Raw genomic sequence first — 57671 nt, forward strand, 5'->3', positions numbered from 1 at the left:
GTGGCCGCGACCACGGCGCGCGGGGTCGACCGCCATCTGGTTGAGCCACGCCCGACCGGGCGCCGCGGCCTCGGGCGTCAGGCCCTGGAGGTACGTGGCCGGCGGCACCGAGAGCGTCAGCGTCGCGACGGGCGTCGCGTCCTCGACGAGCACGAACGTCGGTCCGGCCGCCGCGCGCCACCGCGTCAGCTCGACGTCCTGCGTGGCCGCCGTGAAGTTGAGGCCCCGCTCGGCGAGGCCGGCGTACGACCGGTGCAGCAGGTCGGTGAGCGCGGGGGCGTCGGACGGGTCGTAGAGACGCAGGTCGAGGGGCACGTCCGCCACGCTAGCGGCGTCGCGACGTCGCCCCGGCACCTACGGGCGCGGGTCGACGCGCCGCCACGGCTTCTCGTCGCGCCGCTGCCCCGTGCCGGCGGCGCACCGCGGGCACACGCGGCCGACCGCGTCGGCGTGCCGCCCGGTCGCGGGCTGCACGTCGGCCCAGCGCACGTGCGGGAACCGTTCCAGCGCGGACCGGTGGAGCGACAGCCCGCACACCGTCTCGTTGCGGCCGGGCTCCCAGGCGTGCACCTCCCCGGCGGGGGCGCGGACCCCGTCGGGGTCGGTCCACCGGCTCGTCGCGGCGACGGCCGCGGACCTGGGGCGAGGCACGCGCCCGACGCTAGCCGCCGGGCCGTGCCCCGGCACCCGGGCCGACCGGCGCCGGCCGTCAGACCCCCTGGGCCGCCCCGTCGAGCACGAACCGCACGGTGCGCTCCGGGACCGACACCGCGTCCAGCCGCACGCGCACGTCGGTGCCCAGCGGGAGCGCCGCGCCGGCGACCCGGCCCCGGACGGCCGGGTCGCGGAGCTGCACGACCCCGCTCTCCCCGCCGTCCCGGACGTCCACCACCACGCCGTCGAACTCGTCGCCGACCCGGGCCGAGAGCAGGGCGGCCTCGACCAGGTCCACGCAGCCGCGCTCGTAGGCGGACGCCCGCCGGTCCCCCGCGGCCATCAGGCCGGGCAGGTCCGGCAGCGCGTCGCGGGCCCAGGCCGGCACCTCCACGCCCGCGGACACGGCCAGGCACACCTCGCCGACGAACCGGTCGACCAGCCGGCGCAGCGGCGCCGTGGTGTGCGCGTAGGGCGCCGCGATCGCGGCGTGCAGCGGCTGCTCGGGAGCCGCGCCGTCGAACGCGACGTACGCGGCCCCGCGCAGCAGCGTCGTGGCCTCGGTGAGCAGGGCCGCGTGCGCGGGCACCCCGGCGTCCAGCCCTCGCACCACGGTCGCGGCGTCGGCACCGTCCGGCCACGGCACGCCGAGCGCCCGCGCCGAGGACCGCAGCCGCTCGACGTCGCGCGGGTCCGCGGGCGGCAGGGTGCGCAGGACCCCCACGCCGGCGTCGAGCATCATCGTGGCCGCACACATCCCGGTGAGCAGCGACACCTGGGCGTTCCACTCCTCGACGGGCAGGGTCGCCCGGCTGGTGAGGGCCCACCGGCCCCGGGCGTCGACCTCGACCACCTGCTCAGGCGTCGGGAGGGTCAGCCCTCCCCGCGCGACCTCGGCGGCCTGCCGCAGCCGGCCGACCGCGCGGAGCAGGACCAGGGTCTCGTCCGCGGTGCCGTCGTCCAGCGCGCGCTGCGCCCCCTCGTAGGTGAGCTGGGCCCGGCTGCGGACGCTCGCGCGGCGGACGTGGACCGCGGTCGGCGCGCCGTCCGCGTCCAGGTCGATCTCCCACAGCAGGGCGGGTGCGTCCTGGCCCGGCAGCAGGCTCGCGGCGCCCTCGGACAGCTCCGGCGGGTGCAGCGGCGTGCGGCCGTCCGGGGCGTAGAGCGTGACGACGCGGCGGCGCGCCTCGGCGTCGACGGCGCCGCCCGGGCGGACCCACGCGGCCACGTCGGCGATGGCGTACCGCACCCGGTAGCCCGCCCCGCGGCGCTCGAGGTGCACGGCCTGGTCCAGGTCCCGGGAGCCCTCGGGGTCGACGGTGACGAAGGGGACGTCGGTCGCGTCGACGCGCTCCGGCGCGCCGGCGGGTACCGGGGCGGGGCCGCTCGCGCGGACGGACCCGACCTCGGCAAGCACGTCGTCCGGGAACACGGCGGGGACGTCGAGCTCCGCGCGCAGGGCGTCGAGGCCGGCGCGGACGTCCGCGTCCACCCGGCGGGCGTCGTCGGCGGCGGTGGGCGCGGGGCGGAGGCGGACGTGGCGTCGGGGCACGCGGCGAGCCTAGGGCGGGCGGCGGGCCGGTGCCCGGTGGTCGCGCGGTGCCGGAGGGGCGCCGCCGCACCCGCCCGCGCACGCGCCCGCTGCGCCGGCGCCCTTCCCTCCCGGTCGTCGCGCCGCCACCCGATCGATCGGGTGGCGGCGCGACGAGCGGGTGGAGGTCAGACCGCCGCGACCGCCCCGAGGCCCTGCAGCTCGAGGACCGCCGACCGGATCGCGGCGGCGGGCACCGCGTCGCCCGCCGCCAGGGCCGCCGCGACGGAGGGCGGGACGTCCGGGTCGGAGCACAGCACCACGGGCGCGTCGGCCACGGACGTCGGGAGCCGGCCGTGGCTGCCCGCGACGCGCGCCGGGTCGAGCGGCGTGGTGGACATGGCGTACCGGAGCCCGAGCTTCTTCTTCACCAAGTTCAGCCCCGCTCGGGCCTTCGCGGCGCCGGAGGCGAAGAACAGCTCGGCGGGGTCGTAGCCCGGCTTGCGGTGGATGTCCACGCCGCGCGCGTAGTCGGGCGCCCGGTCGTCGTCGAGCCAGAAGGAGTACGTGAACCAGGCGCCCGGCTCGGCGACGACGACGAGCTCGCCGGACCGCTCGTGGTCCAGGCCGTACCGGGCCTGTGCCGCGCGGTCGAGCACCTCGTCGACCCCCGGGACGCCGCGGAGCAGCGCCGCGACGCGCGGGACGTCGGCGTGGTCCGCGACGTAGACGTGCGCGACCTGGTGGTCGGCGACGGCGAACGCCCGTGACGTCCACGGGTCGAGCTGCTCGCCGTTGGCCTGGGTGTAGACGTGCAGCAGGCCCTCCTCGCGGAGCAGCCGGTTGACGTGCACCGGGCGGGACGCCGGCTCGATCCCGTACTCCGACACCGCGAGCACGGTCGCGCCGCGGGCCTCGGCTTCGTCGAGCAGCGGGGCGAGGGCGCGGTCCAGGTCGGCCGCGGCGGCGTCGGCGCGCGGGTCGAGCGGCCCGAACCGCTGCAGGTCGTAGTCGAGGTGCGGGACGTACGCCATGGTCAGGTCGGCGGGCCGGGTGGCCATGAGGTGCCGGGTCGCGGCGACGATCCACTCGGTCGACCCGATCGACGCGGTCGGGCCCCAGTACTGGAACAGCGGGAAGGCGCCGAGCCGGTCCACGAGCTCGTCGTGCAGCGCGGGCGGACGCACGTAGGCGTCCGGGGACTTCCGGCCGTCGGCGTGGTAGACCGGCCGGGGCGTCACGGTGACGTCGGTGGACATGCCCATCGCGTACCACCAGCACACGTTGGCGGCGGTGTACCCGGGCTCCGCCCGGCGGGCCGTCTCCCAGACCTTCTCCCCCGCGACCAGCCGGTTGTGCTGCCGCCAGAGGTGCACCTCGCCGAGGTCGCGGAAGTACCAGCCGTTACCGACGATCCCGTGCCCCGAGGGCGCGAGGCCGGTGAGCATCGTCGACTGCACGGAGCAGGTGACGGCGGGCAGCACGGTGCGCAGGCCCGCGCGCCAGCCGCCGTCCGCGAGCCGGGACAGCCGCGGCATGTGCGCGAGGGCGCGCGGGGTGAGCCCGACGACGTCGAGCAGGAGCAGGGGCCTCATGCGGTCCTCCGGGTGGTGAGGTCGACGCCGTCCGGGGCTGCGCTCGCGTCCGCGTCCCACCACGACCCGAGGTCCAGGTGGTCGACGGCCCAGCGCAGCTCGGCGGCGATGCCTGCGACGAGGTCGTCGCCGGCGCGGGCCGCGAGCTCGTCGGGCAGGACGGCCCAGGTGTAGGTCTCGACGTCCAGGTGGGCGGCGTCGCCGTGCGGGCCGCGCAGGACGGCGGTGACGGCGTCGCGCAGGAGGTCGGTGGTGGCCTGGAGGGGCGCCGCCGGCCGGGCGTGCAGCGGGACGTGCACGTGCACCCGCCACGGCCCGTCGCCGGGCAGGCCGCCGGCGAGGGCGTCCGGCAGGTCGTCGGCGGGATGAACGGCTCCCCCGCTGCGCTCGCGCACCTGGTGCAGGTATCGCGGCTCGGCGAACCGGGCCACGGCGGCGCGGGAGGCCGGGTCGGCGGGGTCCTCGACGTGCAGGGCGGCGGAGGCCTGCACCTTGACCACCCGGAGCCCGGCCTGCCGGATGCGCCGGACGGCGGCGACGGGGTCGGCGAAGGACACGGCCAGGTGGCAGGTGTCGAGGCAGACCCCGACGTGCTCCGGGTCGATCTGCCCGGGACCGGTGCCGAGCCGGGGCTCGAGCCAGCCCACGACGTCGGCGACGGTGTCGAGGACGCACCCCGGCTCGGGCTCGACGGCGAGCCGCACGGTGCGGCCGGTGCGGGCGGCGAGGTCCCGCAGGCCCGCGGACACCGCGGCGAGGGCGGCGGTGGCCGCGGCGTCGTCGTCCGCGGACCACGGCTCGCGCCAGGCGAGCGGGAGCGTGGAGATCGAGCCGTCGACGCCGTCGGGCAGCAGGTCGGCCAGCACCTCGGCGCACGCGAGGGTGTACGCGGCCCGGGCGGGCTCCGCCCAGGTCGGCGAGTACACGGCGTGCTTGACGACCTCGGCGTGGAAGCCGCCGTACGGGAAGGCGTTCAGGGTGTGCACGGTCAGCCGGTGGGCGGCGAGCGCGCCCCGGAGGCGGTCGCGGTCGTCGGGGCTCGCGGCCAGCCGGTGCGCCAGGTCGGCGGGCAGCCACAGGCCGACGCCGAGCGTGCCGAGCCCCGCCGCCTCGCGGACCGGCCCGGCGTACCGGTCGAGCTGGGCGAGGACGCCGTCCAGGTCCTCGGCGGGGTGGACGTTGGTGCAGTACGACAGCGGCATCGTCACGCGCGCACCCCCCGCAGCACGGAGGAGCCCTCGAAGGTCGCCGGTGCCGGGACCTCCCCCGCGACGAACCCGGGGACCGGGTCGAGCACGAGGTTGCCGGACTGCCCGTAGAACTCGACCGGGTTGCGCCACAGCACGCGGTCGACGTCGTCCTCCGTGAAGCCCTGCTCGAGCATCGTCATGCCGGTGCGCCAGGTCTTGAGCGGGTCGGACCGGCCCCAGTCGGCCGCGGAGTTCACGATCATCCGCTCGGTGCCGTACTCCCGCAGGATCGCGACCATCCGGGTCTCGTCCATCTTGGTGTCGGGGTAGATCGAGAACCCGGCCCAGGCGCCCGCGTCGCGCACGGCGGCGACGGTCGTCTCGTTGAGGTGGTCGACGAGGACGCGCTCTGCGGGCAGCCCCGACTCGCGGACGACGTCGAGGGTGCGCCGGGTGCCGGCCTGCTTGTCCCGGTGCGGGGTGTGCACGAGCACGGGCAGGTCGGCGTCGCGCGCGAGGGCGAGCTGGCGGGTGAACGCCTCGTCCTCCGCGCGGGTCATGGCGTCGTAGCCGACCTCGCCGACCGCGACGACGCCGTCCTTCGCCAGGTACCGCGGGATGAGGTCGAGGACCTCGGTGCACCGCGGGTCGTTCGCCTCCTTCGGGTTGAGCGCGATGGTCGCGTGGTGCCGGATGCCGAACTGCGCGGCCCGGAACCGCTCCCAGCCGAGGAGCGCGTCGAAGTAGTCGACGAACGAGCCCACGCTGGTGCGCGGCTGGCCGAGCCAGAAGGCGGGCTCGACGAGCGCGCGGACGCCGGCGGCGTACATGGCCTCGTAGTCGTCGGTGGTGCGGCTGGTCATGTGGACGTGCGGGTCGAAGATGCGCATCACGGCTCCAGGGTCTCGGTGGTGCGGTGGGGGGCGGGGGCGCGTCCGCCCGGTTCGGGGGCTCCGGTCCGGCCCGAGCCGTCCCGCTCCCCCGGCCGCGTCAGACGGGCCAGGTCCTCGGGCACGGCGCGCCCCGCGGCCCGGCGCTCGGCGGCGAGGTCGCGGGCCATGCGGGCGAGCTCGGCGTCGGCGCGGTCGTCCAGCGCGGCGACCGCGTCGAGGCTGGTGCCCTGGAACACGAGCTTGACCACGGCGTGCCGCCACGTGTGCTGGTCGAGGTGGGCCGCGGCGAACGGGCCGACGGCCGCGGCCACGAGCGAGGTCTCGTTGGCCCGCAGCGCGTCCGCGGCCAGGTCGCGGCCGAGGGCGACGACGGGTCCCGGCAGGGTGGCCGGCGTCGAGACCTCCAGGGCGTCCAAGCCGCGCAGGACGCCGCGCCGCTCGGCGGTGTCGCCCTCGCGGTACAGGTCGGCGAGGTGCGCGGCCAGCCGCTCGGCGTCGCCGCGGTGCGCGTCGGCGAGGGCCAGGACGACGGCGGCGCGGGCGGCGTCGTCGACGGTCCCGTGCACGACGCCGGCCGGGTCGGTCGCGGGACGCAGCGGGGTCCGGCCGACGCGGCGGCCGGCGAGCGGGAACGCCCGGTCGGCGGTCCGGGGGTCGCGGCGCACCTCGGCGAGGGCGTCGGCGAGCCAGCCGGCGTGCGGGGCCCGGGCCGCGGCGACGACCGCGGTGACCGGGGGCGGCGCGGCCGAGGGGCCGTGCGCGGGCGGACCGGCGGACCCGGGCGAGGCGGCGCGGGCGGACCCGGGCGAGGTGGTGCCGGCGGACCCGGGCGAGGTGGTGCCGGCGGACCCCGAGGCAGGCGGGCTCTCGGTGCGCGGGGCGGAGCCCGCCGGCCGCGCGGTGGCGGCGGTCGGTGCGGCGGGGTCGGACGACGTCGTCGGCGTCACGGTGACACTCCCTCTCAGCGAGCGGGTCGGGGCAGGGGTGCAGGGTCGGGTGGGGGGACGCGGGCGGCGAGGTGCGTCCACGCGCGCCGGATCGCGGCGGCCGCGCCGGCGACCTGCCGCGGCGCGTCCCAGGAGTGCCGGGGCAGCTCGACGGCGACCACCCCGGCGTACCCGGCCGGACCCGCGGCGGCCTCGGCGAGCGCCGCCAGCGCGGCGGGAAGGTCGAGGTCGCCCTCGCCGAACGGCCGGTGGTCGTGGTGGGTGCGCGGCATGTCGTCGATCTGCACGTGCGCCAGGGCCGGGCCCGCGGCGGCGAGGGCCCCGGTCACGCCGCCCGGCTCGACGACGAGGCAGTGCCCGACGTCGACCGTCAGGCCCAGCGCGGCCGGGTCCCCGAGGTCGGCGCGCAGCCGCAGGGCGTCGGCGACGGTCTCGACGTGCATGCCGGGCTCGGGCTCGAGGGCCAGTCGGACGCCGTGCTCCGCGGCGTGCCGCACGAGGCCGGGCAGGCGGTCGCGCAGCCGGTCGTCCGCCGCGGCGGAGGTCGATCCGGCCGAGCGGACGCCCGAGAACAGCTGGACGGCGGGCGCACCGAGCGCGGCGGCGACCTCGACCGCCCGGCGCAGGTAGGCGAGCCGCGGCGCCGCGTCGGCGTCGACGAGGGCGGGCGCGTGCTTCCGGCGCGGGTCGAGCAGGTACCGGGTGCCGGTCTCGACGACGACCCGCATCCCCCGGCCGTCGTGCGCGCGGGCGAGCCGGTCCCGGAGCGCGGCGAGGTCGGCGGCGGGCGCCCACGGGTCCAGGTGCGGGAAGCCGAGGGTGAGCGCGACGGCGTCGTACCCGCGCTCCTCCAGCAGGTCGAGCGCCGCGGGCAGCGGGTGGTCGCCGAGGCCGTTGGTGCCGTAGCCGAGCGCGAACGGCAGGGGCGCGACGTCCGCGGAGCCCGCACCGGGGCGGCGAGGCGCGGCCGCGAGGGCTCCGGGGTGCGAGGCCGCCGTCCCCGGTCCGGGGCCGCGCGGCACGGCTGCCGGGGCGGGCCGGGTGGTCACGTCTCGCTCACCGCCCGCGGGCCGGTGACCCGGCGGAGCAGCGCGCCCGCCGCGGCGACGACGCCGAGCGCGAGGGCGGCGTCCGGGCGTCCGGCGCGGGCGGCCCACGCGGCCTGCAGCGGGACCATCGCGCGGATGCCCGCGCCGGTGGCCGCGCGGGCGGCGGACGCGGTCGGGGTCCGAGCGGCCCCGACCTGCGCGGGGAGGCCCTGCGCGAGGTAGGCGGCGACCGCCAGCCCCGTGGCGTACCCCGCACAGCGCCCGGTCGGTCGCCGGGCGGTTCGAGTGGACGGTCCGGCCGGACTCGCCGTCGGCGTGTCGGGCCAGACCGTCCACCCGGGCGGGCCGGACACGCCCGCGAGGGCCGCCGCCGCCACCCCGAGCGAGCCCGCGGCCACCACGCCCGCCACCGCGCGCGTCGTGCCGTGCACCTCGCCGCGGGACAGCACGGTGACCCCCGCGGTGTGCGCGGCCAGCGCGGCCGCGGCGGGAGCGGCGGCGCGCAGGTGCCCCACCCCCGCGCCGAGCAGCACGTCGAGCCCCCGGCAGGCGGCCATCGCGGCCGGGCCGGCGGCGGTGTCCTTGAGCCGGGCGTCGTAGAGCCACACCGCCGCGGCGAGCGGCCCGGCGACGGCCAGCGCGCGCCGACCGCCGCCCCCGACGGCGAGCGCGAGGCCCGCCGCCGCGAGGCCGCCTGCGACCCCCAGGGCGTGGCGCGGGCTCACCCGGCCGGACGGCATCGGGCGCTCGGGGCGCTCGACGGCGTCGACCTCCCGGTCGGCCCAGTCGTTGAGCGCCATGCCCCCCGCGTACAGGCACGCCGACGCCACCGGCAGCAGCACCCGCCGCCCGCCCAGCGGGAGCCCTGCCGCCGACGCGCCGGCCACGGTGTCGCCGAGCACGGTCAGCACGGCGGGCGCGCGCACGAGCTCGAGGTGGTCCCGGAGGCCGGGGCGGCGCCGGCCCGGGACCGGAGGCACAGCCGCGGGGCCCCCGGCTGCCGGACCCCGGGGAGCCCGCTCGTCGCCCGCGCCCTCGCCGGCCGCCGGCTCCCTCCCGGCCGCAGGTGCCGCGTCCGTGCGCCCGTCGAGACCGCGCACCACGGGCACGGGCGGACCCTGCACGGGCGGACCCTGCGCGTCCGTCCCCGGCGGGGCCGCCGACGGCACGACCGTCCCCGGCGCCGCCGTCACGCCACCAGCCCCTGGGCCCAGCGCACGAGGTCGTCCGCCTGGTCCGCCGCCGCGTGCCGGTCGGAGCCCCACGGGTCCTTGAAGAAGAACCCGAGCTCCGGCACCACCCCGGCGGCCCCGCCGGCGTGCGCCAGCGCGAGCAGGCGGGCGAGGTCCAGCACCATCGGGGCGGCGAGCATGGAGTCGTACGCGGACCACGTGGTCTGCAGGGTGATCCGCGAGCCGAGGAACCCCTCCGCGTGCACGTGGTCCCAGGCGACCTTGACGTCCCCGAGGTCGGGGACGTGGTCGATGTGCAGGGGCGTCACGTCGGAGCCGGTGAGATCACGCAGCCCGCGGGTCTTGGAGGCGAGCTTGGACCGCACGGCCTCGGGGTCGGCGAGGGTGGCGCCGTCGCCGCCGCCGAGCAGGTTGGTCCCGGCCCAGGACAGCACCCGCAGCCCCCGGTCGGCGAACGCCGGCGCGAGCACCGTGCGCAGCCAGGTCTGCCCGGTCTTGCCGTCCTGCCCCGCGACGGGCACGCCCGCCTCGGCGGCGAGGGCCTGCAGGGCGCGCAGCCCCATCCCGGCGGACGGCGTGAACCCGGCGTAGGACGCGCCCGCGAGCACGGCGGCGTAGGCCGCGACCGACGACGGCGGCAGCACCACCCGCCCCGGCTCCTGCACCGCCGCGACCAGGGCGGCCGGGTCGTCGTGGGCGGCGCTCGGGTGCGCGGGCGGCTCGGTGGAGGACACGTCGACGACCACGACCCGCGCCAGGTCGTGCCGCGCGGCGAACCCGGTGATGTCCGCCGCGAGCCGTTCGGCGACCTGCTGCTGCGAACCCCCGGGGACGAGCGGACCGCGGTGGCCCGGCCGCACCTCGGCGTCGGCGGCGTCCAGGGCGTGCGCCGTGGCGGCGAGCAGGGGTGCCGGGATCATCCCGGCGTCGACGAGCGCCTCGGCGCGCTTGGCCAGCGACACGTCGCTGACGTCGTGCCCGCCGACGACGAGGTCGCCCCAGGCGGGCAGCGGCAGGCCCGCGAAGGCCGGTGCGGCCGTGACGCAGCCCGCGGCCCCGGCGTGCCCGGCGGCCAGCGCCGCGAGGCCGAGCGCGGCGGTCGTGCCGACCGACCCGCGCGCGCCGACGAGCCACAGCCCGGTGCGCGCGCGGGCGTCGGCGGTCACGCGTCCCCCTTCGTCGAGAACGCGGCGTCGAACGCCGCGTCGGGCGCGTCGAACGCCAGCCGCTTGACGAAGGCGAGGGCCTCCGGCGCGCCCAGCAGCCGGTCCATGCCCGCGTCCTCCCACTCGACGGAGATCGGGCCGGTGTAGCCGATCGTGTTGAGCACCCGGAACGCGTCCTCCCACGGCACGTCGCCGTGGCCGGTGGAGATGAAGTCCCAGCCGCGCCGCGGGTCGGCCCACGGCAGGTGCGAGCCGAGCCGGCCGTTGCGGCCGTTGCCCATCCGCTTCTTCGTGTCCTTGCAGTCGACGTGGTAGATCCGGTCCCGGAAGTCCCAGAGGAACGCCACCGGGTCCAGGTCCTGCCAGACCATGTGGCTCGGGTCCCAGTTCAGGCCGAACGCCTCCCGGTGCCCGATCGCCTCCAGGGTGCGGACCGTCGTCCAGTAGTCGTAGGCGATCTCGCTGGGGTGCACCTCGTGCGCGAACCGCACCCCGACCTCGTCGAACACGTCGAGGATCGGGTTCCACCGGTCCGCGAAGTCCTGGTAGCCCGCCTCGATCACCGCGGCCGGCACGGGCGGGAACATCGCCACGTACTTCCAGATCGACGACCCGGTGAACCCGACGACGGTGTCGACGCCGAGCTTCGCCGCGATCCGGGCCGTGTGCTTGAGCTCCTCGGCGGCGCGCTGCCGGACGCCCTCGGGGTCGCCGTCGCCCCACACCCGCGCGGACAGCATGTCCTCGTGCCGCAGGTCGATGGGGTCGTCGCAGACGGCCTGGCCCTTGAGGTGGTTGGAGATGGCCCAGACCTTCAGGCCGTACCGGTCCAGGATCTCGAGCCGGGAGGCGACGTACGCGTCGTCGTCCCAGCGCCAGGGGTCGAGGTGGTCGCCCCAGCAGGCGATCTCGAGGCCGTCGTAGCCCCACTCGGACGCGAGCCGGGCCACCTCCTCGAACGGCAGGTCGGCCCACTGGCCGGTGAACAGGGTGATCGGGCGGGTCATGTCGGTCTCCTCGTCGAGAGCGGAACACAGATGCTGCGGGGCGCCGGCGCGCGGCGTCCAGGGGTGCGGGCTCCTCAGGTCATGTCGCGGCCCCCTGGCGGGCGAGGGCGTCGGCTACGGCCGCGTCCACAGCGCGCTGGTGCCGGACCTTGCGCCGGCGCCCGGCGAGGACCCGCAGGGCGACGAGCGCGACGACCAGGGCGAGCGCGCCGATCAGCGCCCACGGCACGGCCCAGGCGGCGGCGGAGGCCCTGACGCCGGGGACGGCAGGCGCGGCGTCGGGGGCCGCGGCGCCGGGCAGCGCGACCACCTCGCCGCCGAGCGCGATCGTGGCGGTGGCGCGGACCAGCGGCCACACGCCGTCGACCCGGACGCTGCGCTGCACGGACGCGCCGGGGATGAGCTCGGGGACGTCGACGGCGGCGGCGCGGGCCCGGCCGAGGCCGAACAGGCCCGCGATCTGCACCTGCTCGGTCGGGGCGACCCGGGAGTTGCCGGTGTTCGTCACGGTGAAGGTCACGGTCGCGGCGCCCGGGGCGACGGGGTTGCCCCCGGCGTCGTAGTCGACGCGCAGGCCGGAGACGGCCAGCGCCGGCGCGAGGTCGCCCTGCACCCGCAGGTGCACGCGGGAGCCGAGCCGCCGGTCGACCGAGACGCCCGCGGCGTTCTCGACCAGCAGGCTGGACACGATGCCCGCGGCGTAGTCGCCGGGCTGCGCGTCCTCGGGCACGGTCAGGGTGAACGGGACCTCGGCGGCGGCACCCGGCTCCAGCACGATCGCGGGCGTCTCGACCTGCACCCAGGCCCCGAGCGCGGTCGACTCCTCCCCCGCCTCGAGCACGTCGAGCGTGCCGTCCGGGGTGAGGAAGCCGTCGGCGGCGTACACGTCGAGGGTCAGCGGGGCGTCGCCCTTGTTCGTGACGACGAGGGCGTCGGAGAGCGTGCCGCCGGGCGGCAGGGAGTACGCGAAGTTCGGGCGCTCGGCGCCGTGCACGGTGTCGGCCGGGCGCACTCCCCAGGTGACCTGGGTGCTCGCGGCGGCGGGGTCCGCGGTGGCGGGGTCGGCCGCCGGGTCGGCGGGCGCCGGGTCCGCGGCGGCGGGCGCGAGCGCGGCGGTCCGGACCGGGGCCGGACCGCCGCCCGCGGCGGGCAGGGCGCCAGCCAGCGCGAGGGCGACGGCGGCCGCCAGCGCGGCGAGGGCGGCGGGGACGCGGGTCGGGGTCACGGCGGGGCCTCCGGGTCGACGGTGACGACGGGTGCGGGTGGTGCGGCGGTGCGGGTCGTGCGGCGGTGGGGCTGTCGCGGACCGGCGGGCGGTCCGGGCGGGTGGTGCCGCCCCCGCCCGCCCGGGACGAGGACCGGGCGGGCGGGGACGGGGACTGCGGGCCGGCGTCAGCTGAGCGCGGTGAGCGTCAGCGTGGCCGTGTAGGTGCCCTGCGGGGCGTCGAGCGGCAGCTGCAGGTCGAGGTCGGCCCCGACGAGGGACGAGCCGCGGGCGTGCCCGGCCTCGGCCTCGGCGAGGGTGCGGGCCACGGACAGGCCGTCGCCCTCCTCGAACCCGGACGGCACCGCGGGCCCGGCCACGGCGTCGCCGCCGTTCTCGAGCACCTCGGGCGTCCAGCCCAGGTACTTCGACGACAGGGTCTCGCCCCCGGCGACGAAGTCGCTGACCTGCGCGGTGATGGACCACTCCGGGTCGCCCGCGCGGGTGTCGTGCACGCGGACCGGGACGATCTCCCCGGTGGCCCGGTACCGGTCCTCGAGCTCCTCGGCGACGCCGAGGTTCACGAGGCCGGACGTGCCCTCGAGCGACCAGACGAGCTCGCCCGCCCGCTGCTCGGGCACGGTGACGGCCAGCGCCTGGTCGCCGGCGGCCACGGCGCCCGGCGCCTCGCCGGTGTGGTCGCCCTCGACGCCGCCCGCGGTGTTGCCCGGGCCGAACGCCGCGGCCGGGTCGTTGTCCGCGAGCCGGATGGTGCCGAGGACCGTGGTGCCGGCGACCCGCAGGTTCGCGGTGTTGCCGGTGAGCACGAGGTCGCCGCCCACGGTGTTGCCGAAGGTGTCGGCCGCACCGTCGGCGGTGGCGCCGACCAGGACGTCCCGGCTGGAGCCGGTGACGGAGAGGGTGCCGCCGACGACGGCCCCGGCGACGTTCACGCCCCAGTCGGAGTCGGAGATCGCCACCTCGCCCTCGACGCCGGTCTGCAGCAGGTCGACGTAGGTCGCCGCCTGCGTGGTCAGACCGCCCCCGATGGACGAGCCGGTCACCTCGACGTCGAGACCGCCGGCCGCCACGCTGCCGCCGACCTCGAGGTCGTTGAGGTAGAGGAAGCCGACGCGCGAGCCCGTCGTGTACGCGCTCACGTCGCCGTCGACCCGGGTGCCGTCCAGCAGGACGCCGTACGCGTCGGTGGCGACGACGTCGCCGGTGACGGTCACCGACGTGGCGTCGAGCCAGGCGTCCGCGCCGACGGTGATGGAGCCCTCGACCGTCGCGCCGGCGAGCACGCAGTCCGCGCCGGCCGGGACGACGAGGTCCCCGGTGATGGTCTGGTCCCCCAGGTCGGTGGTGCAGTCGGTCGAGGCCGCCTGCGCCACCGTGCTGCCGAGGGCCACGAGCCCGAACGCGCCGACGAGCGCGGCGGGCACCGAGTAGATCCGCTTCATGTCCGTGTCTCCTTCTCGCTCAGCCGCGCAGGCCGGCGATGGCGTCGTAGCTGCGGTCGGCGTTGCCGAGGGAGTTCAGCGGGTTCGGCGGCTCGGCGACCGTCGCCGCGTTGTCCTGCTCGTACAGCCCGAAGTGCTGGCCGCGCGTGCGGAGCTGGGACAGGAACTGCTGGTACGGCAGGTCGCCGGCGCCGAACTCGATGATGTCGTAGCCGTTGGCGCTGGCCTCGTTGGCCTTGCCGTCCTTCAGGTGCAGCAGCGGGTAGCGCCGCGGGTTGCGCAGGACGTAGTCGACCGGCTCGAACCCCGGGTACTTGTGCTGCCCGACGTACGCCCAGTAGATGTCCATCTCGAGGTAGACCAGGTCCGGGTCGGTGTTGTCGTAGAACACGTCGTAGAGCCGGACCGACGGGTCGACCGGGTCGAACCGGAACTCGCCGTCGTGGTTGTGCTGGTAGAGCTTGAGGCCGGCGGCCTTGACCTGCTCGCCCCAGCCGTTCCACTCCTCCGCGGCCGCGAGGTAGCCCTCCTTGGTCGCGGTGTTCGTGGGTGCGTTGCCGGTGCCGAGGTGCGGCATGCCGAGGGTGTGCGCGATGTCGATCTGGTTGGCCAGGTCGGTGCGCAGCAGCTGGGTGCTGACGTGCGAGCCGACGGCCTTGAGCCCGTTGTCGTCGAGGAGCTGGCGGATCTCCGCCGGGGTGATGGCGCCGACGTTGCCCTGGGTGTAGCCGGCGAACTCCACCTCCGCGTACCCGATCCGGCCGAGCTCCTCGAACACGGCCCGGAAGCCGAGCGAGCTGACCTTGTCGCGGATCGTGTACAGCTGGATGCCGATGCGGTTGGCCGGGACCAGGCGGGTCCGCCCGGTCGTCGGCGCGGCCGCGGGCGCGAGGCCGGCGGCCGAGGCCCCCGAGGCGCCGAGGGCGGTCCCGAGCCCCACGGCCACCGTGGAGGCGCCGAGCGCCTTCATCAGGGACCGCCGGCTCAGCGGCCGGTTGGGGATCGAGGCGTGCTGGTGCGTGCTCATGTCTCTCCTTCGAGACGGCCGGCGGGCCCGGGCCGGGCTGCGGTGCAGCCCGGCCCGGGTCACCGGCGCGCGGTCAGCTGCGGACGGTGAGGGTGGTGCTGGTGGTGGAGCCGGAGATGCCGGCCGTGCCGCCGTAGGCGACGTCGACCTTGTAGGTGCCCTCGGGCAGGCGCCCGAGGGAGACGACGCTCGCGCCGGAGGCGTCGAGGGTCCCGGTGAGCGTGGCGACGGTCTGGTTGTTGCGCTTGACCGTCACCGTGACGTCCCCGGCGGCGGCGACGCCGCTGCCGGTGGTCACCTGGACGGTGGCCTTGGCGGCGACGGCGGGCTTGACCGGGTTCGGCGACACCGTCGCGGCCACCGTGGAGGTGGTGCGCGCCACCGTGAGGCGGACGGTGCCGGACGAGGGCTTGAAGACCTCGCCGCCGACGAACGACGCGGTCACCGTGTGGGTGCCGACGCCCAGGGTCGGGTCCAGGGCGACGACGGCGGTGCCGTCCGCGCCCAGCGTGCCGCGACCGACCTCGGTCTCGCCGACGGTCAGCACGACCTCGCCGGAGGCGACGCCCTCGGCCGCGGAGACCGCGACCGTGACCTCGCCGGGGGCGCCGAACGGCACCCGACCCGCGGCCACGGCGGCCGTGGTGGTGGTGTCGACGGTGGGCTCCTCCGGGGCCTCGAGGTCGATGGTGAACTGCACGGAGCCCACCTCGGAGACCAGCCCCTGGGTGTCGGTGGAGCGGTACCGCAGGTCGTACGCGCCGCTCTCGGAGAACGTCACGCCGTACTGCTGGTTCGCCGCGAGGTTCGTCCAGGTGGCCCCCCCGTCGCGCGAGTACTGCACGCTGGCCAGCGCCCCGTTGTCCGCGGCCTGCACGGCGAACCGCACCGGCTCGGTGAAGACGCCGCCGGCACCGGTGGGCGCCGCCGGGGTCAGGGTGTGCGCCACGGTGGGGGCGGCGGTGTCCGCGACACCGGGGCCGACCATCGTGATCGCGTCCACGGCCAGCTCGTCGGCCGAGGTGACGACCAGGTCGCCGGTGCCCTCGGGGGCGTCGAAGGCGATCTCGACGTCCTTCCAGCCCGCGCCCGCCGGGATGGTGGCGGTGGCGAACGGCGCCGCGTCGGCAGCGCCCCAGCGGAGCTGCACCTCGCCGCCGCCGCTGGCGCGGACGACCGCGCCGGTGATCCCGCTGAAGCTCACCGGGGTGAACGTCAGGGAGTCGCCGGTGCCGAGGCCGCGGACCGCGTTGCCGGCCGAGGCCGTCTCGTCCGCGTACACGGTGACGCCGGTGCGTGCGGCGTGCTCGGCCTGCTGCTCGCGCGGGTTGAGGCGCAGCGTGGCCTCGCCCGACGCGGCCGGCAGGCCGTTGGCGCCCGCGTCGCGGTACGTCACCACGACCGCGCCGTACAGCAGCGCGCCCGGGCCGTGCTCCGGCGAGTCGGCGTTCGTCTTGAAGGCGCCCTGGCAGCCCGTGCCCGAGACCTCGGGGTGGGCGTGCTCGTCGTGGCCCAGGCCGTACGTCCAGGACACGCGGCTGCAGTCGGTGGTCGTGCCGTCCTCGGCGTCCTGGGTGGTGACCCGGAACGGCACCGCGTCGCCCCAGGTGAAGAAGCCACCGTTCTCCGGGTAGGTGAGCGTGACCTCCGGCGCCTGGTTGCCGACCGAGATCGGGTGCGAGGTGAGCGTGAACTTGCCCTCGGGGTCGGTGACCTTCAGCCGCGCGGTGTACGCCGCGATCGCGGTGTAGGTGTGCTCGGCCTCGACGCCGGTGGCGTCGAAGGTGCCGTCACCGTCGAAGTCCCACGCGTAGGTCAGCGCACCGCCCTCGGGGTCGCTCGACGCCGAGGCGTCGAACCGGACCGTGAGCGGGGCCGACGAGGAGGACGTGGGCGTGGCCGTGAACTCGGCGCGCGGCGCCTTGTTCCCCTCGGCGTAGGCGATCCGGTACAGGCCCGCGTCGGGGTTGGCCCGGAAGAAGCCGTCGCCGTAGTCGAGCACGTACATCGACCCGTCCGGGCCGAACTCGATGTCCATCGGGTTGTCGATCGGCGGCCAGCCGTCGGCCGTGATCGCCGCGTTCGGCGTGACGTCCTCGATGTGGGTCACCTCGTAGGTGTCCCAGTCGACCGTGAACGCCGCGATGTAGTCCTGCGAGAACTCGCCGAAGAACGCCTTGCCCTCCCAGTAGGCCGGCCACGCGTCGGTGCCCGCGTCGGCGGGCCGGTGGTACACCGGGCCGCCCATCGGGCCCTGGCCGTTGCCCGTGCCGAAGTTCACCAGCTCGTCCCGCGGCTGGTCGCCCGGGGCGTCGCCGTAGTAGAGCGTCGCCGGGCGCGCGGGCGGCAGGTCCGTCAGCCCCGTGTTCCAGCGCGAGTCGTTGACCAGGTTCTCCGGGTCGAAGAACGCGCCGGGGGTGTTCGTCGCGAAGTCCCAGTCGTTGTAGGCGAAGTTGTCGCCGGTCACGTACGGCCAGCCGGAGTTGTGCGGGTCGTCGAGGCCGACGACGTTCCACTCGACGAGGCCCATCGGCCCGCGCCCCGCGGTGGCCGCGGCCGCCTTGGTCGCGTCCGGGCCGTAGTCGCCCCAGGACAGCGAGCTCGTCTCGGGGTCGACGTCGAGCTTGAACGGGTTCCGCACGCCCATCACGAAGATCTCGGGCCGGGTGCCCTCGGTTCCCTCCGGGAACAGGTTGCCCTCGGGGATCGTGTACGACCCGTCCTCCTCGACGTGGATCCGCAGGATCTTGCCGCGCAGGTCGTTGGTGTTGCCCGCGCCGCGGCGCGAGTCGAAGCCGGGGTTCATGCCCGGGGCGTCGTTGTTCGGGGCGAAGCCGTTGGCGCCCGGGGTGCCGGCCGGCGTGTTGTCGCCGGTGCCCAGGTAGAGGTTGCCGTCGGCGTCCCAGTCGAAGTCGGCGCCCACGTGGCAGCACTGCCCGCGCTGGACCTCGACGTCGAGGATCTGCTGCTCGGAGGCCAGGTCCAGGCCCTCCCCCGTCCACTGGAACCGGGACAGCCGGTTCACGCCGACCCACTGGTCCCAGTAGGACTCGTCCTGGCCGGCCGGCAGCGTGTTCGGCGCGGAGCCGGCGGGCGTGTTCCCGGGCGGGGCGTACACCAGGTACACCCAGTTGTTCTCCTCGAAGTCCGGGTCGATGCCGATCGACTGCAGACCGTCCTCGGAGTTCGCGTACACCGGGATCGTGTTCGTGATCCGGGTGACGCCGGTGGCCGGGTCGGTGAGCCGGATGTCGCCGTTGCGGGCGGTGTGCAGCACCCGGCCGTCGGGCAGCACCGCGAGGTCCAGCGGCTCCCCGACGTCCTTGGTGAGCGTCGTCTTCTCGTAATTGTCCCAGTCGAGCGCGGCCTCCGCGCCGGGCTCGGCCCCGTGGTCCACGCCGTCGTGGGCCACCACCGGTCCCGCGCCGAGCGCGAGCCCCGTCACGGTGAGCACCCCGGCGAGGGTGAAACCCACCATTCTCCTGCCGCGCTGCGAGCGCGGCTGCGTACGATCCATGAGTGATGCAGCTCCTTACGGGATCTCGTCACAGAGGTCGGGCTCCTGCGTCGTCCCCACGGTTCGGGAACCCGGCCTCGTCAGCCGGCCGACGTCGTCGTCGGCCGTGGCGCGGTCCCCACCTCCTCCCCGTCGAGCGGTGAGCTGATCGTGCGGTTGCTCCTGCGGGCGGGTCGCCCCCGGGCCGGTCAGCCCAGGGCGACCCACCGGCTGTCGTCGGCCGCGCTGCGCTCGACGGCGTCGAGCACGCGCTGCACGGCGAGTCCCTCGGCGAACGACGGCGACGGGTCCTCGCCCGCCGCGATCGCGCCGACCAGGTCGACGACCTGGTGGGTGAACGCGTGCTCGTAGCCGAGCCCGTGCCCCGCCGGCCACCAGTGGCCGACATAGGCGTGCTGCGGCTCGGTCACGACGATCCGGCGGAACCCCGCGACGGCGGCGTCCTCGGTGGCGTCGTGGAAGTGCAGGACGTTCATGTCCTCGAAGTCGAACGACAGCGACCCCCGGTCGCCGTTCACCTCGAGCCGGATCGCGTTCTTGCGGCCCGTCGCGAACCGGGTCGCCTCGAAGACCCCGAGCCCGCCGCCGGAGAGGCGGGCGAGGAACACCGCGGCGTCGTCGACCGTGACCGGGCCGCGCGCGGCGTCGGGGCCGGCGGCCGAGCCGTGCAGCCCCGCGAACGCGGCGGCCACCGGCCGCTCGTGCACGAACGTCTCCAGCAGCCCGGAGACGCCGGTCAGCCGCTCGCCGGTGATGAACTGCGCCAGGTCCACGGCGTGCGAGCCGATGTCGCCCAGCGCGCCGGACCCGGCCTGCTGCTTGTCGAGCCGCCAGGACAGCGGCGCCTCCGGGTCGGCGAGCCAGTCCTGCAGGTACTGCACGCGCACGTGCCGCACCGCGCCGATCCGGCCGTCCGCGACGAGCTGGCGCGCGAGCTGCACCGCCGGCACCCGCCGGTACGTGTAGCCCACCATCGACCGCACCCCGCGGGCGGCGGCCGCCTCGGCGGCGGCGACCATGGCCTCCGCCTCCGCGATCGTGTTGGCGAGCGGCTTCTCGCACAGCACGTGCTTGCCGGCCTCCAGCGCGGCCACCGCGATCTCCGCGTGCGTCCGGCCCGGGGTGCAGATGTCGACGAGGTCGACGTCGTCCCGGGTCACCACCTCCTGCCACGACCCGGCTGTCTCCTGCCAGCCGAGCCGGTCCGCCGCGGCCTTCACCGCGGCTGCGTCCCGGCCGCCGAGCACCCGCATGACCGGGGTGCGCGGCAGGTCGAAGAACCGGGGTGCGGTGCGCCACGCCTGCGAGTGCGCGGCACCCATGAACGCGTAGCCCACCATGCCGACGCCGAGCGGCGCGGCCGTCGTCCCGTCCATCACGAGACCTCCTTGCCTGGGCGCGGGTGGCGCCGGCGACCGGCGCCACCCGCGGACCGGATCAGGACTCGAAGGCCGAGTCGATGTACTGGTCGACGTTGTCGGCCGTGACGACCGGCGCGAACAGCTGGACCGTGCGCGGGACGCCCGAGGACGCGAGGTCGCTCAGCGACTTCTCGTGCGCCACCAGCCGGGCGAGCTTGATGCCGTCCGCCGCCTGGGTCGACGGGTAGATGACGGTGGCCTCGACGACGGAGGCCTCGTCCTGGATCTCCCGCATCATGTTCGCCGAGCCGGCGCCGCCGACCAGGAAGAACTCGTCGCGGCCGGCGTTCTCGATGGCGGCCAGGACGCCGACGCCCTGGTCGTCGTCGTGGTTCCAGATCGCGTCGATCTGCGGCGCGGCCTGCAGCAGGTTCGCCGCCGCCTGCTCGCCGCCCTGGACGGTGAAGTCCGCGGCGACCCGGTTGTCGACGTCGAGGCCGCAGTCCTCCAGCGCGTCCGCGAAGCCCTGGCTGCGGTCCTGGGTCAGCGGCAGCGAGTCGATGCCGGCGATCTCGGCCACCACGGCGTCCGGGTTGTCGCCCAGCCGCTCGCAGATGTAGGTGCCGGCCGACACGCCCATGCCGTAGTTGTCGCCGAGCACGGTGGCCCGGGACGCGAACGGGCTGGAGAACTCGCGGTCGACGTTGATGACCGGGATGCCGGCCTCCATCGCCTGCGTGGCGACGTCCGTGAGCGCGCCGCCGTCGAACGGCAGCAGCACGATCGCGTCGACGCCGTCGTTGATGAAGCCCTCGATCTGGCTGATCTGCACGTTGACGTCGTTGGTGCCCTCGGCGACGCGGAGCTCGACGTCCTCGTACTTGTCGGCCTCGGCCTGGGCGGCGGTGGTGATCGCGCCCATCCAGCCGTGGTCGGCGGCCGGTGCCGAGAACCCGATGACGACCGTGTCGCCGGCCTCGTCGTTGTCGGAGACCGCGACCGGGGCGGCCTCGGTGCCGCCGTCGTCCTCCTCTGCGGGGGCGTTGGAGGTGCAGGCGGCGAGGAACGCGACGGACAGCACGGCGACCGGCGCGAGGACGCGGCCGCGGCGGCGCGTGGTGCGGGTGGTGGACATGGGATCTCCTTCGACGATGTCCGGGGTCGTGCGGGCAGGGTGGGGCGTGCGAGCGGGTCGGACCCGGTCGCGTGGGGGTGGTGCGTGGGGTGCTGAGAGGCGCGGGGCGCCCCGGGTCAGGTGCGGGCGGTCCGCGGGGTGCGCGAGGTGAAGCGCTGCTGCAGCAGGACGGCGACGACGATGATCGCGCCCTTGATGATCTGCTGGACCGAGGAGTCGAGGTTGTTCTGGATGAAGATGTTGGTCAGCGTCTGGAAGATCAGGACGCCGATCACGGTGCCGACGATGGTGCCGCGGCCACCCGCCAGGAGGGTGCCGCCGACCACGACCGCGGCGATCGCGTCGAGCTCGTAGAGCAGGCCGTTGGTGGACGAACCCGCACCGGTGCGGGCCAGCATCATCACCGCGGCGATGCCGGCGGCCAGGCCGGCGAGGCCGTAGAGGTACATCGTGTGCCGCTTGACCGCGATGCCTGCCAGGCGGGCGGCCTCGGGGTTGCCGCCCACCGCGACCGTGCGGCGGCCGAACGTCGTCCGGTTCAGCAGGAACCAGCCCGCGACGGCGACGACCGCGAAGATCCACACGATCTTCGGCACGCCGAGCAGGTTGCCCCGGAACGTGTCCTCGAAGGACTGCACCGAGACCAGCTGGGTCCGGCGCTGGGCGATCAGCTCGGCGAGGCCGCGGGCGGCGACCAGCATGGCGAGTGTCGCGATGAACGCGACCACCCGGCCGTAGGCGATCAGCACGCCGTTGACCAGCCCGGCGCACAGGCCGACCGCGAGAGCGCAGCCGACCATCACGATCCAGCCGTACTGGTCCGCCATCTGCTGCGTCGCCACCGTGGTGGCCCACACCGACGCGAGGCCGAGCACGGACCCCACCGACAGGTCGATCCCGCCCGCCGTGATCACGAAGGTCATCCCGATGCTCAGCACGCCGACGATGGCCGCGGAGCTGAGGATGACCAGGACGTTGTCGATGCTCGCGAACCGGCTGCCCGCGGTGATGTAGCCGACCACGCAGATGAGCGCGAGCGCGATGACGAGGCCGAAGATGCGGGCGGAGCCGCCGCCCGCGGGGCCGCGGCGGGAGCGGCTGTGCTCCCGGGCGACGCGCTCGACCCGGCCGGACTCGTCGGCGGCGGGCGGCACGGGGGTCGCGCCGGCCGAGCCGGGCGCGGGGGTCGGGCCCGAGGGGGCTCCGGGCGTGCCCGGGGGCGGGGCGGAGAGCTGGTGCTCGCTCACGCGGCACTTCCTTCCATGACGAGGTCGAGCACGGCGTGCTCGTCGATGGCGGTGGCGGGGCCCTCGTGCACGACCCGGCCTTCGGACACGACCAGCACCCGGTCCGACAGACCGAGCACCTCGGGGATCTCGCTGGAGACCACGACGACGGCGGCGCCCTCGTCGGCGAGCCGGCGGACGAGCGCGTAGATCTCGGCGCGCGCCCCGACGTCGACGCCGCGGGTGGGCTCGTCCAGCAGCAGCACACGGCAGCCGTGCACCAGCCAGCGGGCGAGCATCGCCTTCTGCTGGTTGCCGCCCGACAGGGTGCGGATGGCGCGGTCGACGCCGGTGGGCCGCAGGTCGAGCGCCTCGGCCTGCTCCTGCGCCGTCCGCCGCTCGGTCCGCTCGTCGAGCAGCCCGCCCTTGGCGAACCGGCCGAACGTCGACAGCGTGATGTTGCGGTACACCGGCTCGTCGAGCAGCAGGCCCTGGGCCTTGCGCTCCTCCGGGGCCAGGCCGATCCCGGCGCGGACCGCCGCGGTGACGTCGCCGGCGCGGAGCCGCCTCCCGCCGACCTCGACCGTCCCCGCCGTGGCCCGGCGCGCGCCGTAGATGGTCTCGAGTATCTCGGAGCGCCCGGAGCCGACCAGGCCCGCGAGCCCGACGATCTCCCCGGCCCGGACCTGGAGGTCCACGCCGGTGAAGGCCCCGCGCAGCGCCAGCCCTCGCACGTCGAGCACCACCGGGGCGTCGGGAGCCAGGTCCGTGCTCGGGGGGAAGGCGTACTCGACGTTCCGGCCCGTCATCAGGCGGATGAGCTCGCGCGTCGGGGTGTCCCGGGCCGGCAGGTCGCGGGCGACGGTGCGCCCGTCCTTGAGCACCGTGATCCGGTCGCCGATCGCGCGGATCTCCTCCATGCGGTGCGAGATGTAGACGATGGCCACCCCGGCCGACGTGAGCTCGTGGACGACGCGGAACAGGTTCGCCACCTCGTCCGAGTCGAGCACGGCCGACGGCTCGTCCATGACGATGACGCGGGCGTCGTGGGACAGCGCGCGGGCCATCGAGACGATCTGCTGCGCCGCGGCCGGCAGCGAGCCGACCTCGCGGTGCGGGGAGATCTCCGGGTGGCCGAGCCGCGCCAGGATCTCCTTCGTGCGGCGATGCGCCTCACGGCGGCGGGACACCCCGCCGGTCGCGAGCTCGTGGCCGAGGAACACGTTCTCGGCGACGGTGAGGCCCCCGACCACGTCGAGCTCCTGGTACATCGTCGCGACCCCGAGCTTCAGGGCCGCCACCGGGGTGGCGATCGTGACGACCTCGCCGTCGACCAGCACCTCGCCCTCGGTGGGCTGGTGCGCGCCGGCGAGCACCTTGATGAGCGTCGACTTGCCCGCCCCGTTCTGCCCGAGCAGGCAGTGCACCTCCCCCGGCAGCACGTCGAGGTCGACGCCGTCCAGGGCGCGGGCTCCGGGGAACTGCTTGACGATGCCGCGCATCTGGAGGAGCGGCGGCGTGTTCGGTGGGTCCACGGTGACCATGTGAGGAACCTATGAGGGACTTTCGTCCCGGGTCAAGCAAAAGTTGCTCCGGGTTTGTCCGAGTTACCCGATCGTGACGAACACAAGTCGGGGGACTTTCTGGTTCACTAGGCGCCATGCAGGACGTCGTCAAGCTCCCCACGCGGCACGCGGGCGCCGGGGAGCTGTTCCAGCTCCTCCGCGACGGCCGCCCCCGCACCCGGGCCGACCTGGCCGCCGCCACCGGCCAGGGGCGCTCCACCATCAGCGCGCGCGTCGAGGCGCTCATGTCCGCCGGGCTCATCGCACCGGCCGGCGAGGCCTCGTCGACCGGCGGCCGGCCGCCCGCGACCTTCGCCTTCGAGCCCAGCGCGCGGGTCGTGCTCGCCGTCGACCTCGGCGCGACGCACGTCCGGCTCGCGATCACCGACCTCGCCTCGCGGGTGCTGGTCGAGGGCGAGGCACCGTTGGCCATCGCCGACGGGCCGGACGTCGTCCTCCCCTGGGTCGCCGAGCACGGGCGCAAGCTCGTCGCCGAGGCCGGGCGCTCGCTCGAGGACCTGGTGTCGGTCGGCGTCGGCCTGCCCGGGCCCGTCGAGCACGCCACCGGCCGGCCGATCAACCCCCCGATCATGCCGTCCTGGGACGACGCCGACGTGCGCGGGATCCTCTCGGCCGAGCTCGGCGGCGCCGACGTCCTGGTCGACAACGACGTGAACCTCATGGCGCTCGGCGAGCACCGCTCCGCGTGGCCCGACGTCGACGACATGCTGTTCGTCAAGGTCGCCACCGGCATCGGCTCCGGCATCATCTCCGACGGCGAGCTGCGGCGCGGCGCGCAGGGCGCCGCCGGCGACATCGGCCACATCGCCGTCCCGGGCGCCGAGGACGTGCCCTGCCGGTGCGGCAACCTCGGCTGCCTCGAGGCCGTCGCCTCCGGCCGTGCCCTCGCCGAGCAGCTCAGCCGCGACGGCGCCGAGGCCCGGGGCGGTGCGGACGTCGTCGCCCTCGTCCGCGCCGGCGACCTCGCCGCGGGGCGCGCGGTCCGGCAGGCCGGGCGGGAGATCGGCGGCGTGCTCGCGGCGTGCGTCAGCCTGCTCAACCCCTCGCTGGTCGTCATCGGCGGGGTCGTCGCCGAGGCCGGGGAGCACCTGATCGCGGGCATCCGCGAGATCGTGTACCAGCGGTCGCTGCCGCTCGCGACGCAGCACCTGCGGATCGTCACGTCCCAGGCACGGTCCGAGGTCGGGATCCTCGGCGCGTCGGCCATGGCCGTCGACCACGTGCTGTCGCCGGTGGCGATCGACGCGCTGCTGGAGGCGCGGATCGCCTGACGCGGGGACACGGCCCGCACGCGCAGCGGGGGTCGAGTCCTCCACAGGCCGTGCGGCGTGCGTCGTCCCCAGGGGGGACCCGCGGGCGACGCGGGGGGAGGCGCGGTTCCCTGGCGTCGGGGGCATGACCTCGACCACGTGCTCGCACCCCGACGGGCCCGTCCGCCGTGCCTGAGACGTGGGCGCAGGCGGCCGTCGTCCTCACGCTCGTGGTGCCGGGGTTCGTGTACCGGGCCTCGTGGCAAGCCGTGGCGGGGCCGGACCCGGCGCGGCCGGACTTCGGGACCCGGGTGCTGCACGCGATGGTGGCCACGGGCGTGTTCGCCGGGCTGTACGCGGGGGCGTTGGGGCCGGCGCTCGTGTCGGTCGCCCGCGAGCCGGCCCTCGCACTCGACGACATCCGCGGCGCGGCGACCACCTGCGTCCTGCTTGCTGTCGTTGTGCCCTGGGCTGCGGCGAGGGCGTGCTTCGCGCTCGCGCGCAGCCGTGCGTACCGACGCCTCGTCGCGCGGTCGCTCACCACGCTACGCCTCCGACCACCGCGTCCCGCGCCGAGCGCCTGGGACTACGCATTCGCCCGCGTCCGGCCGGGCTGGGTGCGCGTCCTGTTCGCGGACGGTCGGTGGCTCGGCGGGTGGTACGGCGACGGATCGTTCGTGAGCTCGTTCCCCGACCCGCAGGAGCTGTTCGTCGAGGAAGGCTGGGTCGTCGAGGACGACGGCCGGTTCAGCCACCCCCGTCCACGCCGGCGACCCCGGAGGGCGTCCTGCGCCTCGACCGTGAGGAGCAGGAAGCACGGGAGCGACGCCGGGGCGCGGCGCGGACGGCACGCTGGCCATCGTGAGCGTCGCCGCCGCACGGTCAGGCGGTGTGGACCGCCGCACCGCCCGGCACCGCCGCACCGAGCACCGCGTCGCACGCCACCAGCAGCCGCGCCCGCAGGTCCTGCGAGGCGGTCGCGAAGCCGCGCTGCCGCCGGACGTACTCCGCCTTGCCGTCGGACGTCTCGATCGCGATCGCGTCGAGGCCGTAGGACGACACGTCGTACGGCGACGCCTGCATGTCGACCGTCCGGATCTCGCGGGCGAGCGCGAACGCGTCCAGCAGCAGGTCGCCGGGCACCGCGGGCCCGAGCTTCACCGCCCACTTGTAGAGGTCCATGTTCGCGTGCAGGCAGCCGGGCTGCTCCATCGCGACCTGCGTCTCGCGCGTGGGCTGCAGGGTGTTCCGCGGTGCGGCGTCCGGGGTGAAGAACCGGAACGCGTCGATGTGCGTGCACCGGATGCGGTGCCGCTCCACGACCGCGTCGGTGCCGGCGCCGCCCAGGCGCAGCGGCAGCGGGTGCCGGTGCTCGCCGTCGCCCTCCCGGTAGACCATCGCCCACTCGTGCAGCCCGAAGCAGCCGGTCGCGGCGGGGCGGCCCGCGGTCGCGGAGAGCAGGGCGCGGACGTACCGCACCGTGTCGCCGCGGTCGGCGAGGAAACCGCGCAGGTCGAGGGACACGGTCCCGTCGGCGTCGGCCCGGTACCAGCGCCAGCCGGCGTGCGGGGCGTCGGCGGCGCCGGCCAGGGAGACCCCCGCACCCGGGTGCCAGCGCCGGAGCTGCGCGGGCTTGGCGGGGTAGTACTCGAACAGGAAGTCCTCGATCGCGTGCCGCTCGCCTCCCCGGGCGCGCCGGGCGCGGTGGCCGGCGGTGAGCGCATCGGCACGGGCGGCGTGCGCCTCGGCGTCGGCGCGCCACTCCGCAGGGCCGAGCAGGACCGTGCCGTCGGCCCGGATGCCGCCGGGTGCGGCGGGTGCGGCGGGGGCGGCAGCGGTCACGGCGTCCAGGGTAGGCGCCTCCGGGAGCGCGGTTCCCACCGCGCGCGGCGCACGGGTGCGGTCAGCACCGCGAGGCACGCGACGACGAGCGCCACGCCGCCCCAGCCCGCCAGGGGCAGCCGCTCCCCCACCACGAGCACCGCGAGCACCGCCGCCACCGCGGGTTCGAGCAGGGTCAGCGTCGTGGCCGTGCTCGCCCGCACGTGCCCGAGACCCCAGCCGAACAGGACGTACCCGCCGAATATCGGGACCAGCGCCATGTACACGCCGACTGCCGCGTTCCCCCACGACGCCACGAGCGGGGCGCCCGTCACGGCCAGCACCGGGAGCAGCAGGACGCCGCCGGTGCCGAACACCGCGCCCATCGCCGCACGCGACGGCACGCCGGCACGCATGAGCCGGTGCGCCACCCAGGAGTACAGCGCGTACGTCGCGCCGGCCACGAGGCCGAGCAGCACCCCCACCGGTGCGCCGGCCGCCGACGTCGACGCGGCGCCGCCCGCGTCCTGCCCGCCCGCGTCCTGCCCGCCCGGGTCGTGCGACCCCGCGAGGGCCTGCGCGGCGCAGAGCAGCACGATCCCGGCCAGCCCGATCGACGCCGCGACGAGCCAGCGGCGGGACAGCCGCCGCCGGTCGACGAACCGCTCCACGAGTGCCGAGGCCAGCGGCGCCGACCCGAGCGAGACCACCGTGCCGACCGCCACCCCGGCGAGCCGCATCGAGGAGTAGAACGCCAGCGGGTACGCCGCCACGGCGGCGGCGCCGAGCAGCACGAGGCGCCGGCGGTCGAGCAGGGTGCGCGCGTGCGCGGCGACGGCCCGCCGCGCGACCCCCGCTTGCAGCAGTCCGCCGACGCCCATCGCCGCGGCCCCGATCGCGAGCGGCCCGACAGCCGGGGCGAACGTCGCGGCGGTGCCCGTCGTGCCCCACAGCACCGCCGCCGCCAGCACGGCGAGCACCCCGACGCCGCCCCCACCCGCGACGCTCGCGCCCGTCCTCGCGCCCGTCCTCGCGCCCGCTCTCGCGCCCATCCTCGCCGTCGCGCCGGCCCCCGCCGTCGCGCCGGCCCGTGCGCCCGCCCTCGCGAGCTCCTGCACCACCGCGCCCGCCCTCGTCCCCGCGCGATCCGACCCCATCGAGACGGCACCTCGCGGCTGTGCCGCGGCGGCGGCACGCAGCCGAGAGGTGCCATCTCGGCGATCGGGCGGGGGCGCGGCGGGCGGGGTCGCGGGCGTGCGCGAGGGCGGGGTGGCGGGGTGGTCGGTGGTCATGCGGTCGCCAGGAGGTCGGCCGCCAGGGTGCGGGCGTGCCGCAGGCGGGTGTCGTCACCCTCCAGGCCGGCGCGGGCCATGGCGCCCTCCAGGAGGAAGGCCAGGTGCTCGGCGAGCGTCGTCGCCCGGACGGGGTCACCCGGCAGCAGGTCGGCGAGGTGGCCCGCGACGATGGCCTCCACCTCCTCCTTGTGCGCGCGGACGACGGCGCGGCCGGGGTCGCCCGCGGGCAGCTCGGCGGCGGCGTTGAGCAGGCCGCACCCGCGGAAGCCGCGGACGTAGCCCGCGTTGGCGTGGTCGGCGTACGCGTCGAAGACCGCGAGCACCCGCGCGCGGGGGTCGTCGCCGGCGGTCGCGAGGCGCGCGTCGTAGAGGTCGAGCCACTCGGCGTGCCGCGCCGCCAGGTAGGCGGCGACGAGGTCCGCCTTGGACGCGAAGTTGTTGTAGAGGCTCATCTTCGCGACGCCCGCGTCGGCGGTGATGGTGTCGATGCCGGTGCCGGTGATCCCGTCCGCGTAGAACCGCGCCGCAGCGGCCGCGAGCAGGCGGTCCCGCGCCGGCCGCCTGCGCCCGGCGGTCGCCGCCGCTCCCCCGGCGGCCGATGGGCGCCCGCCGGTCGTCGGCCGCCCGCCCGTCGTCGGCCGCCCGCCCGTCGTCGTGCCCCCGGCCGTCGTCGGCCGCCCGCCCGTCGTCGTGCCCCCGGCCGTCTCCGTCCGGTCCGCCGCCGCCCCGGCCCCGCTCGTCGTGCGCGCCACGCCCACCTCCGCCGAATAGGTAGACCTGTCTACCCACCGAGTTGCAGGATCACACGGCGTCGGCGTAGCTGTCCACCACCGAGACGTCCAGCGCGAACTCCACCGGCGTCGCCCCGAACAGCAGCCGTCCCGCCTCCACGGCGGACTCGCGCACGGCCTCGGCCACCTGGTCGGCGACGTCGGCGGGCGCGTGCACCACGATCTCGTCGTGCAGGAAGAACGCCAGGTGCGGCCGCCCGGGCAGCTCCAGCAGCCGCCGGCGCAGCACCGCCATCCAGCACAGCGCCCACTCGGCGGCGGTCCCCTGGACGACGAAGTTCCGGGTGAACCGCCCCCAGTCGCGGGACCGGCGCCGGGCGTCGCGCGCGTCCTCGGGGGCGGCGCCCTCGGCGGAGGCGGCCTGCCGGGCGGCGAGCCACGCGGCGCTCGGTGCGGGCGACGACCGGCCGAGCCAGGTGGTGACCTGCTTGCCGCGCTCCCCCGCCCGCGCGGCCTCCTCCACGAGCGCGACGGCGCGGGGGTAGGCCCGCCCGAGCTGGGGCATGAGGACCGCGCTCGCGCCGGTGGTCGCCCCGTAGATGGCCCCGAGCATGGCGTACTTGGCCTGCTGGCGGTCCGCGACGATCCCCGCGTCGACGACGGCGGCGTACAGGTCGGCCTGCCGGCCGGCCGCCGCCATCGCCCCGTCGCCGGACATGGCGGCGAGCACCCGCGGCTCGAGCTGCGCGGCGTCCGCGACGACGAGCCGCCGCCCCGGGTCGGCCCGGACCGCGTCGCGGATGACGGCGGGCAGCTGCAGGGCGCCGCCACCGCTGCTGGCCCACCGCCCGGTGACCACCCCGCCGGGGACGTAGTCGGGCCGGAACCGACCCTCGTGCACCCAGCGGTCCAGCCAGGCCCAACCGTTGGCGGACAGCAGCCGCGCGAGCTTCTTGTACTCGAGCAGCGGCTCGCGCACGGGGTGGTCGAGCGCGCGGATCTCGGACGTCCGGGTCGACGGGACGTCGAGGCCGGCGGCGCGCAGGGCGCGGAGCAGCTCCGGCTGGGAGTCGGGGTTGAGCCCGGGCCGGTCGAGGGCGGCGCCGACGCGCTCCGCCAGCGCCGCGAGCCGCTCTGGCCGCGCGCCGTCGCGGGGACGCGGCCCGAGCAGCCCGGTCAGCAGGGCGTCGTGCAGGTCCGGCCGGAAGGGCAGGCCGTCGTGCCGCATCTCCGCGGCGATGAGGGCGCCGGTGGACTCGGCCGCGAGCAGCAGCCGGAGCCGGCCGTCGTCGCCCGCCTCGGTGAGGGTCGCGAGCTGGCGGGCGAGCTCGGCGGCGACGTCCGGTGCGGCGTCCGGGACCGCAGCGGGCAGGTCGTCGAACAGGCTGAGCTCGTCGGCCTCGTGCGGGCCGGTCCCGCCCGCGGCAGCCGCGCGGTCCCACGGGCCCTCCGGCTCGCGGGCCAGGGCCGTCGCCGCGCACCGGGTCGACCGGCGCAGGATCGTCCGGCACAGCCGCAGGTCGTGCGCGCGCTCGACGCGGACGCCCGCTGCGAGCAGGTCGGGGTACCAGTGCTCCGTGTCGTCCCACACCCACCGCGGGTGGTCGGCGGCCTCCCGCTCCCCGACGACGCGCGCGAGGTCCTCGCCGGCGACGGGGACCGCCTCACCGACGGCACCCGCTTCCGCGGCGGCGGCGTCGCGGGCCTCGCGCAGCAGGACGCCGCCCGGCCGGTCCGGGTCGACGGCGACGAGGACGAGGGGCACGCGTCCCATTCTCCCCGCCGGGTCCGACATCGGGCGCCGCGGGGTCCTACGCTGGCCCGATGACCGAGCAGGCAGACGCACCGGCAGGGCTCCCGGAGCGGGAGACGATCCTCCTGGCGGCCTTCGAGGGCTGGAACGACGCCGGGTCGGCGGCCAGCCAGGCGCTGGAGCACCTGCACGAGGCCTGGGGCGCGGAGCAGGTGGACGAGCTCGACCCCGAGGAGTACCACGACTTCCAGGTGAACCGCCCCGTGGTCGGCGCGGGCGAGGACGGGCGCCGGGAGATCACCTGGCCGACGACGGCGGTCGCGGTCGCCACCACCCCGAACGCGCGCCGCCAGGTGGTGCTGGTGCACGGCATCGAGCCGTCGATGCGCTGGCGCCGGTACTGCGGCGAGCTGCTCGACATCGCCGCGGGCCTGCGCGTGACGACCGTCGTGACGCTGGGCGCGCTGCTGGCCGACGTCCCGCACACCCGCCCGATCCCGGTGACCGCCACGAGCGAGGACGACGCGGTGCGCGAGGCGCTGGACATGGAGCCGAACTCCTACGAGGGGCCGACCGGCATCGTCGGCGTGCTGCAGCACGAGGCGGCCGCCCGCGGGCTGCGCACGGTGTCGCTGTGGGCCGCGGTGCCGCACTACGTGGCGCACCCGCCGTCGCCCAAGGCCACCCTCGCGCTGCTGCACCGGATCGAGGCGCTGACCGGCGAGCCGATCCCGCTGGGCGACCTGCCCGAGGACGCCGCGGCGTGGCAGGACGGCGTGGACGAGCTCGCGAGCGAGGACTCCGAGATCGCGGAGTACGTGCGCCAGCTCGAGGAGGCGAAGGACACCGCGGAGCTGCCGGAGGCGTCCGGTGAGGCGATCGCGCAGGAGTTCGAGCGGTACCTGCGGCGCCGCGACAAGGGCACCGGGGGCTGATCCGCCCCCCGGCGCCCGGAGGGCCCGCGCAGCCCGGCGCTCCTGCGCGGCTGCTGTGCAGGTCCCGCGCGCATGCCCGGTCGGGGCGGTGAACCACCCCCCGACGGGGCGACGCGCGGCTAGCGTCCGCAGCATGCCCCGCCGCACGCCGTCGCCCGCGCCGCTACCGCGACCTCGCCAGGCCGCCGCGACCGGTCGGCGCCTCGCCAGGTCCACCGCCGCCCGGTCCACCGCCGCCCGGTCCGCCGCCGCCCGGTCCGCCGCCGCCCGGTCCACCGCCGCCCTGCTGCTCGCCGTGGCGGTGCTCGCCGGGTGCGACGCGCCCGGCGCACCGGCCCCGGGCGCGGAGGAGGCCGCCGCGCTGGCCGCGACGCTGGCCGACCTCGACGGGGTGGCCGAGGCGACGGCGGTCGGGTCGGCACCGACCACCGGGGACGAGGGCCGGGCGCGGTCGGCGGTGGACGTGCGGGTCGACGTCCGCACGGCGGCGGCGGACGCGGCGGAGTTCGGGGCGGTCGCGACGGCGGTCTCGTCCGAGCTGCCCGCGACGCGACGGGTCGTCGCCCGCATCTGGCAGGAGGAGCGCCCGGGGGTGCCCGCCCTCGCGGTGGAGATCACCGGGGCCGGCGACCGCGGCGCGCGCACGGTGGGCCTCGCGGCCGAGGTGGCCGTGGTCCCCGGGGTGACGGGGCTGCAGGTCCGGGCGGACGTCGTCAGCGCCTCGGTGGCCGAGGCCGCCTCTTTCCCCGCGCTCGCCGCGGCGGTCCGCCCCGCCCGTGTCCCGACCGCTCTGCTGACGGCCGCCGACGCGCGCGTCAGCACGTCCGTGGCGCCGCGCCTGCTCGACCCCCGGCTCGCCGGGCTCGTCGCCCGGGTGGACCGGTGGCCCGGGGTCACGTCCCAGTTCGTCGAGTCCCAGGGCACCGACGAGGCGTGGCTGCGGGTGCAGGTCGAGGGCGACGACACCGTCGAGGAGCTGACCGCCGCGCTCACCGGTGCCGCGTGGCCGCCGGACGGACCGGTCGTGCACGCGGTGGTGTCGTCGTCGTTCCGGTCGGCGGCCGGCGTCGTCGGCCGCCCCGACCCGCCGGCCCCGGACCCCGCCGCGGCCGACGGCTCGCCCGCCGGCGGCGCGACCTCGCCCTGGCCCGACGACCCGGCCGCCCCGGCCTGCGCCGGTGCGGACCTCGACGTCACGCTCGGCGGGTCCGACGCCGCGCTCGGCCACCGCTACCTGCTGCTCACCGCCACCAACACCTCGGCGGCGCCGTGCGCGGTGCAGGGCCGGCCGGACATCACGTTCGTCCGGGCCTCGGGCACGCCGGTGCCCGACGTGGAGACGGGCACCCCGACCGGCACGCCGGACCCCGCGCGGTACGTCGTCCCGCCCGGCGGGGCGCTGCACGCCCCGCTGAGCTGGCTCGCCATGTCCACCGCCCTCGACCCCGACGTCACGGAAGTCCTGCGGGTCACGGCGGTCCCGGGCGCCGAGCCGGACGAGGTGCCGGTCGACCGGGGCGGCCTGGACATCCTGGCGGGCGCCGCGGTGGAGATCGGCGCCTGGGAGCCGGCGCCCGCGGACTGGACGACCGAGGGGACGGGCTAGCTGGCACTGACCCGCGGCGCGTGCGCGCCCGCGAGGCCCGCGACGCCCGGCCCACGGGCCCCGGCCCAGCACCGCCGGGGCCCGGCCCCGGTCGCCGGCGCAGCACCGCCGGACCGCCTCGCGCCGGAACCGCCCCGCGGAGCGCGTCGCCCCCGCTAGCATCCGCGCATGCGAGCGAGACGGTGGGCCGTGCTGTCCACGACGGTGCTGGGTGCGGCGCTCCTGGGTGCCTGCGGCGCCGCGGGCGGGGGCGACGCCGGCGAGGCCGCGGGCCGTGCGGCCGGCCCGGCGGCCCAGCCACCCTCGCCGGCTCCCCCGGTGGACGAGGCCGCCGACGACGCCGCCGCCTGCACGGCCTTCGGCGACGTGCTCACGATCATCGAGAACGCCGACCTCGGCCTCGCGGAGGGCCGGATGGCCGCGCAGGAGCAGCGCGGCTGGTACGAGCTGGCGACGCGCGTGCTCGACCGCCTGCCGTCCGACGCCGGCACCGCGGTGCAGACCGCGGTCGGCGCGCTGCAGGCGGCCGCGCCGGCCGTCCCCGCCGGGGCGTTCGCGGAGTCGACGGGCGTGCGCTCGCCCGCGTGGTCGGCGGCCGAGGTCGACCTCGCCGCCGCGTGCGAGGAGGTCGGCTCGCCGCTGGCGATCCAGGCCTTCACCGGCGGCTGACGCGGCCGCGCGGCGTCGCACGGCGCGGACGGTCGCACGGCGCGGACGCCGACCGGGCGACCCGCCGGGCCCGGACCGCGCGGCACGGCACGGCGCGGCGCCCCGTGGACGCTAGAGCCGCACGCCCAGCAGCGCGTTGACGGCGCGGGCGACGACGCCCGGCGCGCCCTCCTCGACCTCGGCCGCGGGGCCACCGGCCAGCGACGCGTCGGCCCAGGCGTCCACGGCGCGGAGCGCGCGGGGGGCGTCGAGGTCGTCGGCCAGGGCGGCCCGCACCTCGGCCAGCACCCCGGCCGACGCCGGCCCGCCGTTGCCGGACACCGCGGAGCGCCACCGGTCGAGCCGGGCCTGCGCGGCGTGCAGGACCTCGTCGGTCCACTCCCAGTCCGCCGCGTAGTGGTGGTCGAGGATGGCGAGCCGGACGGCCATCGCGTCGACCCCGTCGGCCCGCAGCTGGGACACGAGCACGAGGTTGCCGAGCGACTTGCTCATCTTCTGCCCGTGCAGCCCGACCATGCCGGTGTGCACGTGGGTGCGGGCGCCCTCACCGGCGTCGAGCAGCCGGGCGTGCGACGTGCTCATCTCGTGGTGCGGGAACCGCAGGTCGGAGCCGCCGCCCTGGACGTCGAACGGCAGGCCGATCCCGTCGCGGGCGATGACGGCGCACTCGATGTGCCAGCCCGGGCGGCCGGGGCCGAGGCCGTTGCCGTCCCAGGACGGCTCACCGGGCCGCGCGGACCGCCAGAGCAGCGGGTCGAGGGGGTCGCGCTTGCCGGGCCGGGCCGGGTCGCCACCGCGCTCGCCGAACAGCGCGAGCATCTCCGCGCGGTCGAGCCGGGCCACCTGCCCGAACGCCGGGTCGGCGGACAGGTCGGCGTAGACGTCGCCGGCGCCCTCGCCGCTCGCGTCGGGCGCGCCGACGACGTACGCGGTGCCCGCGGCCAGCATGGCCTCGACGGCGCGCACGACGTCGGGGACGGCCTCGACGGCGCCGGTGTAGACGTCCGGCGGCACGACACCGAGCGCCGTCATGTCCTCGAGGTACAGCGCGGTCTGGTCCGCCGCGAGCTCGCGCCAGTCGACGCCCGTGGCCTCGGCGCGCTCGAGCAGCGGGTCGTCGACGTCGGTCACGTTGGACGCGTGCCGGACGCGCTTGCCCTCGTCGAGCCACCCCCGGACGAGGAGGTCGAACGCGACGTACGTCGCCGCGTGGCCCATGTGGGTGGCGTCGTAGGGCGTGATGCCGCAGACGTACACCGTGGCGTCGGGGCCGGGGGCCGCGACGACGAGCTCGCCGGTGGAGGTGTCGCGGACGCGGACCGGGCCTCCCTGGCCGGGGAGCTGCGGGATCTGCGGGGCGGGCCAGGTGAGCACGGCGTCGAGCGTACCGGCCGCCACGGGAGCGGGGCCCGCGCGCGGCCCGGGGGTGACGGACGCCACCGCTCCCCCGTCCGGGTCGCCGGCGGGCGGTGGCGGCGCGTCGGACGCCCGGCGGGCACCCGGCCCCGGGACAATGCCCGCGTGGAGAGAGCGTGGGTGCACCAGGGCGGCGGCTGGGCCGAGACGGACCCCGACGGGCTGCTGGCCCTGCTGGCGGCGCCCGAGCCGCCGGTCGCGTGGGTGCACGTCGACTCGCTCGACCTGCTGGCCGACGCGGCGCGGCAGGCGGGGGTCCCGGAGTCGGTGGTGCACCGCGCGGTCGCCGACCACGGGCCCGCCGCGCCGGGCGACCCCCGGCGGCCGCAGCTCCGCCGGCTCCCCGGCGGCGGCCGGTACCTGGTGAGCCCGACGCTGGCCTACGACGGCCGCACCCGGGACGTCACGACCGGCGTCTGGGCCGCGCTCGAGGTCGAGGGCGTCACGATCACCGCCGAGGAGGGCCCGGGCGGCCTGCTCGGCGAGGTCCGGGACCACCTGGCGGAGGGCGACCACCTGCCGCAGGACCGCGAGAGCCACGTGTTCGCCGCGGTGCTCATGGCCCTCGTGCGGCGCGCCGGGGACGTCGAGATGGGGATCGGCGAGGCGGTCGCCGACGTCGAGCAGCTGGTGTTCAGCCCGCAGGCCGACGACCCGGCCGAGGTGGTCTACGACCTCAAGCGCGAGATCGGCGAGGCCCGGCGGGCCCTGGTGCCGCTGCTGTCGGCCTTCCCCGACCTGGTCGCCGAGCAGGAGGACGCGCAGCGGGAGACCCGCACCATGCGCTGGCTGCGCCGGCTCGACACCGTGCTGACCAAGATCGACCGGCACCTCGACGCCCACGACGCCCTCCTGGGCGACATGCTGTCCGTCCACCTGTCCCGGGTGTCGGTCCGGCAGAACGAGGACATGCGGAAGATCTCCGCGTGGGCCGCCATCATCGCCGTGCCGACGCTGATCGCCGGGATCTACGGGATGAACTTCGACCACATGCCGGAGCTGCACTGGCTGCTCGGCTACCCGCTGTCCGTCGTGCTGATGGGGGCCGCCGCCGGCCTGCTGTTCCGGCTGTTCAAGCGGTCCGGCTGGCTGTAGCGCGCGGACCCCGGCGTCAGGCCCCGGCCAGCGGGTCCAGCACCCCGGTGAGCAGCAGCAGCGCGACGACCACCGCGAGCCCGATCCGGTAGACCACGAACGGCCGGTAGGAGTACGTCGACACGATCTTCAGGAACCCGATGATCACGACGTACCCGACGACGAACGCGATGACCGTCGCGACCAGGGTGACCCCGATGCCGGGCACACCCGCCTCGCCGAACGAGCCGGCGCTCTTGCCGAGCTGGTAGAAGCCGGAGCCGAGGACGGCGGGGATCGCGAGCAGGAACGAGTACCGCGCGGCCGCCGTGCGGCTGTAGCCCATGAGCCGGCCCGCCGTGATCGTGCCGCCGGAGCGGGACACGCCCGGGACCAGCGCCATCGCCTGCGCGAGCCCGAAGTACACCGCGTGCCGCGGCGTGAGGTCGGTCAGCTCGCGGTCGCTGCTGCTGCGCCGGTCCGCCCAGTCGAGCACCAGCGCGAACACGGTGAGCGTGAGCACGATCAGCCACAGGTTCCGGAACGGCGCCTCGATCGCGTCCTGGAACAGCAGGCCGAGCAGCACGATCGGCACCGAGCCGAGCGCGATGAACCAGGCCATCTGCGCGTCGCGGTCCGGGGTGCCGCCAGTGGGGGCGCCCATCCGGGACCGCCAGTCGCTGCCGAGGTCCCCGCGCACCGCGCGCCACCAGTGCGCGCAGATCCGCGCGATGTCCCGCCGGAAGTACAGCAGCACGGCCGTCTCGGTGCCGATCTGCGTGATCGCCGTGAAGGCGGCGCCCGGGTCGCCGGACCCGATGAGCTCGCCGACGATGCGCAGGTGCGCGCTCGACGACACCGGCAGGAACTCGGTCAAGCCCTGGACGAGGCCGAGGACGATCGCCTCCCACACGCTCATGCGTCGGGGCCGATCCGGGACGGGGTGCTCAGGTGCGCTGCCACGAGGCGCCACGATAGCCGCTGGTCACCCGCGTGCCCGTGACCACCCGCGGGCACGGATACCCTCACGGCATGGAACAGCGCCAGCTCGGACGGACCGGCCTGCGGGTCTCGCACCTCGGACTCGGGACGCTGACCTGGAGCAGGGACACCGACGAGCACGACGCCGCGGAGCAGCTGCGCGACTTCGCCGAGGCCGGCGGGACCCTCGTCGACACCTCCGCGTCCTACGCCGACGGCGGCGCCGAGGAGCTGCTGGGGTCGCTGCTCGGGCGGGTCGTCCCCCGCGACGAGGTCGTGCTCTGCACCAAGGCGGGGGTGCGGCGCACCCCGGACGGCGGCGTGGTCGACGCCTCGCGCGGCGCGCTGCTGGACGGGCTGGACGCCTCGCTGCGCCGGCTCGGCACCGACCACGTGGACCTGTTCCTCGTGCAGACCCCCGACCCGCGCACGCCGCTCGCCGAGACCGTGAGCGCGCTGCGGCGGGCGGTCGACTCGGGCCGCGCCCGGTACGTCGGGCTGTCCAACCACGCGGGCTGGCAGGTGGCGCGCGCCGCGACCCTCCTCGGCGAGGACCCCGGGCTGGCCGCGGTCGAGGCGGAGTACTCGCTGCTCCAGCGCGGGATCGAGCGGGAGGTGCTGCCCGCGGCGGCGGACCTCGGCGTCGGCGTGCTCGCCTGGTCGCCGCTGGGCCGCGGCGTGCTGACCGGCAAGTACCGGCGCACCGTGCCCGCCGACTCCCGCGCCGCGTCCCCGCACCTCGCGGGGTTCGTCGAGCCCTACCTCGGCTCGGTCGCCGCGGCGGTCGTCGAGGCGGTCGTGATCGCCGCGGACGGTCTCGGCCGTGCGCCGCTCGAGGTCGCCCTCGCCTGGCTGCGGGTGCGCGCTCAGGTCGCCTCGGCGGTGGTGGGCGCGCGGACGCCCGCCCAGCTCCGCGCGTCGCTCGCGGCGGAGGACGTGGAGCTGCCCGCGGAGATCCTGCGGGCCCTGGACGAGGTCAGCGCGCCCGCGACGGGGTACCCCGAGCGCCGCTGAGCCGCCGCCCGCACGGGCCGGGACGCGGCACGACGGGGGCGCGCGGCGTCAGCGGCTCAGCGCGCCGTCGTCCTCGTCGTCGTCCTCGTACGACTCCTCGGGCAGGTCGTCCGCGTCGTACTCGTCGTCCTGCTCGTCGTCCTCGTGCTCGTCGTCGTCCTCGTCGTCCTCGGCGAGGTAGAACGGCGTGGCCTCGCCGTGCACGGTCCCGAGCGCGTCGTCGTACACCTCGAACGCGTCCGCCAGCACGTCGTACGCGTCGTCCACGGCGGGGTCGTCCTCACCCCTCCGGGTCGACACGGCGGTGTAGTGCGCCTCGAGCGCTGCGATGAGACGGTCCAGTGCCGCGCGCGGGTCGATAGCCATGCGATGACCGTAGCGCCGCACCAGGCACAATGGCACCACGACCCGATCGACAAGGCGGTGGGCATGGCAGGCACGACGCGCTCGGGACGCCCGGGCGGCCCGGAGCAGGCGCGGCAGTACGAGTACCGCGTCCTCACGATCCCCCGGACGACCAGCCGCGGTGACGCCCGCCGGCTGCTCACGGAGCAGGCGGAGTACGGCCGGTGGGAGCTGGCCCGCACCCTCCTCTACGCGGGCGGCGAGCGGAAGGTGTGGCTGCGGCGCCGGATCATCCGGGTCCGGTCCACGCTCGGCGCGCTGGACGACTGACCCCGGGCCACGCTGGGGGCGGGCGCGCGGTGCCGCCCGGCCCGCCCGCCCCGGGCCGGCCGGGACCGGCGACCGATCAGGCCTCGCGCAGCAGCCCGTCCAGCACGCGGACGCCGAACCGCAGCGAGTCCGCGGGGACGCGCTCGTCGACGCCGTGGAACAGCGCCGTGAAGTCCAGGTCGGCGGGCAGCCGGAGCGGCGCGAAGCCGTACCCGGCGATGCCGAGCCGGGCGAGCGACTTGTTGTCCGTGCCGGCCGACAGCATGTACGGCAGCACGACGGCCTCGGGGTCCTGGGCGCGCAGCACGTCGGTCATCGTGTCGACCAGCGCGCCCGTCGCCGGGACCTCCAGGCCGATGTCCAGGTGCTCGGGCTCCACGCGGACGTGCGGTCCGGCCAGCTCACGCACCTTCGCGAGCACGTCCTCGTGGTCGCCGGGCAGCGGCCGGACGTCGACGGTCGCCGTGGCACGACCCGGGATGACGTTCGTCTTGTACCCGGCGTGCAGCTGCGTCGGGTTGGCGAGCGTCCGGATCGACGACCCGACGAACCGCCGGGCCGGACCCAGCGCGCCGATCAGCCGGTCGATCGCCAGCGGGTCGTCCACGTCGAGCGGCAGCCCCGTGAGGTCGGCGACGCCCTCCAGCAGGGCGAGCACGGTCGGGGTGAGCCGGGTGTCCCACTGGTACGCGCCGATCCGGGCGATCGCGCCGGCGAGCTCGGTCACCGCGTTGTCGGGGTTCACCGCCGAGCCGTGGCCCGCGGTGCCGTCCGCGACCAGCCGGAGCCAGGCGATGCCCTTCTCGGCGGTCTGCAGCAGGTAGGCGCGCCGGCCGTGCACGTCGACGGAGAACCCGCCGACCTCGGACACCGCCTCCGTCGCGCCCTCGAACAGGTCCGGGCGGTGGTCGACGAGGTGCCGCGCGCCGAACCTGCCGCCCGCCTCCTCGTCCGCGAACATCGCGACGACGACGTCCCGGGCCGGCCGGCGGCCGTCTCGGACCATCTGGCGGACGACCGCCAGGATCATCGCGTCCATGCCCTTCATGTCCACGGCGCCGCGGCCCCAGACCATGCCGTCGAACTCCTCGCCGGCGAACGGGTCGACCTTCCAGTCCTTCGCCTCGGCCGGGACGACGTCGGTGTGCCCGTGCAGCACCAGCGCGGGCCGGGTGCGGTCGGCACCCTCGAGGCGCACGACGACGTTCGCGCGGCCGGGGACGGACTCGATCAGCTCGGGGGCGAGGCCGACCTCGTGCAGCAGCGTCATGACGTGCTCGGCTGCGGAGCGCTCCCCCGGGCCGGAGCCGTCGCCGTAGTTCGACGTGTCGAACCGGATGAGCTCCTGCGCGATCCGCACGACCTCGCCCTCGGCCGCCGCGGTGTCGTGCTGGCCGGCGGACGGGGTCGCGGGTGCGTCGCTCATGCCCCCACGCTACCGGCCGCACGGGCACGCCGAGGCCGGGGGTCCACGGTGGACCCCCGGCTCCGGCGGGGTGCTCAGGCCGAGGTCAGGCCCCGGCGGGCGAGCAGCGGGGCGATCTCCGGGTCGCGGCCGCGCAGGTCCCGGAACGCGACCATCGGATCCACCGAGCCGCCGCGCGAGAGCAACTTCACCCGGAAGGTATTGCCGTTCTCCCGGCGCAGGCCGCCGTTCTCCTCGAACCACGTCACCGTGTCGGCGTCCAGCACCTCAGACCAGATGTACGAGTAGTAGCCCGCCGAGTACCCGCCGCCGAACACGTGGTTGAAGTACGTCGTGCGGTACCGCGGCGGCACGGGCGCGAACGCGACGCCCGCGGCCGCCAGCGCCGCCGCCTCGAACGGCTCGACCTCCGCGACGTCCGTCGGCACGTCCTCCGGCGCCAGCCGGTACCAGGCCTGGTCGAGGAGGGCGGCGGCCAGGTACTCGGTCGTGGCGAAGCCCTCGCCGTCCTGCCGCGCCGCGATCAGGGTGTCGACCCACTCCTGCGGCATCGGCTCGCCGGTCTCGTGGTGCACGGCGTACGCCCGCAGGACCGACGGCTCCCAGGCCCACATCTCGTTGACCTGCGACGGGTACTCCACGAAGTCCCGCGGCACCTCCGTGCCGGACTGCGACGGGTACCGCACGTCCGAGAACAGCCCGTGCAGCGCGTGCCCGAACTCGTGGAACAGCGTGATGACCTCGTCCCAGGTCAGCAGGGTCGGCTGCCCGGCCGGGGGCTTCGGGATGTTGAGGTTGTTCACCACGACGGGCTGCTCGCCGAGCAGCGTCGACTGGTCGACGAGGTTGTTCATCCACGCGCCACCCCGCTTGGAGTCGCGCGTCCAGAAGTCGCCGAGGAACAGGCCGAGGCCGGAGCCGTCGGCGTCGGTCACCTCGAACACCCGGACGTCCGGGTGGTAGCCGACCAGGTCCGGGCGCTCGGTGAAGGTCAGGCCGTAGAGCTCGCCGGCGGCGCGGAACACGCCGTCGCGCAGCACCCGGTCGAGCTCCAGGTACGGGCGGAGCGAGGAGTCGTCGAGCGAGCGGCGCTCCTTGCGGACCTGCTCGGCGTAGTAGGCCCAGTCCCAGGGCTGCAGCGTGGCGCCCGGGACGTCGCGCTGCAGGGCGGCCTCCAGGTCGGCCGCCTCGGCGCGGGCGTTGGCGACGGCAGCGGGGGCGAGCCGGCCGAGGATGTCGGCGACCGCCTCGGGCGTCTTCGCGGTCGCGTCCTCGGCGATGTAGGCGGCGTGGTGCGGGTAGCCGATCAGGCGCGCGCGCTCGGCCCGCAGCCGCGCGAGCGCCAGCAGGGTGGCGCGGGTGTCGTGCTCGCCCCCGCGGCCGCCCCGGCGCACCGACGCCGTGTGCAGCCGCTCGCGCAGGGCCCGGTCGGCGAGCTGGGCGAGCGCCGGCTGCTGCGTCGGCAGGACCAGGTCGATGAGCCACGCGCCCTCGTGCCCCCGACGGGTGGCGGCCTCGGCGGCGGCCGCCCGGGCGTCCGCGGGCAGGCCGGCCAGCTCGGCCTCGTCGGTCACCAGGACCGCCGAGTCGTTCGTCTCCGCGAGCAGCTGCCGGCCGAACACGGTCTCGAGCCGGGTGATCTCGGCGTTCAGCTCCCGGAGCCGGGCCTGCGCGGCGTCGTCGAGCCGCACGCCCGCGCGGATGAACCGGGTGCGCTGGCGGTGCAGCAGCCAGGCGGTGTCCGGCGCCAGGTCCAGGTCGCCGGCCTCGGCCGCGGCGTGCAGCGCCTCCAGGCGCGCGAACAGCCGTCGGTCCAGGTAGATGGCGTCGCTGTGCGCGGCGAGCAGCGGCGCGATCTCCTCCTCGAGGGCCTCCAGCCCCGGCGTCGAGTCGGAGGAGGACTGGTTGAAGAACACGATGGCGGCGCGGTGCAGCAGCCGGCCGGAGCGCTCGAGCGCGTCGAGGGTGTTCTCGACGGTGGGGGCCTCGGCCGAGGCGGCGACGGCCTCCACCTCCGCCCGCTGCTCCGCCATCCCGGCGAGCAGCGCGGGGCGGAAGTGCTCCTCGCGGATCGCCGCGAAGTCGGGCAGGGCGTAGGGCAGCGGGGACGGGGCGGTGAACGGGTTGTCCGCGGCCGGCGTGGGGGTGCTCATGCGCCTCATCATCCCCCGTTGCCCGAGGCACCCGCCGCTGAGCGGGCGCCGACACGCCGGGGCCGCGGGTCGGTGGCCAGGAGGCTGCCGACCCACTCGTCCCGCCGGACGCCGCGCTGCACGCCGCCGAGCCGCAGCTCCCCCTCGACCCGGAAGCCCGCGCGCTCCGCGACCGCCCGGGAGGGGCCGTTGCCCACGAACGCGCGCCAGGACACCCGGACCAGCTCGAGCCGCCCGAAGGCCGCGTCGAGCACCAGGTCGACCGACCGGGACATGACGCCGCGCCCGCGCGCGGCCGGGGCCAGCCAGTACCCGATCTCGGCGGAGCCCGTGCCCTCCATGCCCAGACCCACCATGCCGAGGAGCGCGTCGTCGGCCGCGTCCCGGACGGCCCAGTTGAGCGAGGACCCGCGGGCCCAGCCGTCGGCGGCGAACGACGAGACGAACGACGCGGCGTCCTCGCGGGTGTACGGGCTCGGGACGGTCGTCCACTCCTGGATCGCCGGGTCCTGGCACAGCGCGTCGATCCGGTCGACGTCGGCGGGGCCGGGCGCGCGCAGCAGGACGACGCCGTCGGTCAGCTCGAAGGTCTCCATCGGCCCACCCTGCCACGGAGGGCGCCTCCCGGTCCCCCCGTTTCCGCCCGTCCCTGCTGGTCAGGCTGCGAGCACCATCCCGGGGTCGGCGACCGGCAGGCCGTGGGCGGCGCCCACCCCCGCGTGGAACAGCCGACCGCCGCGGGTGGCCAGGCCGGCGGCCAGCGCCGGGTCGGCCGCCATCGCCTCGCGCCAGCCGCGCGAGGCGAGCGCCGTCAGGTAGGGCAGCGTCGCGTTGGTGAGCGCCTGCGTCGACGTCACCGGGACCGCCCCGGGCATGTTGGCCACGCAGTAGAACACGGCGTCGTGCACCCGGAACGTCGGGTCGTCGTGGGTCGTCGGGCGGGTGGACTCGAAGCAGCCGCCCTGGTCCACGGCCACGTCGACCAGCACCGAACCCGGCCGCATCGCAGCCACCATGTCGTCGGTGACGAGCTTCGGCGCGCGGGCGCCCGGCACGAGCACCGCGCCCACGACGAGGTCGGCGTCGGCCACCGCCTCCCGCACGGCGTACGCGGACGACGCGAGGGTCCGCACCCGGCCGCCGAACGCGGTGTCCAGCTCGCGCAGCCGCGGCACGGACACGTCGAGCACCGTGACGTCCGCCCGCATCCCGAGCGCGACCTCCGCCGCGTGCTGACCGGCGACGCCGCCCCCGATCACCACGACCCGCCCCGGCGCGACGCCCGGCACGCCGCCGAGCAGCCGCCCCGACCCGCCCGCGCTGCGCATCAGGTGGTACGCCCCGACCTGCGCGGCGAGCCGGCCCGCGACCTCGCTCATCGGGGCGAGCAGCGGCAGCGACCGGTCGGGCAGCTGGACGGTCTCGTAGGCGATCGCGGTGGTGCCGGCGGCGAGCAGGGCGTCGGTCTGCCGGCGGTCGGCGGCGAGGTGCAGGTAGGTGAACAGCACCAGGTCCTCGTGCAGGTGGCCGTACTCCGACGGCACGGGCTCCTTGACCTTGCACACCAGGTCGGCCTCGCCCCAGACGGCGGCGGCCTCGTCGACGACGGTCGCGCCGGCGGCGGCGAACTGCTCGTCGGTGATCGCGGAGCCGCGCCCGGCGCCGGCCTGCACCAGCACCTCGTGCCCGGCGGCGGCGAGCTGGTGCACCCCGGCGGGGGTGATGGCGACGCGGTACTCGTGATTCTTGACCTCGGTGGGGATCCCGACCCTCATCGTCTGCCTCCTGGGCGTCGCGCGGCGTGCGCGCCGGTCGGGCGCGGGGCCGTCCTGCACCGACGGGCCGCCCGGCGGGGTCGCCGCGGTCGCCGGCCCGTCGGGGCCAGGGTAGGCACCCCGCGCCGCCACGGCGCGGGCTGCGCGGTGCCGCGCCCGCCGCGTCCGCGCGTCCCCCACCTTCCGGCGCGACCCACCCGGATCTGCGGTGGCCGGGCCGGACGGCGTCGGCCGGGGCGGGCGTGGGACACGGGCGCCGCGCGGCGGTGCTCGACCGTGCGCCGGCCCCGGTGCCGGAGCGGACCGCGCGCGGGGCGTCAGCCCGCGAGGAGGTCCGCGACCCGCGCCCAGTCGCGCACCCGGGCGAGGTCGCGCGCCGCCCGACGCGCCGCCCGGCCGGCCGCGGTCGGGCGGCCTGCACCGTGGTGCCACGCCCACAGCGCCGACTCGGCGCCGCGGGCGACCGCCCAGCGCGCGGCGCCCGCGGCGTCGAGCCCCGCGCGCTCGGCGACGAGCAGCAGCCGGTCGCGCAGCGTGCGGACCGGGTCGCCGGTGCGCCAGGGGTCGCCGACCTGCTCGAGCAGCGGCCAGACGTCGTAGGCCGGGTCGCCGGTGAGGGCCTTGGGGTCGATCGCGGTCCACACCGCGCCCGCCGCGCCGCGGTCCAGCAGCAGGTTGCCGGGGTTCGCGTCCCCGTGCAGCGTCACCGCCGCGGGCGCTCCCGGGTCGCCCGCCCCCCGCAGCGTCGCGTCCGCCGCCCGCAGCAGCCCCGGGTCGAGCGGCACGCCCGCCCGCGCCGCGCGGCCGGCCCGCTCGGCGGCCAGGTCGGCGAGGCCGCGGGCGACGTCGGCCAACGCGGGCAGGCCCGGGGGCGCCGGTGCGGCGTGCAGCACGCGCAGCACGTCGGCGGCCTCGGTCAGCCGGCGGAGCGCCGGCGTGCGCAGGGCCCGCATCGGGGTCCCGGGCCGGACCCGCGCCAGCAGCAGCGCCCAGTCGCCGTCGTGCGCGTCGACCAGCTCCGGCGCGCCGCGCCCACCCCACGCGCGCAGCACCGCGGCCTCGTCGCGCGCCTCGCCGTGCGGGAACGACACCTTGAGCACCAGGTCCCGCCCGGCGGCGTCGCGTGCGGGCGCGCACCACGAGGCGGAGCCCGACGGGAACGGGTCGCCGAGCACCAGGTCCCAGCGCCGCACGGCGCGGTCGACCAGGCGGGGCAGGCGGGCCAGCCAGGCGGCGCCCTCCGGCGTGCGGCCCGCGCCGGACAGCAGCGCGGGGGGCGGGGCCGGCGTCCCGCGGGCGTCCCCGGCGCGGCGCGCCTCCCCGGGCGCGCGGGTCGCGCTCACCAGGATCGGTTCGGCGTCGGGGGGCACGCGCGCCAGGCTAGCCGGACCCCACACCGCCCCGAGGAGGCCGCGCATGGACACCTACCGCAAGCGCCGCGCCGGCGCGCCACCGGGGTTCTTCGCGTGCGAGGCGGCGGGCCTGCGCTGGCTGCAGGTCCGGGGCGGCGCGCCGGTGGTGGAGGTGCTCGGCGTCGGACCGGACCACCTGGACCTCGTCGCGCTGACCGAGGTGCCGCCGACCCGCCGGGCGGCGCGCGAGCTCGGCCGGGGGCTCGCCGTCACGCACGACGCGGGGGCGCGCCGGTTCGGCAGCCCGCCCGACGGCTGGTCCGGGGACGGGTTCTTCGGGCCGCTCGACCAGCCGCTGCCGATGCCCGCCGGCGACCACGAGCGGTGGGGCGCCTTCCTCGCGGACTGCCGGGTCGAGCCGCTCGCGGCGGCGGCGGAGCGGCGCCGCGCGCTCGGACCCGACGATCTCGCCCTGCTGCACCGCCTCGCGGACCGGCTGCGGGCGGGCGAGTGGGACGACGACGACGCGCCGGCCCGGCTGCACGGCGACCTGTGGTCCGGCAACGTGCTGTGGACGCCGCACGGCGCCACCCTGATCGACCCGGCGGCGCACGGCGGTCACCGGGAGACCGACCTCGCGATGCTCGCGCTGTTCGGCTGCCCGCACCTCGCCGACGTCCTGGACGCCTACCAGGAGGTGCACCCGCTGCGCCGCGGGTGGCAGCACCGGGTCGCGCTGCACCAGGTGTACCCGGTGGGGATGCACGCCGTGCTGTTCGGCGGCGGGTACGCCGCCCAGCTGCGCCGGCTCGCGGCGCCCTACGTCTGACGGGCGCCCGGCCGGCCGGGTCGGTCCGACCCGGCGGCGCGGACGCCCCGAGGGGTCAGCACCTGTACGCCACCGTCCGCCGCGCCCGCTTGTCCTTCTCCCGCGCGACCTGATCCGCCCCGGCCTCGTTGAGGGCCGTCGGTGACGAGCCACCCGTCCCGCGTCCGTCCACCCCTCACGAGGGGCGCGTGCTCCGCGTCCGGGCCGGTCCCTCCGCGGCGGGATGCTGCACCGCCGCGCGGACCGGGAGCTCTGAGTCTCACCCGGTCCAGCGCGGCGGGGCCAGCGTTTATTCCGTTCAGCCCACCGGGTCGGTGGTCATGCGCACGGTGAGGGTGACCTCGGTGCCCTGCTCGACCGAGCCGGACGTGGGGTCCTGGGTCACGACGACCCACTGCGTCGGGTCGTCGATCGCGCGGCCCTGGCCGGACGCGTCGGCGACCTGGACCTCCAGGCCGCGGGCCTCGAGGGTCTCCTGCGCGGTCGTCAGCAGCAGGTTGGTCTGGTCGATGACCTGGACCTCCTTCGCCTCGGCCGACGCGGTGGTGGTGTCGTCGGAGGCGGAGCCCGCCGACGTGCCGCCCTCGGCGGAGGCGCAGGCGGCGAGCAGGGAGACCGTCGCGACGGCGGCGGCGGCCACGCTGAGGGTGCGCGTGGTCCGGCGACCGGCTCGGGCGATGGACGTGTTCATCGGGGGCCCTCCTGGGCTGTTGCGGTGCGTCAGGGACCGCGGTCCCCGGGGTCACCGGTCGCCGCGGAGGGCGCGGGACGGGCGAACGCGCCGCGCTGCGGCTCGCAGGCGGCCGTCGTCGGCAGTCGAGCGGCCGCCCGGGACTGGCCCCGGCGGGCGACGCGCCCTCGGGCCCCACTTTACGCCTGTCGGGCGACAGGTTTCGTCCGTATGTCGGGGAACTGTGACGCAGCCACCAGCGGCGGCGCCCGGACGGCCCACGGATTCACCCGCGCGCGCACCCCGGCCGGGTGCCCCGGACGCCCGCCCGGGCGGGGCCCGGACGGCGCGCCCGGGACCGCCGGTCAGGCCGCCGCCCGCACCCCCGTGCGGAACCGGGCGCCGTAGTGGTCGAAGGTCGCCGGCAGCGGGTCGGCGGCGAGGTACCGCCCCCGGGGGAACACCAGGTCGGCCTCCGACAGCCGGGCGAGCAGCCGCCCGGCGACGAGCAGCACGACGTTGCGCCCCGGGCACGACACCGGCCCGCCGCTGAACGGCAGCAGCCCCCAGTCGGCGTCCGCGCGGCCGTCGAGCCACGCCTCCGGCGCCCAGGCGTCGGCGACGCCGAGCCGGTCGGGGTCGCGGTGGAAGTGGGCGCTCACCACGGCGAAGCCGGTGCCCGCCGGCAGCACCCGCTCGCCCCACGTCGTCGGCCCGGTGCTGTCCCGGAGCACCACGAGCGTGGTCGGCCACAGCCGCACCGACTCCAGGACCGCCCCGCGGGCGTAGGGCTGCATCGCCGCACCCGACGCCGCCTCGGCCCGCAGCAGGTCCCGGACGGCCGGCCGCGCCGCCGCCACGGCGAGGGCGCGCAGCACCGCCGCCCCGGCCGCGTCGAAGGCGAACAACCACTGCGGCACCTGACCCGCGGGGTCGACCCCGCGGTCCGCCTGCGCGGCCGCGGCGTGCGCGATCAGGCTGCCGGGCTCCGCCCGCCGCACGTACGCGTGCAGCCGGTCGGCGAGCTCCGCCCGCAGCCGCGGCCGGCGCGGGCGCAGGTACGCCCAGTTCGCGGCCCGTCGGAGCGTCTGGAGGACGTCGGTGATCCGGTCGTCGTCGCGCGCCGACTCCCCCAGGACGACCGTCCGGACCGTCCGCCAGAACGCCGGGGCGAAGGTGTCCCAGTCGAGCACGCCGCTCCGCCCGACGGTGGCGAGGAGCGCCGCGGCCTCGCGGTCGACGGCCGCGAGCAACGGGTCCGCGTCGCGGTGGACCGGCTCGGACGTGTCGAGCGCCTGCTCGTTGAGCAGCCGCCGGGCGGGCCGCCGTCCGGGCGCCGAGATCAGGACGGCGTCGGGCTCGAAGTGCCCGAGCGCGGCGCGCTTCTCCACCGTCGCGGGGCTGAACGGCTCCGGGGAGCCGTCGAGCAGGGCGCCCACGTCGGCGGCCTCGAGCGGCAGCACCACCCGGCGCGGGCCGAGCCCCAGGACCACCGGGGCGCCGCCGTGCTCCCGCCGCAGGTCCCGCAGGAGCGCGCCCGCGGACCGGTCGGTCTGGTGCCGCTCGGCCCAGGCGGTGGCGCGGGGCCGGCGGACGACGGCGCCCTGGGCGACGAGCGGACCGAGCACGCGGGCGGCGACGGCGGCGGACCGGGCCGGGCCGAGATCGACGGGGGTGCGGGGGCTGACGGCGGGGGCGAGGGACATGCGGGTCCTTCCGGGTTCCGGGTGCCGGGCGGCGCGTGCGGGGTCAGGGCGTCAGGGCGGGCTCCTCGGGCTCGGACAGCGACAGCACCGCGCCGACGACGCCCGGCACGGCGGCCACCTGGCGCTCGACGGCGGCGAGCACGTGCGAGGCCTCGTCCTCGGCGGGGTTGCCGGCCAGGTCGACCGCGCCGACCAGGAACAGCTGGCGCGCGCCGACCACCTCCAGCCGCAGCTGGGTGACCCGCGCGACCTCGGGCAGGGCGAGCAGCGCCCGCACGGCCGCGCCCTGCAGGGCGGGATCGGCCGTCTCCCCCACCAGGAACCGGCGGTTGCGGTCGATGAGCAGCACGGCGACCACCGCCAGCAGCACGCCGACCAGGATCGAGCCGACCGCGTCCGGCACCGGCGAGCCGGTGATCTGGTGCAGTGCGATGCCGGTGCCGGCGATCACGATGCCGACCAGCGCGGCCGCGTCCTCGAAGAACACCGCGCGCACCGTCGGGTCGGACGTGGCGAGCACGTGGTCCCACAGGTCCATGTCGCGCCGTGCGGCCGCCCGGCGCGCCTGGCGCCAGGCCTGCAGGAGCGACGTGCCCTCCAGCAGGAACGACACGCCCAGCACCGCGTAGGCCACGGCGTACGACGACGCGGGCTCCGGGTGCACCAGCTCCTGGATGCCGTGGGTGATCGACACCCCGGCGCCCACGGCGAACAGCCCGATCGCGGCGAACAGGGACCAGACGTAGACCTCGCGGCCGTAGCCCAGCGGGTGCGCCCGGTCGGGCGCCCGGGCCGAGCGGCGCTGGGCGAGCAGCAGGAACACCTCGTTCCCGGTGTCCGCCCAGGAGTGCGCCGCCTCGGCGAGCATCGACGCCGCCCCGGTGAGGATCGCCGCGACGGTCTTGGCGACCGCGATGAGCGCGTTCGCGGCGAACGCGACGACGACGGTGAGCGTGCTCTCGTCGTGGCCGCGCGCCGGCGGACGCGGTGCGTCCGGGGTCGTGACGGGGCTGGTCATGGTCCCGGAGTAGCACAGCGCCGGGTGTCCCGCACGGGCGGGCGGGGGTGGGCGCGGGTGGCGCGACGGGCGGCCACGGTCCCGTCTACGCTCGTCGCGATGCCTGCACCCGACGCCGACCCCCGGACCGCCCCGACCCCGGCACCGGACCGCCCCGGCCGCCGCCGGTGGCTCGTCTGCGCCCTGCTCGCGGTCGTCGCGCTGCTCGCCGCGCTCGTGTTCGGCGTCACCACCGCCACCGCCGAGTCGAGCTTCGGCCCGCACGAGGCGCGGTACGACGTCACCACCGACGCGACGGTGACCGTCGACCTCGGGCCCCTCGGCACGCTGCAGATCGACTCGCCGCTGCCGCTCGGCCTCGGCGCGCGGGTCACGGTCGAGGAGATCCCCGCCGACGTCGACGCGCTGCACGGCGTCGACACGCTCCAGGCGCTCACCGGGGACCTGAGCTCCTACCTGCAGTTCTTCACCGGGCCGCAGGCGACGATCGAGGACGCGGCGCGCGCCCTCGTCGCGAACGCCCTGTGGCGGACGCTCGCCGCTCTAGCGGTGCTGGTCGCGGCGTGGACCGCGGGGTGGTGGCTGCTCGGGGCCGCCCGGCGCGCCGAGCTGGGCGGGCGGCTCGCCCCGCACGCCGCGCAGCTCACCGCCGGGGGGCTCGCCGTCGTGCTCGTCGGCACCCTGGTGACGGCGAGCGAGCGCGGCGACGCCGCGCAGCGCACCGCGTCGCAGCGGACCTCGGCCGTGTTCGACGGCACGCCGCTGGAGGGCGCGCGGATCACCGGCCGGCTCGGCGGGATCGTGGACACCTACGGCGGGCTCGTCGTGAAGGCCTTCCAGGACAACGAGGACTTCTACGACCGGGCCGACGGCGCCCTGGTCGCCGCCTGGGACGACTGGGAGGGGCGCCGCGCCACCGTCGAGGCCGCCGCCGACGACCAGGACGGGGCGGCCTCCGCGGGCGAGGACCCCGTCCCGGGGGCGACGGGCACCGCGGGCGCGACGGCCACCGCGGGGGCGAGCGCCTCCCCCGCACCGGAGGAGTCGACCGACGAGGAGGCGGAGCCGCTCACCCTGCTGGTCATCTCCGACCTGCACTGCAACGTCGGCATGGCGCCGCTGATCACCTCGCTCACCGAGATGTCGGGTGCCGAGGTGGTGCTCGACGCGGGCGACACCACGATGAACGGCACCTCGGTCGAGCAGTACTGCGTGACGACGTTCGCCCGCGCGATCCCGAGCGGCGTCGACCTCGTCACCGCGCCGGGCAACCACGACTCCGCCGAGACCACCGCGCAGTACGCGCGCGCCGGGGCGACCGTCCTGGACGGCGGCGTCATCGACGTGCGCGGGATGCGGATCCTCGGCGACAAGGACCCGAAGGCCACCCGCCTGATCACGACGCAGACCCAGGACGAGTCCTACGCCGAGGTGGGCGAGCGGCTCTCGGAGGTCGCCTGCGAGGACGCGGACGGGGTCGACCTGGTGCTGTTCCACAACCCGCGCACGGCGCCGGCGCTGCTCGCCGACGGCTGCGTTCCCGCCCTCGTCTCCGGTCACATGCACACCCGGACGGACCCGGCGCAGATCGGCGAGGGCATCCGGTACATCTCGTCCTCCACCGCGGGCGCGCAGGAGAACGAGCCGCGGATCGGCCCGCTCAAGGGCACCGCGGAGATGACCATCCTGCGCTGGGACCCGGAGAGCCGGCAGATCCTCGACTGGCAGCTGGTCGAGATCGGCACCGACGCGAGCGCGGTCGTGCACGACCCGGAGCCCTGGCCCGCGGTCGTCCCGGAGGACGAGGCGGAGGACGAGGCGCCGTCGGCGACGCCGACGGACGCGGCGACGGAGCCCGCCGCGGGCTGACGCCCCCGGGCCCGTCCCCGCACGCCGACACCTCCGTCCGCGACCTGAGACGCGGGCTCCGGATCCGTGCACCGCCCGGTGCCGCGTGCCACACTCGCCGCCATGACCTCCGCGCTCCCGACCTGCCGCTCGCCGCGGCTCGTCCGCGCGTGTCCGCTCTGTCGGGCCTGACCGCCACCCCTGCCGTCAGATCCGCGCGGGACGTCGTCGTCCCGCCCCGCCGCCGCGAGCGGCGGACCCCCGAGGAGCACCCCCCGTGAGCGTCCTGACCCCTGCCACGTCCGCCCGGCCCGCCGTCCACGCCCGACCCGCCGCGCCCGCCGCCGACCTGCCCACGCAGGCCGACCTCCGCCGGTTCGAGGAGCTGCTGGCCGCGCTGCCGCTGACCCCGGCCGTCCTGGTCGACCTGCCCGGCCGCCGCCTCGTGGTCGACGGCCGGGACGTCGACCTGACCCGCCAGGAGTTCGACCTGGTCGCGTACCTGGCCCGCTCGGCGGGCCGCGTGGTGACCCGCGACGAGCTGTACGACGGCGCCTGGCGCAGCCACGACCTGTCCGACCGCACGCGCACCGTCGACGTGCACGTCCGCCGGGTGCGCGCCAAGTCCGGCCTCGGCGGGCTGATCGCGACGGTCCGCGGCGTCGGCTACCGGCTCAACGTCCTGGACGGCCTGCGCGTCGAGGGCTGAGCCCCGTTCCTGTGGCGGGCCGGGCCCCCGCGGGTGACGCTGGCGACCGGAACAGCACCGCACCGCCCAGGAGGTCCCCGTGACCCACGACGACCAGACGAGCACCGAGCGCGCCGGCGCCCCGGCCCCGGACGACCCGCGCAAGCCCGACTCCCCCGACGACCTGACCAAGCGGTCCTGGAAGTACGTGCTGCGGACCACCGTCCGCGAGTTCAACCACGACCAGTGCACCGACCTGGCCGCGGCGCTGACCTACTACGCGGTGCTGGCGATCGCGCCGGGCCTGCTGGCCGTGGTGTCGATCCTGGGCCTGGTCGGGGACGGGCAGCAGCTCGTCGAGGACCTGGTGACGACCGCGACGGGGATCATCGGCCAGGACTCGGCCGAGGACACCCTGAAGCCGATCCTGGAGAACCTCACCAACTCCCCCGGCGCCGGCCTGACGTTCGTGATCTCGCTGGTGGTGGCGCTGTGGTCGGCCTCCGGGTACGTGAACGCGTTCAGCCGCGGCATCAACCGGGTCTACGAGATCGACGAGGGCCGCCCGATCTGGAAGCTGCGCCCCGTGCTGCTCCTGGTCACGCTGGTGCTGGTGCTGTTCGCCGTCGTCATCGTGGTGGCCGTCGTGCTCTCGGGCGGCATCGCCGAGAGCGTGGGCGACGCGATCGGCCTGAGCTCCGCCGCGGTGACCGCCTGGAACATCGCCAAGTGGCCGGTCGTGCTGCTGCTCGTGATCGTCGCCGTCGCGATCCTGTACTACTTCACGCCGAACGTCCGGCAGCCGAAGTTCCGCTGGATGAGCGTCGGCGCGCTGGTGGCGGTCGTGGTGTGGATCCTGGCGTCGCTCGCCTTCGGGTTCTACGTCGCCAACTTCGGGTCGTACGGCAGCACCTACGGCTCGCTCGCCGGCGCCATCGTCCTGCTGCTGTGGCTGTGGATCACCAACCTCGCCCTGCTGTTCGGCGCCGAGCTGGACGCCGAGATCGAACGCGGCCGCGAGCTGCAGGGCGGCATCGAGGCGGAGCGCACCATCCAGCTCCCGCCCCGCGACACCCGCGCCAGCGACAAGAAGCGGGCGAAGGCGGAGGAGGACGTCCGCCGCGGCCGGCTGCTGCGCGAGTCGCGCCGCACCCGCCCGCCGCGCTGACGACGCGTTCGGGCGCCGTCGCGGCGCGGTCCCGGCCGATCGTCCCGTCGCCACCGGATCGATCGGGTGGTGGCGCGACGACCGGCCGGGGACCGGGCCCCTCGGTCAGGGCGCGGTGACCCCCGCGACGTCGAGCAGGTCCGCCAGACCGCCGATCGTGCGCGCGCCATCACCTCCCGGCATGACCGGCACCGGGCCGGTCCCCCAGGCCGGGACGGTCGTCAGGAACGAACCGGGCTCGTGCCGCATGAGCCCGATGATCGTCTCCGCGACCAGCCGGCTGCCGACGGGCCCGAGCGAGTTCCCCGACGTCAGGACCTCCGCCTCCTTCAGCACGTAGTACCAGAGCGGCGTGCGCCCGGTGAGCTCGGGGCTGGTCAGGGCGGACCGCACACCCGCCGGCGCCCCGCGGAGCAGCTCGGCCCGGGTCAGCGGCCGGATGCGCAGCGCCCGCGCCACGGCCTCCCCCGTCGGCACGCCCAGCAGGTAGCCGCGCAGCAGGTTCCGCTTGGCCAGGTGCTCCTGGATGCCCGCGAGGTCCCGCGGCTCGTTCCGCATCACCGACAGGTCGTCGGCGAGCTGGGTGTCGATCGCGCGGGCGAAGTGCCGCGGGTCGGGGTCGCCCTTGTCGACGAACCGGTCCCACTCGATCGCCCAGTTCTCCGGCAGCGTCTGCGCGCCCCCGACGAACCCGCCGCGACCGGTGAACTGGAACAGCTGGTCCAGCGTCGCCCGCGGCGCGACGAAGCCGGGGTCCCCGAAGTTGCGGTTGTAGTCGTAGCTGTTGCGCACCTGGGAGTGCCCGAACCGGAACGCCGCCACGGAGAACTCCAGCGGCATCACCGGCGGCCGCTTCGCCGGGAACCGCTGCAGGTAGAGGCCCTTGAGCTCGGACAGCACCCAGTCGACCGTCCCCGGCACCGTCACCGTGCGCAGGTAGTCGTGCACGATGAGCCACTGGTGGGTGTGCCGCACGAGCTGCTGCGCCTTGCCGAGCAGGTCCGCGTCGGACAGCCCCGGCTCCGCCGTGCGGATCGCGGAGACCACCGCGTTGTGGAACCGCAGGTAGGCCGTGTGCAGCTGCGCGACGACCAGGTTCTCGTCGTTCCGGGAGTCGCCGATCGTGGCCGGGAACTGCGTCCGCCCCGTCGTGGGGTCGGTGACCGGGCGCCGGCCCGGCAGGTCGCGGGACGCAGGGTCCGCGGCGGCGGGCACCGGCTGCCCCGGGGCGGGCGACGCGAGCGTCCCGACCCGGAGGAACGGCCCGTCGTAGAACGCCGCGGAGCGGTCGCCCTCGGGCCCGTCCCCGTAGACCGAGTCGAGGTTGAGGTACGGCTGCCGGGCGTTGCCGAGCGCGGACCGGACCGTGGCCGCGTCGACGGGCCGCAGCGCCGGGTCGGCGATCGCGGGCTGCTGCAGGCGCGGGTCGGCGGAGTCCTCGAGGGTCAGGTCGTGGTCGATGAACTGGCCCCAGTACGTGTAGACGGCCGGGATGGTCGACGGCGGCGCCGGGCTCGTGGCGGGCTCCGCCATCGCCCCGCCGAGGCGGCGGAGCAGCGCGATGACCTGCGGCGGGTCGGCGGCCGGCAGGTGCGCGGCCTCGTCCCCCACCAGGTCGGCGAGCAGGTAGCCGAAGTCCGAGGCGCGGGCATGGCGGCGCAGGACCTCGCCGTGGCCGACGTTCTCGACCACCCGCCCGGCGACGGCGGGCGCGGCGGTCTCGGTCTGCGTGGCGTTCATGGGATCCCCCTGGGCGGTGCCGGGCCGCGGTGGCGCCCGGCTCGGGTGGCGGACCCGCGCCGCGCGGGGCGGCGGGGTGGGCGGCCCGGTCGCCGCCGGGGGGTCGCGGACGGCGCGGGCCACGAGGCCGGCGCGGGGGCCGACGACGACGTCGGGGCGGCGCACGCCGGCGCGCGAGAGGCCCATCACACCACCGCGCCGGGGGTGGTTCAAGAGTCGGCGGGGCCTGCTCCCGCCGGGCCGCCGCCAGGAGCCACCGGGGCCGGCGCGCCCGTGTACTCCCAGTGCCACGGCTCGAGCGGCCCGTGCCCGCCGGGGCCGGCCCACGCGGGGTGCTCCCACCCGTGCGCCGGCCCGTGCTCCACCATCCACGCGTACAGCGGCGAGTCGAACTGCCCGACCCCGCCGAAGCCCGCGAAGTCGACCGCGACGCCCCAGCCGTGGTGCGACACGCCGGCAGGCGCCGCCAGTCCGCCCTTCGCGACCTTCAGCGCCGCCTGCTCGGCGTAGGTCCGGTACGTGCTGCCGACCGGCAGGTCGCTGCCGTGGTCCGCGCGGAACTCCTCGTTCAGGGCGACCAGGGCGACCACCGCGTCGCACCGCAGCCGGGCGCCCGGGGCGAACGGCACCGGGCACAGCAGGGCGGGGTCGACCGTGCCGTCCGCGAGCAGCCCGGTGGCGCGTGCCGCACCGCCGCCGGTGCGTACGGGAGCGCCCACGACGCGCCCGTCCAGCACCGGCAGGTCCGCCGCCGCCCGGGTGGCCTCGGTCACGGCCTGCTCGACGCGGTCGAGCCCCGCGCCGTCCCCGGCCCCCTGCTCCGCCGCCACCGGCACGCTGCGCTCGACGGCGAGCGCCAGCCGGAACACCGCACCGGCCGCCGCCCGCACCCGCACGGCGGAGGCCACGCGGTCGCCGGGGGTCGCCGCCGGCTGGGTCCAGGCATCGGTGAGGCGGACGACCGCGGCGTCCAGGCCGGGCAGGTCGGCGAGCGGCTGGGGCGAGACCCGCAGGGGCTCCACCCCGGCCGCGGCGTCGAGGGCCGCCCGGGCGAGCAGCGCCGTCTCGGCGGACAGGGCCGGCTCCTCGGCCGCGGTCCGCGCCGTCCACCGCGCCGCGTCCGCGGCTGCGGCGCGCTCCGGGGATGACCCCGCCGCGGACGCCGGCGCCGCGACGGCGGGCGCCGGTGCGTCCGTGCCGCCCACGGCGGCGCCCTCGTTCAGCGCGGTGCCGAGCGCCACCACCAGCCCGGCGGCGAGCAGCGACCGACCGCCGGCCCGGGCGACCGTCGCGCCCCGGCCGAGCCGCGCGCGCCCGACCAGCCGGTGGCGAGGGCGGCGCGGCGCTGACGGCATCGCGGGGGCTCCTGGACGAGGCGGGTCGCTGATCCGCGCGGGCGCGGCCACCGGGGGTCCTGGTCCCGCGACGGCCGGTCGTGCCCGCGCCAGGAGCCGCGTCGCCGCCGACGCCCCACCCGGGCGCCGGTGCCGCCGCCACCCGCGAGGTGCGCGCCGGTCGTGCCAGGCCCTGGACCCGGCTACCGCCACGGGCGCCCCGTTGCTCCGAGGCGTGCCGTCCGGCCAGCGTAGGAACGGCCGCCCGAGGGTGTCAACGGCAACGGGTGACGCCGGTCACACCGCGCGGTCGCCCCCCGCGCGCCGTCACAGCGCGTCGAGCGCCGCCCGGGCCGCGCGGAGCCGCTGGTCGGCGCGGTCGGCGTGCCGGGCCGCGGCCGTCCGGGCCGAGCGCGCGTGCCGCACCTCCAGCCCGACCTCGCGCGCCTCCTGCTCGGCCGTGGCCAGGGCGGCGCGCAGCCGGTCCATCTCCTCGCGGGCGCGCTCGATCGTGGCCGCCAGCTCGTCGGCGCGCTCCTGGGCCGCGCGCAACCGGTCCTCGGCGGCGTCCCGGGCCGCGCGGCGCTGCTCCCACTCCTCGCCCGCCAGGGCGAGGTCGCGCTCGGCGCTGCTGACCGCCGCGGCCCGGCGGCGCTCCCGTGCCTCGCGCTCGGCCTCGGCGCGACGCTCGCGCTCGGCCCGGGCGGCCTGCTCGCGCGCCTCGCGCTCGCCCTCGGCACCCTCGGGCTCCTCGGCACCGCCGGGCTGCTCGGCGCGCGGAGGTCGCGAGCGCGCCACGGGCGACGTGCCCGCGCCGTCGTGGTCCGCGACCCGGACCCGTCCCCGGCGGCGCCCCTGCCCGCCACCGCCCGACCCCTCGTCGCCCTCGGCGCCCGGCGGCACCGTGCGCAGCGGCTGCTCGGGCTCCTCCGCCGTGAGCAGCCGCCCACGCCGCCGTCGCGGCGGGCGGCCGTCGCCGGTCCCACCCGGTTCGTCGTCC

At 76.9% G+C, this 57671-nt stretch carries 48 protein-coding genes and 1 pseudogene (2 of these 49 running past the window's edge); 12 read left to right on the forward strand and 37 right to left on the reverse strand.

The window, feature by feature from the left end:
- From FS882_RS05815 to FS882_RS05905, 19 genes are all read right to left on the reverse strand, one after another.
- Window positions 1-315: the 5' portion of a GNAT family N-acetyltransferase gene (locus tag FS882_RS05815; RefSeq protein WP_187365147.1), read on the reverse strand. Its footprint begins 198 nt before the window's first position; only the first 315 of its 513 coding nucleotides appear in the window; it begins with the start codon at window positions 313-315; the stop codon falls past the left edge of the window.
- A gap of 39 nt (window positions 316-354) precedes the next feature.
- Window positions 355-651, reverse strand: a complete 297-nt coding sequence (locus FS882_RS05820) for a hypothetical protein (protein WP_158371825.1) — start codon at window positions 649-651, stop codon at window positions 355-357.
- A 58-nt stretch (window positions 652-709) separates the two neighbouring features.
- The gene (locus FS882_RS05825) at window positions 710-2206 is read right to left on the reverse strand and encodes an RNB domain-containing ribonuclease (RefSeq protein ID WP_187365148.1); all 1497 of its coding nucleotides are present in this window, start codon (window positions 2204-2206) and stop codon (window positions 710-712) included.
- A gap of 167 nt (window positions 2207-2373) precedes the next feature.
- A complete protein-coding gene (locus tag FS882_RS05830) occupies window positions 2374-3780 on the reverse strand; it encodes a nucleotide pyrophosphatase/phosphodiesterase family protein (RefSeq protein WP_158371827.1) in 1407 nt (468 codons plus the stop codon).
- A complete protein-coding gene (gene eboE, locus FS882_RS05835; RefSeq protein WP_158372091.1) occupies window positions 3777-4982 on the reverse strand; it encodes a metabolite traffic protein EboE in 1206 nt (401 codons plus the stop codon). Before eboE ends, FS882_RS05830 begins: the two co-directional genes overlap by 4 nt.
- A gap of 2 nt (window positions 4983-4984) precedes the next feature.
- Complete coding sequence (locus tag FS882_RS05840) at window positions 4985-5860, reverse strand: TatD family hydrolase (protein WP_158372093.1); 876 nt, start codon at window positions 5858-5860, stop codon at window positions 4985-4987.
- Window positions 5860-6810 carry an EboA domain-containing protein gene (locus tag FS882_RS05845; protein WP_158371829.1) on the reverse strand — a complete coding sequence of 317 codons (951 nt, stop codon included), beginning with the start codon at window positions 6808-6810 and terminating at the stop codon, window positions 5860-5862. Before FS882_RS05845 ends, FS882_RS05840 begins: the two co-directional genes overlap by 1 nt.
- Window positions 6811-6824: 14 nt before the next feature.
- A complete protein-coding gene (locus FS882_RS05850; protein ID WP_187365149.1) occupies window positions 6825-7859 on the reverse strand; it encodes a sugar phosphate isomerase/epimerase family protein in 1035 nt (344 codons plus the stop codon).
- Window positions 7856-8785: an SCO3242 family prenyltransferase gene (locus tag FS882_RS05855; RefSeq protein WP_262348093.1), complete on the reverse strand. Its 930-nt coding sequence runs from the start codon at window positions 8783-8785 to the stop codon at window positions 7856-7858. Before FS882_RS05855 ends, FS882_RS05850 begins: the two co-directional genes overlap by 4 nt.
- 263 nt (window positions 8786-9048) lie before the next feature.
- Window positions 9049-10218: an inositol-3-phosphate synthase gene (locus FS882_RS05860; protein ID WP_222848137.1), complete on the reverse strand. Its 1170-nt coding sequence runs from the start codon at window positions 10216-10218 to the stop codon at window positions 9049-9051.
- Window positions 10215-11225: a sugar phosphate isomerase/epimerase family protein gene (locus FS882_RS05865; RefSeq protein WP_158371833.1), complete on the reverse strand. Its 1011-nt coding sequence runs from the start codon at window positions 11223-11225 to the stop codon at window positions 10215-10217. Before FS882_RS05865 ends, FS882_RS05860 begins: the two co-directional genes overlap by 4 nt.
- Before the next feature lie 79 nt (window positions 11226-11304).
- A complete protein-coding gene (locus tag FS882_RS05870; RefSeq protein WP_158371835.1) occupies window positions 11305-12450 on the reverse strand; it encodes a hypothetical protein in 1146 nt (381 codons plus the stop codon).
- Between the two features lie 167 nt (window positions 12451-12617).
- On the reverse strand, window positions 12618-13892 hold the full coding sequence (locus tag FS882_RS05875) for a hypothetical protein (protein WP_158371837.1): 1275 nt from the start codon (window positions 13890-13892) through the stop codon (window positions 12618-12620).
- Window positions 13893-13911: 19 nt separating this feature from the next.
- Window positions 13912-14919, reverse strand: coding sequence for a sugar phosphate isomerase/epimerase family protein (locus FS882_RS05880; RefSeq protein ID WP_187365150.1), 1008 nt, complete (start codon window positions 14917-14919; stop codon window positions 13912-13914).
- A 73-nt stretch (window positions 14920-14992) separates the two neighbouring features.
- On the reverse strand, window positions 14993-18373 hold the full coding sequence (locus FS882_RS05885; protein WP_262348094.1) for a PQQ-dependent sugar dehydrogenase: 3381 nt from the start codon (window positions 18371-18373) through the stop codon (window positions 14993-14995).
- Between the two features lie 251 nt (window positions 18374-18624).
- Window positions 18625-19812 carry a Gfo/Idh/MocA family protein gene (locus tag FS882_RS05890; RefSeq protein WP_262348095.1) on the reverse strand — a complete coding sequence of 396 codons (1188 nt, stop codon included), beginning with the start codon at window positions 19810-19812 and terminating at the stop codon, window positions 18625-18627.
- 61 nt (window positions 19813-19873) lie between these two features.
- Window positions 19874-20932, reverse strand: coding sequence for a substrate-binding domain-containing protein (locus FS882_RS05895; RefSeq protein WP_158371841.1), 1059 nt, complete (start codon window positions 20930-20932; stop codon window positions 19874-19876).
- A gap of 116 nt (window positions 20933-21048) precedes the next feature.
- Window positions 21049-22086 carry an ABC transporter permease gene (locus tag FS882_RS05900; RefSeq protein WP_158372103.1) on the reverse strand — a complete coding sequence of 346 codons (1038 nt, stop codon included), beginning with the start codon at window positions 22084-22086 and terminating at the stop codon, window positions 21049-21051.
- Window positions 22087-22175: 89 nt separating this feature from the next.
- Window positions 22176-23702, reverse strand: coding sequence for a sugar ABC transporter ATP-binding protein (locus FS882_RS05905; protein ID WP_158371843.1), 1527 nt, complete (start codon window positions 23700-23702; stop codon window positions 22176-22178).
- 116 nt (window positions 23703-23818) lie between these two features.
- Here FS882_RS05905 and FS882_RS05910 point away from each other — a divergent pair, with 116 nt between their 5' ends.
- Both FS882_RS05910 and FS882_RS21810 read left to right on the forward strand, forming a co-directional pair.
- Window positions 23819-25015: an ROK family transcriptional regulator gene (locus tag FS882_RS05910; protein ID WP_158371845.1), complete on the forward strand. Its 1197-nt coding sequence runs from the start codon at window positions 23819-23821 to the stop codon at window positions 25013-25015.
- Window positions 25016-25182: 167 nt separating this feature from the next.
- Window positions 25183-25752, forward strand: a pseudogene (locus FS882_RS21810) (DUF6338 family protein); the annotation flags it as partial.
- Between the two features lie 124 nt (window positions 25753-25876).
- On the opposite strand, the gene FS882_RS05915 reads toward FS882_RS21810, so the two are convergent.
- From FS882_RS05915 to FS882_RS05930, 4 genes are all read right to left on the reverse strand, one after another.
- The gene (locus FS882_RS05915) at window positions 25877-26794 is read right to left on the reverse strand and encodes a 3-methyladenine DNA glycosylase (RefSeq protein ID WP_158372105.1); all 918 of its coding nucleotides are present in this window, start codon (window positions 26792-26794) and stop codon (window positions 25877-25879) included.
- A 38-nt stretch (window positions 26795-26832) separates the two neighbouring features.
- Window positions 26833-27795 carry a DMT family transporter gene (locus FS882_RS05920; RefSeq protein ID WP_262348096.1) on the reverse strand — a complete coding sequence of 321 codons (963 nt, stop codon included), beginning with the start codon at window positions 27793-27795 and terminating at the stop codon, window positions 26833-26835.
- Window positions 27796-28103: 308 nt separating this feature from the next.
- On the reverse strand, window positions 28104-28652 hold the full coding sequence (locus FS882_RS05925; RefSeq protein WP_158372109.1) for a TetR/AcrR family transcriptional regulator: 549 nt from the start codon (window positions 28650-28652) through the stop codon (window positions 28104-28106).
- Window positions 28653-28911: 259 nt separating this feature from the next.
- Window positions 28912-30615, reverse strand: coding sequence for a bifunctional 3'-5' exonuclease/DNA polymerase (locus FS882_RS05930; RefSeq protein WP_158371847.1), 1704 nt, complete (start codon window positions 30613-30615; stop codon window positions 28912-28914).
- 50 nt (window positions 30616-30665) lie between these two features.
- Between FS882_RS05930 and FS882_RS05935 the strand changes: the two genes are divergently transcribed.
- From FS882_RS05935 to FS882_RS05950, 3 genes are all read left to right on the forward strand, one after another.
- Window positions 30666-31529 carry a PAC2 family protein gene (locus FS882_RS05935; RefSeq protein ID WP_158371849.1) on the forward strand — a complete coding sequence of 288 codons (864 nt, stop codon included), beginning with the start codon at window positions 30666-30668 and terminating at the stop codon, window positions 31527-31529.
- A gap of 133 nt (window positions 31530-31662) precedes the next feature.
- On the forward strand, window positions 31663-33135 hold the full coding sequence (locus FS882_RS05945) for a DUF4232 domain-containing protein (protein WP_187365152.1): 1473 nt from the start codon (window positions 31663-31665) through the stop codon (window positions 33133-33135).
- Window positions 33136-33303: 168 nt separating this feature from the next.
- Complete coding sequence (locus tag FS882_RS05950) at window positions 33304-33804, forward strand: hypothetical protein (protein WP_158371853.1); 501 nt, start codon at window positions 33304-33306, stop codon at window positions 33802-33804.
- 111 nt (window positions 33805-33915) lie between these two features.
- Here the strand turns inward: FS882_RS05950 and mshC are convergent, their stop codons facing one another.
- Window positions 33916-35178: a cysteine--1-D-myo-inosityl 2-amino-2-deoxy-alpha-D-glucopyranoside ligase gene (mshC, locus tag FS882_RS05955; RefSeq protein WP_158371855.1), complete on the reverse strand. Its 1263-nt coding sequence runs from the start codon at window positions 35176-35178 to the stop codon at window positions 33916-33918.
- Between the two features lie 147 nt (window positions 35179-35325).
- Here mshC and FS882_RS05960 point away from each other — a divergent pair, with 147 nt between their 5' ends.
- Complete coding sequence (locus FS882_RS05960) at window positions 35326-36315, forward strand: CorA family divalent cation transporter (protein WP_187365153.1); 990 nt, start codon at window positions 35326-35328, stop codon at window positions 36313-36315.
- 16 nt (window positions 36316-36331) lie between these two features.
- Here FS882_RS05960 and FS882_RS05965 read toward each other — a convergent pair whose 3' ends face one another.
- Complete coding sequence (locus FS882_RS05965) at window positions 36332-37213, reverse strand: undecaprenyl-diphosphate phosphatase (protein WP_158371859.1); 882 nt, start codon at window positions 37211-37213, stop codon at window positions 36332-36334.
- 113 nt (window positions 37214-37326) lie between these two features.
- Between FS882_RS05965 and FS882_RS05970 the strand changes: the two genes are divergently transcribed.
- Window positions 37327-38289, forward strand: a complete 963-nt coding sequence (locus FS882_RS05970) for an aldo/keto reductase (protein WP_158371861.1) — start codon at window positions 37327-37329, stop codon at window positions 38287-38289.
- A 48-nt stretch (window positions 38290-38337) separates the two neighbouring features.
- Here FS882_RS05970 and FS882_RS05975 read toward each other — a convergent pair whose 3' ends face one another.
- Window positions 38338-38655, reverse strand: coding sequence for a primosomal protein (locus FS882_RS05975; protein ID WP_158371863.1), 318 nt, complete (start codon window positions 38653-38655; stop codon window positions 38338-38340).
- A 63-nt stretch (window positions 38656-38718) separates the two neighbouring features.
- Between FS882_RS05975 and FS882_RS05980 the strand changes: the two genes are divergently transcribed.
- Window positions 38719-38964 (forward strand): DUF5703 family protein, encoded by a 246-nt coding sequence (locus FS882_RS05980; protein WP_158371865.1) that lies wholly within the window; start codon window positions 38719-38721, stop codon window positions 38962-38964.
- Between the two features lie 76 nt (window positions 38965-39040).
- Here FS882_RS05980 and FS882_RS05985 read toward each other — a convergent pair whose 3' ends face one another.
- The 5 genes from FS882_RS05985 to FS882_RS06005 all read right to left on the reverse strand — a co-directional run bounded on the left by FS882_RS05985 (window position 39041) and on the right by FS882_RS06005 (window position 45688).
- Window positions 39041-40390 carry a M20/M25/M40 family metallo-hydrolase gene (locus FS882_RS05985; RefSeq protein WP_158371867.1) on the reverse strand — a complete coding sequence of 450 codons (1350 nt, stop codon included), beginning with the start codon at window positions 40388-40390 and terminating at the stop codon, window positions 39041-39043.
- A 74-nt stretch (window positions 40391-40464) separates the two neighbouring features.
- Window positions 40465-42543 carry a M3 family metallopeptidase gene (locus tag FS882_RS05990; RefSeq protein WP_158371869.1) on the reverse strand — a complete coding sequence of 693 codons (2079 nt, stop codon included), beginning with the start codon at window positions 42541-42543 and terminating at the stop codon, window positions 40465-40467.
- Window positions 42544-42551: 8 nt separating this feature from the next.
- Complete coding sequence (locus tag FS882_RS05995; RefSeq protein ID WP_158371871.1) at window positions 42552-43139, reverse strand: GNAT family N-acetyltransferase; 588 nt, start codon at window positions 43137-43139, stop codon at window positions 42552-42554.
- Between the two features lie 60 nt (window positions 43140-43199).
- Window positions 43200-44318 carry an alanine dehydrogenase gene (gene ald / locus FS882_RS06000; RefSeq protein WP_158371873.1) on the reverse strand — a complete coding sequence of 373 codons (1119 nt, stop codon included), beginning with the start codon at window positions 44316-44318 and terminating at the stop codon, window positions 43200-43202.
- A gap of 317 nt (window positions 44319-44635) precedes the next feature.
- Window positions 44636-45688, reverse strand: a complete 1053-nt coding sequence (locus FS882_RS06005; protein WP_158371875.1) for an aminoglycoside phosphotransferase family protein — start codon at window positions 45686-45688, stop codon at window positions 44636-44638.
- A 46-nt stretch (window positions 45689-45734) separates the two neighbouring features.
- On the opposite strand from FS882_RS06005, the gene FS882_RS06010 reads away from it, so the two are divergent.
- Complete coding sequence (locus FS882_RS06010) at window positions 45735-46499, forward strand: fructosamine kinase family protein (protein ID WP_158371877.1); 765 nt, start codon at window positions 45735-45737, stop codon at window positions 46497-46499.
- Between the two features lie 298 nt (window positions 46500-46797).
- Here the strand turns inward: FS882_RS06010 and FS882_RS06015 are convergent, their stop codons facing one another.
- From FS882_RS06015 to FS882_RS06025, 3 genes are all read right to left on the reverse strand, one after another.
- Window positions 46798-47190, reverse strand: a complete 393-nt coding sequence (locus tag FS882_RS06015) for a PASTA domain-containing protein (protein ID WP_158371879.1) — start codon at window positions 47188-47190, stop codon at window positions 46798-46800.
- A 344-nt stretch (window positions 47191-47534) separates the two neighbouring features.
- On the reverse strand, window positions 47535-48875 hold the full coding sequence (locus FS882_RS06020) for a cytochrome P450 (protein ID WP_158371881.1): 1341 nt from the start codon (window positions 48873-48875) through the stop codon (window positions 47535-47537).
- 43 nt (window positions 48876-48918) lie between these two features.
- Window positions 48919-49893 (reverse strand): cation diffusion facilitator family transporter, encoded by a 975-nt coding sequence (locus FS882_RS06025; protein WP_158371883.1) that lies wholly within the window; start codon window positions 49891-49893, stop codon window positions 48919-48921.
- Window positions 49894-49992: 99 nt separating this feature from the next.
- Between FS882_RS06025 and FS882_RS06030 the strand changes: the two genes are divergently transcribed.
- From FS882_RS06030 to FS882_RS06040, 3 genes are all read left to right on the forward strand, one after another.
- A complete protein-coding gene (locus tag FS882_RS06030; RefSeq protein ID WP_158371885.1) occupies window positions 49993-51762 on the forward strand; it encodes a metallophosphoesterase in 1770 nt (589 codons plus the stop codon).
- Between the two features lie 256 nt (window positions 51763-52018).
- Window positions 52019-52450, forward strand: a complete 432-nt coding sequence (locus FS882_RS06035; RefSeq protein ID WP_187365154.1) for a winged helix-turn-helix domain-containing protein — start codon at window positions 52019-52021, stop codon at window positions 52448-52450.
- A 79-nt stretch (window positions 52451-52529) separates the two neighbouring features.
- Window positions 52530-53597: a YihY/virulence factor BrkB family protein gene (locus FS882_RS06040; protein ID WP_158371889.1), complete on the forward strand. Its 1068-nt coding sequence runs from the start codon at window positions 52530-52532 to the stop codon at window positions 53595-53597.
- A 105-nt stretch (window positions 53598-53702) separates the two neighbouring features.
- On the opposite strand, the gene FS882_RS06045 is transcribed toward FS882_RS06040, so the two are convergent.
- The 3 genes from FS882_RS06045 to FS882_RS06055 form a co-directional block, all read right to left on the reverse strand.
- Window positions 53703-55337 (reverse strand): peroxidase family protein, encoded by a 1635-nt coding sequence (locus FS882_RS06045; protein ID WP_158371891.1) that lies wholly within the window; start codon window positions 55335-55337, stop codon window positions 53703-53705.
- Between the two features lie 209 nt (window positions 55338-55546).
- Window positions 55547-56692 (reverse strand): D-alanyl-D-alanine carboxypeptidase family protein, encoded by a 1146-nt coding sequence (locus FS882_RS06050; protein ID WP_158371893.1) that lies wholly within the window; start codon window positions 56690-56692, stop codon window positions 55547-55549.
- 306 nt (window positions 56693-56998) lie between these two features.
- Window positions 56999-57671, reverse strand: partial view of a hypothetical protein gene (locus tag FS882_RS06055; RefSeq protein ID WP_158371894.1) — the 3' portion only. The gene runs 575 nt beyond the window's last position; only the last 673 of its 1248 coding nucleotides appear in the window; its start codon lies beyond the right edge, outside the window; the stop codon is at window positions 56999-57001.

Source organism: Cellulosimicrobium cellulans (assembly GCF_007679345.1).
Classification (GTDB): domain Bacteria; phylum Actinomycetota; class Actinomycetes; order Actinomycetales; family Cellulomonadaceae; genus Cellulomonas; species Cellulomonas cellulans_A.

Excerpts from the sequence above, each read along its gene's own strand:
- FS882_RS05890 (WP_262348095.1), bottom strand. The coding sequence starts at position 19,812 with ATGGACGGGACGACGGCCGCGCCGCTCGGCGTCGGCATGGTGGGCTAC.
- FS882_RS05930 (WP_158371847.1), bottom strand. The coding sequence starts at position 30,615 with ATGGGACGCGTGCCCCTCGTCCTCGTCGCCGTCGACCCGGACCGGCCG.
- FS882_RS05910 (WP_158371845.1), top strand. The coding sequence starts at position 23,819 with ATGCAGGACGTCGTCAAGCTCCCCACGCGGCACGCGGGCGCCGGGGAG.
- FS882_RS05895 (WP_158371841.1), bottom strand. The coding sequence starts at position 20,932 with ATGTCCACCACCCGCACCACGCGCCGCCGCGGCCGCGTCCTCGCGCCG.
- FS882_RS05840 (WP_158372093.1), bottom strand. The coding sequence starts at position 5,860 with ATGCGCATCTTCGACCCGCACGTCCACATGACCAGCCGCACCACCGAC.
- FS882_RS05975 (WP_158371863.1), bottom strand. The coding sequence starts at position 38,655 with ATGGCTATCGACCCGCGCGCGGCACTGGACCGTCTCATCGCAGCGCTC.
- FS882_RS05865 (WP_158371833.1), bottom strand. The coding sequence starts at position 11,225 with ATGACCCGCCCGATCACCCTGTTCACCGGCCAGTGGGCCGACCTGCCG.
- FS882_RS05990 (WP_158371869.1), bottom strand. The coding sequence starts at position 42,543 with ATGAGCACCCCCACGCCGGCCGCGGACAACCCGTTCACCGCCCCGTCC.
- FS882_RS05970 (WP_158371861.1), top strand. The coding sequence starts at position 37,327 with ATGGAACAGCGCCAGCTCGGACGGACCGGCCTGCGGGTCTCGCACCTC.
- ald (WP_158371873.1), bottom strand. The coding sequence starts at position 44,318 with ATGAGGGTCGGGATCCCCACCGAGGTCAAGAATCACGAGTACCGCGTC.
- FS882_RS05995 (WP_158371871.1), bottom strand. The coding sequence starts at position 43,139 with ATGGAGACCTTCGAGCTGACCGACGGCGTCGTCCTGCTGCGCGCGCCC.
- FS882_RS05875 (WP_158371837.1), bottom strand. The coding sequence starts at position 13,892 with ATGAAGCGGATCTACTCGGTGCCCGCCGCGCTCGTCGGCGCGTTCGGG.
- FS882_RS05985 (WP_158371867.1), bottom strand. The coding sequence starts at position 40,390 with ATGAGCGACGCACCCGCGACCCCGTCCGCCGGCCAGCACGACACCGCG.
- FS882_RS06025 (WP_158371883.1), bottom strand. The coding sequence starts at position 49,893 with ATGACCAGCCCCGTCACGACCCCGGACGCACCGCGTCCGCCGGCGCGC.
- FS882_RS06010 (WP_158371877.1), top strand. The coding sequence starts at position 45,735 with ATGGACACCTACCGCAAGCGCCGCGCCGGCGCGCCACCGGGGTTCTTC.
- FS882_RS05880 (WP_187365150.1), bottom strand. The coding sequence starts at position 14,919 with ATGAGCACGCACCAGCACGCCTCGATCCCCAACCGGCCGCTGAGCCGG.
- FS882_RS05950 (WP_158371853.1), top strand. The coding sequence starts at position 33,304 with ATGCGAGCGAGACGGTGGGCCGTGCTGTCCACGACGGTGCTGGGTGCG.
- eboE (WP_158372091.1), bottom strand. The coding sequence starts at position 4,982 with ATGCCGCTGTCGTACTGCACCAACGTCCACCCCGCCGAGGACCTGGAC.
- FS882_RS06015 (WP_158371879.1), bottom strand. The coding sequence starts at position 47,190 with ATGAACACGTCCATCGCCCGAGCCGGTCGCCGGACCACGCGCACCCTC.
- FS882_RS05905 (WP_158371843.1), bottom strand. The coding sequence starts at position 23,702 with ATGGTCACCGTGGACCCACCGAACACGCCGCCGCTCCTCCAGATGCGC.
- FS882_RS05830 (WP_158371827.1), bottom strand. The coding sequence starts at position 3,780 with ATGAGGCCCCTGCTCCTGCTCGACGTCGTCGGGCTCACCCCGCGCGCC.
- FS882_RS05935 (WP_158371849.1), top strand. The coding sequence starts at position 30,666 with ATGACCGAGCAGGCAGACGCACCGGCAGGGCTCCCGGAGCGGGAGACG.
- FS882_RS05945 (WP_187365152.1), top strand. The coding sequence starts at position 31,663 with ATGCCCCGCCGCACGCCGTCGCCCGCGCCGCTACCGCGACCTCGCCAG.
- FS882_RS06045 (WP_158371891.1), bottom strand. The coding sequence starts at position 55,337 with ATGAACGCCACGCAGACCGAGACCGCCGCGCCCGCCGTCGCCGGGCGG.
- FS882_RS06030 (WP_158371885.1), top strand. The coding sequence starts at position 49,993 with ATGCCTGCACCCGACGCCGACCCCCGGACCGCCCCGACCCCGGCACCG.
- FS882_RS05965 (WP_158371859.1), bottom strand. The coding sequence starts at position 37,213 with ATGAGCGTGTGGGAGGCGATCGTCCTCGGCCTCGTCCAGGGCTTGACC.
- FS882_RS06020 (WP_158371881.1), bottom strand. The coding sequence starts at position 48,875 with ATGTCCCTCGCCCCCGCCGTCAGCCCCCGCACCCCCGTCGATCTCGGC.
- FS882_RS06050 (WP_158371893.1), bottom strand. The coding sequence starts at position 56,692 with ATGCCGTCAGCGCCGCGCCGCCCTCGCCACCGGCTGGTCGGGCGCGCG.
- FS882_RS05980 (WP_158371865.1), top strand. The coding sequence starts at position 38,719 with ATGGCAGGCACGACGCGCTCGGGACGCCCGGGCGGCCCGGAGCAGGCG.